Source organism: Porphyromonas bennonis DSM 23058 = JCM 16335 (assembly GCF_000375645.1).
GTDB lineage: Bacteria > Bacteroidota > Bacteroidia > Bacteroidales > Porphyromonadaceae > Porphyromonas_A > Porphyromonas_A bennonis.
In genome coordinates this window covers 1-43,861 of record NZ_AQWR01000016.1, presented here as the reverse complement: position 1 = coordinate 43,861, position 43,861 = coordinate 1, and the positions used below count along the sequence as shown (strand labels likewise).

Annotated in this window: 41 protein-coding genes; 14 read left to right on the top strand and 27 right to left on the bottom strand. The window is 56.5% G+C overall.

Annotated features, from left to right (window positions below; genetic code table 11):
* Positions 1-302: 302 nt before the first annotated feature.
* The 8 genes from arsB to hflX form a co-directional block, all read right to left on the bottom strand.
* Positions 303-1,349, bottom strand: a complete 1,047-nt coding sequence (gene arsB / locus B088_RS04435) for an ACR3 family arsenite efflux transporter (protein WP_018107208.1) — start codon at positions 1,347-1,349, stop codon at positions 303-305.
* 12 nt (positions 1,350-1,361) lie between these two features.
* Positions 1,362-1,790: an arsenate reductase ArsC gene (locus B088_RS04430; protein ID WP_018107207.1), complete on the bottom strand. Its 429-nt coding sequence runs from the start codon at positions 1,788-1,790 to the stop codon at positions 1,362-1,364.
* 91 nt (positions 1,791-1,881) lie between these two features.
* Positions 1,882-2,208 carry an ArsR/SmtB family transcription factor gene (locus tag B088_RS04425; RefSeq protein WP_018107206.1) on the bottom strand — a complete coding sequence of 109 codons (327 nt, stop codon included), beginning with the start codon at positions 2,206-2,208 and terminating at the stop codon, positions 1,882-1,884.
* A 446-nt stretch (positions 2,209-2,654) separates the two neighbouring features.
* Positions 2,655-3,632 carry an alkaline phosphatase family protein gene (locus tag B088_RS04420; protein WP_018107204.1) on the bottom strand — a complete coding sequence of 326 codons (978 nt, stop codon included), beginning with the start codon at positions 3,630-3,632 and terminating at the stop codon, positions 2,655-2,657.
* A complete protein-coding gene (locus tag B088_RS04415) occupies positions 3,629-5,095 on the bottom strand; it encodes a cobyric acid synthase (RefSeq protein WP_025081998.1) in 1,467 nt (488 codons plus the stop codon). Before B088_RS04415 ends, B088_RS04420 begins: the two co-directional genes overlap by 4 nt.
* A complete protein-coding gene (locus tag B088_RS04410; RefSeq protein ID WP_018107202.1) occupies positions 5,088-6,143 on the bottom strand; it encodes a pyridoxal phosphate-dependent aminotransferase in 1,056 nt (351 codons plus the stop codon). Before B088_RS04410 ends, B088_RS04415 begins: the two co-directional genes overlap by 8 nt.
* Positions 6,144-6,146: 3 nt before the next feature.
* The gene (gene cbiB, locus B088_RS04405; protein WP_018107201.1) at positions 6,147-7,103 is read right to left on the bottom strand and encodes an adenosylcobinamide-phosphate synthase CbiB; all 957 of its coding nucleotides are present in this window, start codon (positions 7,101-7,103) and stop codon (positions 6,147-6,149) included.
* Between the two features lie 8 nt (positions 7,104-7,111).
* Entirely contained in the window at positions 7,112-8,326 is a 1,215-nt protein-coding gene (gene hflX / locus B088_RS04400; RefSeq protein ID WP_038973916.1) for a GTPase HflX, read from the bottom strand.
* Between the two features lie 153 nt (positions 8,327-8,479).
* Here hflX and pyrB point away from each other — a divergent pair, with 153 nt between their 5' ends.
* The 4 genes from pyrB to B088_RS04380 are packed head-to-tail and all read left to right on the top strand — an operon-like array spanning position 8,480 to position 11,779.
* Positions 8,480-9,400, top strand: coding sequence for an aspartate carbamoyltransferase (gene pyrB, locus B088_RS04395; RefSeq protein WP_018107199.1), 921 nt, complete (start codon positions 8,480-8,482; stop codon positions 9,398-9,400).
* A 16-nt stretch (positions 9,401-9,416) separates the two neighbouring features.
* Positions 9,417-9,887, top strand: a complete 471-nt coding sequence (gene pyrI / locus B088_RS04390; RefSeq protein ID WP_018107198.1) for an aspartate carbamoyltransferase regulatory subunit — start codon at positions 9,417-9,419, stop codon at positions 9,885-9,887.
* 33 nt (positions 9,888-9,920) lie between these two features.
* The gene (locus tag B088_RS04385) at positions 9,921-10,523 is read left to right on the top strand and encodes a LemA family protein (RefSeq protein WP_018107197.1); all 603 of its coding nucleotides are present in this window, start codon (positions 9,921-9,923) and stop codon (positions 10,521-10,523) included.
* Positions 10,524-10,525: 2 nt separating this feature from the next.
* Positions 10,526-11,779, top strand: coding sequence for a TPM domain-containing protein (locus B088_RS04380; RefSeq protein ID WP_018107196.1), 1,254 nt, complete (start codon positions 10,526-10,528; stop codon positions 11,777-11,779).
* A 26-nt stretch (positions 11,780-11,805) separates the two neighbouring features.
* On the opposite strand, the gene B088_RS04375 is transcribed toward B088_RS04380, so the two are convergent.
* From B088_RS04375 to B088_RS04360, 4 genes are all read right to left on the bottom strand, one after another.
* Positions 11,806-14,238, bottom strand: coding sequence for an endonuclease MutS2 (locus tag B088_RS04375; protein WP_018107195.1), 2,433 nt, complete (start codon positions 14,236-14,238; stop codon positions 11,806-11,808).
* A gap of 2 nt (positions 14,239-14,240) precedes the next feature.
* Positions 14,241-15,557 (bottom strand): RIP metalloprotease RseP, encoded by a 1,317-nt coding sequence (rseP, locus tag B088_RS04370; RefSeq protein ID WP_018107194.1) that lies wholly within the window; start codon positions 15,555-15,557, stop codon positions 14,241-14,243.
* Between the two features lie 17 nt (positions 15,558-15,574).
* Positions 15,575-16,735, bottom strand: coding sequence for a 1-deoxy-D-xylulose-5-phosphate reductoisomerase (gene dxr, locus B088_RS04365; protein WP_018107193.1), 1,161 nt, complete (start codon positions 16,733-16,735; stop codon positions 15,575-15,577).
* A gap of 321 nt (positions 16,736-17,056) precedes the next feature.
* Entirely contained in the window at positions 17,057-19,228 is a 2,172-nt protein-coding gene (locus B088_RS04360; protein ID WP_018107192.1) for a DUF262 domain-containing protein, read from the bottom strand.
* A 243-nt stretch (positions 19,229-19,471) separates the two neighbouring features.
* On the opposite strand from B088_RS04360, the gene B088_RS04355 reads away from it, so the two are divergent.
* A complete protein-coding gene (locus B088_RS04355) occupies positions 19,472-19,747 on the top strand; it encodes a type B 50S ribosomal protein L31 (RefSeq protein WP_018107191.1) in 276 nt (91 codons plus the stop codon).
* A gap of 109 nt (positions 19,748-19,856) precedes the next feature.
* Positions 19,857-21,257, top strand: a complete 1,401-nt coding sequence (mnmE, locus tag B088_RS04350) for a tRNA uridine-5-carboxymethylaminomethyl(34) synthesis GTPase MnmE (protein ID WP_018107190.1) — start codon at positions 19,857-19,859, stop codon at positions 21,255-21,257.
* A 14-nt stretch (positions 21,258-21,271) separates the two neighbouring features.
* Here the strand turns inward: mnmE and B088_RS04345 are convergent, their stop codons facing one another.
* On the bottom strand, positions 21,272-21,736 hold the full coding sequence (locus B088_RS04345; RefSeq protein ID WP_155802304.1) for a hypothetical protein: 465 nt from the start codon (positions 21,734-21,736) through the stop codon (positions 21,272-21,274).
* A gap of 438 nt (positions 21,737-22,174) precedes the next feature.
* On the opposite strand from B088_RS04345, the gene pyrF reads away from it, so the two are divergent.
* The 7 genes from pyrF to B088_RS04310 are packed head-to-tail and all read left to right on the top strand — an operon-like array spanning position 22,175 to position 28,738.
* Positions 22,175-23,005 (top strand): orotidine-5'-phosphate decarboxylase, encoded by an 831-nt coding sequence (pyrF, locus tag B088_RS04340; RefSeq protein ID WP_018107188.1) that lies wholly within the window; start codon positions 22,175-22,177, stop codon positions 23,003-23,005.
* A 13-nt stretch (positions 23,006-23,018) separates the two neighbouring features.
* Positions 23,019-24,080, top strand: a complete 1,062-nt coding sequence (gene lpxD, locus B088_RS04335; protein ID WP_018107187.1) for a UDP-3-O-(3-hydroxymyristoyl)glucosamine N-acyltransferase — start codon at positions 23,019-23,021, stop codon at positions 24,078-24,080.
* Positions 24,081-24,094: 14 nt separating this feature from the next.
* A complete protein-coding gene (locus B088_RS04330; protein ID WP_018107186.1) occupies positions 24,095-25,492 on the top strand; it encodes a bifunctional UDP-3-O-[3-hydroxymyristoyl] N-acetylglucosamine deacetylase/3-hydroxyacyl-ACP dehydratase in 1,398 nt (465 codons plus the stop codon).
* 5 nt (positions 25,493-25,497) lie between these two features.
* Positions 25,498-26,292 (top strand): acyl-ACP--UDP-N-acetylglucosamine O-acyltransferase, encoded by a 795-nt coding sequence (gene lpxA / locus B088_RS04325; protein WP_018107185.1) that lies wholly within the window; start codon positions 25,498-25,500, stop codon positions 26,290-26,292.
* Positions 26,289-26,921, top strand: coding sequence for a hypothetical protein (locus B088_RS04320; protein WP_018107184.1), 633 nt, complete (start codon positions 26,289-26,291; stop codon positions 26,919-26,921). The genes lpxA and B088_RS04320 overlap by 4 nt, the downstream gene beginning before the upstream one ends.
* The gene (gene miaA, locus B088_RS04315; RefSeq protein WP_018107183.1) at positions 26,918-27,799 is read left to right on the top strand and encodes a tRNA (adenosine(37)-N6)-dimethylallyltransferase MiaA; all 882 of its coding nucleotides are present in this window, start codon (positions 26,918-26,920) and stop codon (positions 27,797-27,799) included. Before B088_RS04320 ends, miaA begins: the two co-directional genes overlap by 4 nt.
* A gap of 18 nt (positions 27,800-27,817) precedes the next feature.
* Entirely contained in the window at positions 27,818-28,738 is a 921-nt protein-coding gene (locus B088_RS04310; RefSeq protein WP_018107182.1) for a dimethylarginine dimethylaminohydrolase family protein, read from the top strand.
* An 11-nt stretch (positions 28,739-28,749) separates the two neighbouring features.
* Here B088_RS04310 and B088_RS04305 read toward each other — a convergent pair whose 3' ends face one another.
* The 14 genes from B088_RS04305 to B088_RS04240 all read right to left on the bottom strand — a co-directional run bounded on the left by B088_RS04305 (position 28,750) and on the right by B088_RS04240 (position 43,444).
* Positions 28,750-30,036 carry a M64 family metallopeptidase gene (locus tag B088_RS04305; RefSeq protein ID WP_018107181.1) on the bottom strand — a complete coding sequence of 429 codons (1,287 nt, stop codon included), beginning with the start codon at positions 30,034-30,036 and terminating at the stop codon, positions 28,750-28,752.
* Positions 30,033-30,629, bottom strand: a complete 597-nt coding sequence (locus B088_RS04300; RefSeq protein WP_018107180.1) for a WbqC family protein — start codon at positions 30,627-30,629, stop codon at positions 30,033-30,035. The genes B088_RS04305 and B088_RS04300 overlap by 4 nt, the downstream gene beginning before the upstream one ends.
* 6 nt (positions 30,630-30,635) lie before the next feature.
* On the bottom strand, positions 30,636-32,054 hold the full coding sequence (gene lepB, locus B088_RS04295) for a signal peptidase I (protein WP_018107179.1): 1,419 nt from the start codon (positions 32,052-32,054) through the stop codon (positions 30,636-30,638).
* A gap of 5 nt (positions 32,055-32,059) precedes the next feature.
* Positions 32,060-32,788: a 4-hydroxy-tetrahydrodipicolinate reductase gene (dapB, locus tag B088_RS04290; RefSeq protein WP_018107178.1), complete on the bottom strand. Its 729-nt coding sequence runs from the start codon at positions 32,786-32,788 to the stop codon at positions 32,060-32,062.
* 359 nt (positions 32,789-33,147) lie between these two features.
* Positions 33,148-34,578: an MFS transporter gene (locus B088_RS04285; RefSeq protein WP_018107177.1), complete on the bottom strand. Its 1,431-nt coding sequence runs from the start codon at positions 34,576-34,578 to the stop codon at positions 33,148-33,150.
* A 147-nt stretch (positions 34,579-34,725) separates the two neighbouring features.
* Positions 34,726-35,925, bottom strand: a complete 1,200-nt coding sequence (locus B088_RS04280; protein ID WP_018107176.1) for an FtsX-like permease family protein — start codon at positions 35,923-35,925, stop codon at positions 34,726-34,728.
* A 22-nt stretch (positions 35,926-35,947) separates the two neighbouring features.
* Positions 35,948-36,349: a ribosome-binding factor A gene (locus B088_RS04275; RefSeq protein ID WP_018107175.1), complete on the bottom strand. Its 402-nt coding sequence runs from the start codon at positions 36,347-36,349 to the stop codon at positions 35,948-35,950.
* Positions 36,346-37,017 (bottom strand): O-methyltransferase, encoded by a 672-nt coding sequence (locus B088_RS04270; RefSeq protein WP_018107174.1) that lies wholly within the window; start codon positions 37,015-37,017, stop codon positions 36,346-36,348. The genes B088_RS04275 and B088_RS04270 overlap by 4 nt, the downstream gene beginning before the upstream one ends.
* A complete protein-coding gene (gene pyk, locus B088_RS04265; protein ID WP_018107173.1) occupies positions 36,995-38,470 on the bottom strand; it encodes a pyruvate kinase in 1,476 nt (491 codons plus the stop codon). The genes B088_RS04270 and pyk overlap by 23 nt, the downstream gene beginning before the upstream one ends.
* A gap of 39 nt (positions 38,471-38,509) precedes the next feature.
* Complete coding sequence (locus tag B088_RS04260; RefSeq protein ID WP_018107172.1) at positions 38,510-38,941, bottom strand: type II 3-dehydroquinate dehydratase; 432 nt, start codon at positions 38,939-38,941, stop codon at positions 38,510-38,512.
* Positions 38,942-38,951: 10 nt separating this feature from the next.
* Positions 38,952-39,866, bottom strand: a complete 915-nt coding sequence (locus B088_RS04255) for a GumC domain-containing protein (protein ID WP_018107171.1) — start codon at positions 39,864-39,866, stop codon at positions 38,952-38,954.
* A gap of 3 nt (positions 39,867-39,869) precedes the next feature.
* Positions 39,870-40,511, bottom strand: coding sequence for a DUF3256 family protein (locus B088_RS04250; RefSeq protein ID WP_018107170.1), 642 nt, complete (start codon positions 40,509-40,511; stop codon positions 39,870-39,872).
* Complete coding sequence (locus tag B088_RS04245; RefSeq protein ID WP_018107169.1) at positions 40,511-41,971, bottom strand: glycoside hydrolase family 125 protein; 1,461 nt, start codon at positions 41,969-41,971, stop codon at positions 40,511-40,513. Before B088_RS04245 ends, B088_RS04250 begins: the two co-directional genes overlap by 1 nt.
* 3 nt (positions 41,972-41,974) lie before the next feature.
* Positions 41,975-43,444 carry a PDZ domain-containing protein gene (locus B088_RS04240; RefSeq protein ID WP_018107168.1) on the bottom strand — a complete coding sequence of 490 codons (1,470 nt, stop codon included), beginning with the start codon at positions 43,442-43,444 and terminating at the stop codon, positions 41,975-41,977.
* Between the two features lie 242 nt (positions 43,445-43,686).
* On the opposite strand from B088_RS04240, the gene B088_RS08815 reads away from it, so the two are divergent.
* Positions 43,687-43,861: transposase family protein (locus tag B088_RS08815; RefSeq protein WP_018107167.1), on the top strand; the 175-nt coding region annotated here is incomplete at its 3' end.

The window sequence follows — 43,861 nt, the reverse complement described above, 5'->3', positions numbered from 1 at the left end:
GGGTCCTCTTTCCCGCGGTCTTCGGCACTTCGTGCCTCGACACGCGGGCTAAACAGCGATGATCCCTCCGGGGCTTCGCCCCTGCGGGATCGGCAGGCGGGTGCAGTAGGGCTGGGATCAGTCGACAGGATTGCACAGCGACAGGGATTATCACTTCTTTACTTTAAGGCTCAAATGCGCCACCCCTGGCTCCGACCTAGATTCCGCATGATAGTCAAATTGACTATCATGCGGAATCTAGGTATATGAAAGTGGTCCAAGACTATCTGCGATAAAGTTAGATCAGGACTTTTGCCTTATTGTTATTCTGTAGCCGGAAACCAACTTCGTGTATTATTGGCAATCCTTACTAACATCAGCATTACCGGAACCTCGACCAGCACGCCCACCACAGTAGCCAATGCTGCCCCGGATTGTAAACCAAAAAGAGAAATAGCCACAGCAACCGATAATTCAAAGAAATTACTTGCTCCAATCATTCCGGCAGGTGCGGCAACTTCATGGGGTAGTTTCCACCATTTCGCCCAACCGTAAGCAACGAAGAAAATCAGAAACGTTTGCAACACAAGAGGAACTGCAATCAATAAGATATGCAGGGGATTGTTCAGTATCGTTTCTCCTTGGAATGAAAAGAGGATAATAAGCGTTAGTAGCAATCCGGCTACTGTGTAGTTATCAAACTTCCTTACGAATACGTTGTTGAAATATTCTACACCTTTGCGGCGGATAACCGTTATTCGGGTAATGACCCCCGCTGTAAGTGGTATCACAACAAACAGTCCTACTGATAGCAACAGAGTGTCCCACGGGATAGATACACCGCCAACTCCCAGCAAGAAGGCTACGATAGGGGCATACGCTACCAATATGATCAAATCGTTCACTGCCACTTGCACCAGTGTATAAGCGGCATCGCCCTTAGTAAGGTAACTCCACACGAACACCATAGCTGTACAAGGTGCAGCCCCCAATAATACCGCCCCGGCTAAATATTCTTCGGCTAATCCGGCAGGTATAAAGGCTTTGAAAACCACATAGAAGAATAAATAAGCTATTCCGAACATGGTAAATGGCTTTATCAGCCAATTTGTAACGCAAGTGACGATTATTCCTTTCGGACGCTTGCCGACATTCTTAACACTTTGGAAATCAACCTTGAGCATCATTGGATAAATCATTAACCAAATCAGGACTGCCACGGGTATAGAGACGTTGGCATATTCAAATTTGCTCAATGTTTGTGGAATTGCCGGAAGCCATTGTCCCACGGCAATTCCTATAATGATGCACAAGGCAACCCAGAGGGACAGGTATTTTTCGAAAAACCCAATTCCTTGTTTCTTTTCCATAACAACAACTATTTAGCTTATTTGTGGCTTTAATTCGTTCAGGTAGAAGTCATAGAAACGGGCTTTTATTTCATCCCGTACCCGATGAAACTCACTGCTTATATACTCCGGCGTGCCTGTTGCTTCCGAGGGATCGTCAAATCCTATGTGCAGTCTCTTTCCGACTTTACCAGAAAACACTGGGCAGCTTTCTTTTGTCCCACCGCAGACCGTAATAACATAGTCCCACTCCTGCCCTATATACAGGTCTACACTTTTAGGGATATGGTGAGCTATGTCTATACCCATTTCATCCATAACCTTTACCGCCATCGGATTAACCTTTTCAGCAGGTTTTGTTCCTGCCGAAAAGACATCCAGCTTATTGTCAAATGATTGTAGAAAGCCATGTGCCATTTGACTGCGGCAGCTATTCCCTGTACAAAGAATTAAAACCTTCATGTTATTAGTTATCTTTCCAAGCTATCAGGGCTGCATTTCCCTTGGACAATTCTTCTACTTTCTTGATCCAAACCAATTCATTTTGGTACTGTTAGTCACAGCACGATGTGCCTTTAGATTTACAGTCCCCTAAAAAAGCGGCAAACAATTTTCGGGCAAGTTCCCAATTCTCCAAGTTTATACAATACCGGACTTTGGGCGTTTCTATTTCCCCCTGAATCAAGCCAGCTTCTTTCAGCTCTTTCAAATGCTGCGACACGGTTGCTTTAGCAATAGGTAATTCATCGTGAATATCACCGAAGAAGCAACTATCTTGTTTTGCCAGAAAATCAAGAATAGCCATCCGTGCCGGATGTCCCATTGCTTTGGCAAACCGAGCAATCTGTTCCTGCTCTGCTGTATACTGTTTCTTCTTCACTTCAATTCCCCTTTCTTGTTCGCAAAGTTACGAACAATATTTGAATAGCCAAATAATACTGTATACTTCAACAGGGGTGACGCACTTGAGTGTTACAGTTAAGAAGTGGTCACCAATGCCAGGTTCGATCTCACCGACAGGTCAGGTTTACTATGTGGAGAAGACCGCAGAAGACGCAATTTTGGTCAGAAAGAGACAGGAAGAGACATGGAGAGACTCTGTGAGACAACTCCTCATGGGGGTGGTGCTATATTTGCACCACTGAAGCTTCTGCATAAGCGAGGTGATCGTCGCTCAGCCGAGGTGATGGGGGGAGCCACTGCTTCTCCTGCTACGTGCATTCTACATCCTCTGTCGGGCGTTTCGAGCTGTAGGAGGAGACTCTTAGGGGCGCACTTCGATAGGCAGATGGTGCGAACCGCAAGGCGCGCTTCGTTTCCGTATCTTCACAATGAGTTGAATTGTTTTCTGTATCCCTCATTACCCCTCAAATGCGTCATCCCTGAGCAGAGTATGGGCTGGGGGCCAGCGAGGTGGCAGCCGGTGGCGGGGTCGCAGCCGTGGTCGGAGGTGATGGTGAGGCGGTGGGGCGAGTGGAGGAGCAGGGGAAGGAGCTCGCTGTCTATGCGACGGAGAAAAGTCCTCTTCCCGGCTTCGGCTCGCCGGTGTCCCGCCTGGTCTGCACCATTGACATGCACGATCACCCGGTCGGTTCGTTCGGCAGCCTCCAGAGTGAGTTGCGCAAGGAGACCGAGGTCGGTGTCTGTATCTCCCGTGAGCGAGGGGTGGGTCACCGTATCCCAGTCGAGCATTTTTCCCAGTCCGAGTAGCACTTTCTCTGCCGCTATGATGACTGAAGGTTCCTGGAGCTGTGGGAGGGGGCAGCATACGCCTTTGTCCCAGACGATGAGCTGGTGTCGGGGTGTCGCCAGGTGGCTGAAGTAATCCCGGATGGCTTCATCACCCTCGGGAAGCAGTTCGCCCATCCCACCGGTGACGAAAGGGGTGGGCAGCGTGAGCCTCTCACAGAGGGAGCGACCCTCCCATAGGCGAAAGAGCCAGTGCCCCTGACCGAGGTCGTGTGGCTCAATGTCTACCGTGGTGTCCGTGGGGAGAGTAAAGGTTTCTGGCCTCTCCTGTCGATCGGGCTGTCCCTGCTCATCGATGTGGTACCAGCTGGCTCGGAACCAGAGGTCGTCCGGAGCCACCTCAAGCCCGGCACCATATGCCTCTACAACGGGGCGAATGTGGGGTGGGATCTCTCGGAGACCGAGGATACGCAGGGTGCAGGCTAGCGTCTCGGGATGTCCGCCCCGGGAGTAGTCGACAGGAGCGAGCCGCTGCATCGAGTCCATGGAGGGATAGTCGGCGATCCGGAAGCGCGGGTCAGTCATCCCGTCGATGATCAGCAGGATGTGGCTCATACCTTCCGATCGATGATCCGGTAGAGGAGGTCCATGTCGAGGGCCTGACGGACACCGTCAGCGAGGAGATCGTACTGCTGCTCCTTGTACGCCTTGAGGTCAAAGCGACGCAGGTCAGTCGGTATGCCGAGCCGCTCAGAGAGCCGGGCGATCAGCGCCTGCGAGATCTCGGGATGGTCGAAGAAGCTGTGGATATAGGTCCCGTAGACATTTCCTTCGCCCCTAAGCACCGGCGCCGTCTCTTGATCGGTGCAGCGACCGGTGTGGATCTCGTATCCGTCGTAGGCTTTACCGCTAAGGCAGAAGAGTTCGCCTGCAATCTCGCCGAGCCGACCGGTGGAGCGATGTTGCTCCTTCTCCCCACTAAAGAGCGTCCTGATGGGCAGCTGTCCCAGCCCCTTAATTCGCTCGATCGCCTCTGTCTCCAAGTGGTCCGGGTCGAGGATCTCCTCCCCGAGCATCTGGTAGCCGGCGCAGATCCCGATCGTCAGCCCTCCGTCGGCGATGTACTGCTGCAGTCGGTCTGCGAGACCGGAGGTGCGGAGCCACTCGAGGTCCTTCGTCGTGCAGGTGCTGCCCGGTATGATCGCCAGTGCCGGTTCGCCGAAGTCCTCCGGATCCTTGATGTACCGCACGGAGACACCGTCGTAGAGCTCCAGCGGAGAGTAGTCGGAGAAGCAGGCGATATGCGGCAGGTGCATCACGACGATGTCGATCGGCTTTCGGGGCTTGTGGGCGGTGAGATTGTCGGAGAGACTGTCCTCGTCCTCCACGTCCACGTCGATGTGAGGGATCACGCCCACCACCGGCACGCCGCAGAGCTCCTCGAGGGTTGCGAGCCCCGGACGGAGGAGGTCGAGATCTCCCCTAAACTTATTGATCAGGAGCCCCTTCAGCCGCTTCTTCTCCTCGGGGCGAAAGAGAACAGCGGTGCCGTAGAGCTGGGCAAAGATCCCGCCCCGGTCTATGTCGCCAACGATTAGCACCGGTGCGTCCACTAGTTCGGCAAGCCCCATATTGACGATGTCCTGCCTATTTAGATTGAGCTCCACCGGGCTGCCGGCACCCTCGATCACCATAATGTCCGCCTCTGCGGCAAGGCTGTTGTACGCCCGGAGCACCTCGGGGATGAGCCGAGAGCGCTCTCGCATATACTCACCGGCGGGTAGCACTGCGACCTGACGGCCATTGACGACCACCTTACTGCTGTGGTCGGAGTTGGGCTTCAGCAGGATCGGATTCATCCGCGTATCGGGTCGAATACCGCACGCCTCCGCCTGAACCACTTGCGCACGACTCATCTCCCCGCCGTCACCGGTGATGCAGGAGTTGAGCGCCATATTTTGGCTTTTGAAGGGGGCGACCCTGTAGCCGTCCTGGTGGAGGATACGACAGATACCGGCAGCCACAAGGCTCTTCCCGGCATTGGACATGGTCCCCTGGATCATAAGGTTCTTAGCCATGGCACTTCAGTATAGTAGATAAGGTGTTGAGTAAAACTTTATTCTCCTCCTCCGGACGGACGGCGATGCGGTACCAACCGTCGGAGAGCCCGTGGTAATTGGCGCAGTTGCGGATCAGTATCCCCCTTTGCTCCAGCTCTGCATCCAGCCCCATCGGTCCCCGAAAGAGGAGAAAATTGGCCTCCGATGGGAGCACCTCCAGCCCCAGATCCTTAAGACCCGCACTGAGTGCCGCCCTTTGCTCGTAGATCTTCGCTCGGGACTCGATGAGGAAGTCGCTCCGCCCCGCAGCCACAGTCCCGGCCCGCTGAGCCGGAACGGAGACATTCCACGGCTGCGAGAGACGGCTCATCCGCGCGAGCAGGCGGCTGTTAGCGGTCATGCAGTAGCCGAGGCGAAGTCCGGCGAGACTGTGACTCTTGGTAAAGGCGTTGAGAATCATTAGTCCCGAGTAGCGCGGTAAGTCTGAAGTGCGGCTCTCCCGCCGGTCAGCGAGGTCAATGAAGCACTCGTCGATCAGCACCGCTATCCCTCTTTCATCACAGCGTGCCAGGATCCGGTCAAGCAGCGAGGGGCTGATGAGCCGTCCGGTAGGGTTATTGGGGTTGCAGAGAACCAGCAGATCCGGCTGCTCCTCATCTAGTCGGTCGAGAACCGACTCCTGCCAGACGAAACCGCTCTCACGCGTCAGCACCACATCTCTCACCTCACACCCTGCAGCGGTGAGACTGCGACGGTACTCGGAGAAGGTGGGCGCCGCCTCCAGTGCCGTCTTCGGTCGCAGGGCGCGGACGTAGAGGTCGATCAGCTCTGCCGCTCCATTGCCACAGAGGATGTACTCCGTCGGCAGCTGCTCCTTACGAGCAATCGCCCGCACCAGCTCACGGCAGTAGGGATCCGGATAGTGGTCCAGCTCACCTCGGCTGCCGAGTGCCGCCTCGACCACCTCGGGGAGAGGGCCAAAGGGATTGGTATTGACCGAAAAGTCCAGCCGGATCGATCGGCTGTAGCGATCCCCGCCGTGGGGATAGTCCTCCTCGTAGAGCATGGGTCAGTGGATGATCAGATAGGTTATGGAGCCAAAGATCAGCAGCGAGAGGATCGCCGTCGCCGTCGCCACGCGACAGCTGCGGCTGATGTCCTGCGGCTCGATGGGGCGAAGTGGATCGCCGATGAAGGGCTTGTGGTGAATATGTCCGCCATAGCTGGCATCGCCTGCCAGCTGCACCCTCAGCAGTCCCGCCATGACCGACTCGGTGTGGGCGGAATTGGGGCTGGCGTGCTTGTATCTGTCTCGACGGAACACTCGCCACCCCTGACGACCGTCCAGCCCGAGGAGCAAACCGGCAAGCAGCATCATGAGCGCACTGAGCCGTGCGGGGAGGTAATTGAAAAAGTCATCGGCACGCGCGGCAAAGCGTCCGAAGTGGGTGTACGGCTCATCAATGTAGCCGATCATGGAGTCCATCGTATTCACCGCCTTGTAGGCGATACCGAGAGGCGCCCCACCGAGAAAGAGGAAGAGGAGTGGTGCCACGATGCCGTCGGAGGTATTCTCCGCCACCGTCTCCACAGCAGCCTTGGTGACCCCCTCGGCGGAGAGACTCTCCGTGTCCCGCCCGACGATCATCGAGACCGCACGGCGCGCCTCAGGGAGATTCCCGTGGAGGAGAGGTTGTTCCACCTTGCGAGCCTCCGTGACGAGAGAGCGGGTCGCCAGCACCTGCCAGCACAGGATGCTCTCCACTGCCATCCCCAGGATAGGGTGTATGGCTGTAGCGAGGAAAATCACGAGGGCGCAGAGCCCACCGCTCACCGACACGACGATGAGCCAGAGCAGGAGCCCGGCTCGATAAGCCTCCCCCGGCGTCTGCCCGTCCCGTCTCAGCCACCGCTCCAGCCGACTGATCAGCCGCCCTATGGCGATGACCGGATGGGGCATCCATCGTGGGTCACCGAGGCAGAGGTCGAGGAGAAATCCGATGACGACAGGGAGGAGGTGGTTCATCCCGGGAGTCAGTAGAGGAAGTCGTTGTAGGGATAGCGGGTGACGTGGATCTCCTTAGCTCGGTCATAGAGCAGCTCCTTCAGCTCACTCATACCCTGACCGGTCTTGGCAGAGACGAAGGCGACGTCGCTCTCGCCCATATGCGCCATCCAGGTCTTTTCCAGATCCTCGAGGGAGAGGTTTTCCTTCGTCGCCGGGGTGAGGTCGTCCGGATCCTTCTCCACGTAGGAGTAGTCATCGATCTTGTTGAAGACCAGGATGACCGGCTTCTTCTCCCCCTCCAGCAGCTCCTCGAGCGTCTTAGAGACCACAGCGATCTGATCCTCAAAGGCGGGGTGCGAGATGTCCACCACATGGAGCAGAAGGTCCGCCTCGCGCACCTCATCGAGGGTGGACTTGAAGGACTCGATCAGCTCTGTCGGGAGCTTGCGGATGAAGCCGACGGTATCGGAGAGGAGGAAAGGAAGATTCTTGATCACCACCTTGCGCACCGTCGTGTCAAGGGTGGCAAAGAGGCGGTTGTCGGCAAAGACCTCGCTATTGGAGAGCGAATTCATGATCGTCGACTTGCCGACGTTGGTGTAGCCGACGAGTGCCACACGCACGAGGGCACCGCGGTTTTTCCGCTGCGTCTGCTTCTGCTTGTCGATCTTCGTAAGGTCGTCCCGCAGCTTGGAGATGCGCCGCTTGATCAGCTGGCGGTCGGTCTCCAGCTGCGTCTCACCCGGTCCGCGCATATTGGTTCCACCACCGCGCTGGCGGTCGAGGTGGGTCCACATACGGGTCAGGCGAGGCAGCATATAATTGTACTGCGCTAGCTCCACCTGCGTCTTGGCGTAGGCGGTGCGGGCATGGTCGGCAAAGATGTCGAGGATCAGGCTGGTACGGTCACGAACCGGCACCTTGCACGCCTTCTCGATCGTATTAATCTGCACGGCGGTCAGCTCATCGTCCACGATGACGAGATCAAGCTTCTCCCGCTCGATCAGCTCAGCGCACTCCTCAAGCTTACCGCTCCCGAGGTAGGAGCCGGACTTGGGTGCGTCGAGGTTCTGCGTCATCGTCGCAGCAGCGGTGATGCCATCAGTCATGGCGAGGAAAGCGAGCTCGTCTAAGTAGTCTCGCGTCTGGCGCTCTGTCTGCTCAGGAGTGGAGACCCCGATGAGCAGGGCGCGTATCTCCTCCTTATTATCCTTAGGAGTAAGGTTCTTTTCGTCTATCATTACCACAAAAGTACAAAATAAGACCATAGGAAAGGATCCCCCTTCAGACCATTTTCTTTTACCGGTACCTCATGCGGGAAGGAATAGAGGCTCGTGGATTTGGCGAATAATGCTACATTTGTAAGAGAAAAGAATCATATAGAGTATGCGACTATGAATCAAAACAGTCTCTATTCGATCAATCAACTCTCTGAGGAGGAGATTCTTCGGATCCTGGACATGGCAGAGTGCTTCGAGCGTCAGCCCAATCGTGACTTCCTACAGGGTCGCGTGGCGGCGACGCTTTTTTTTGAGCCCTCCACGAGGACGCGCCTCAGCTTCGAGACCGCTGTCAATCGCCTACGCGGCCGGGTGATCGGCTTCTCCGATGCCCGTGCCAGCAGCACGTCTAAGGGCGAGAGCCTGCACGATACGATCAAGATGGTCTCCAACTACGCCGACCTGATCATCATGCGCCACTTCCTCGAGGGGGCAGCGAAGTATGCCAGCGAGGTGACTGAGATCCCGATCATCAATGCCGGTGATGGCGCCAATCAGCACCCCTCGCAGACGATGCTCGACCTCTACTCGATCCGCAGGACACAGGGCGGGCTGGAGGATCTCACGATCACGATGGTGGGGGATCTGCGATTTGGGCGCACGGTCCACTCGCTGATCGAGGGGATGAATTACTTCCGCCCCCACTTCATCTTCGTCTCCCCCGATATGCTGGCCCTGCCGGCGGAGTACAGGGACTACTGCGATGAGCACCATATCCCGACGGAGTACTCTCACGAGCTGACACCTGAGATCATCGCCCAGACTGACATCCTCTATATGACGCGGATCCAGCGGGAGCGCTTTACGGACGATGAGGATTACGAGGCGGTGAAGGACTCCTTCATCCTCCGAGCCGATATGCTCCGTCCCGCCAAGGAGACGATGCGCGTCCTTCACCCCCTACCGAGGGTCAATGAGATCGCCATGGATGTGGATAAGACAAAGTATGCCTACTACTTCACACAGGCACAGAATGGTCTCTATGTCCGTGAGGCTCTTATCTGCCGAGCCCTTGATATCCCTGTCACCGAGTAACCAATGCACGAGTATTATGACTAAAGTAGAGAAAGGTCAGCTGCGGGTCAATGCGATCAAGAATGGGTCGGTCATCGACCATATCCCTGTGGAGCACCTCTTCAAGGTGGTCCGCCTCCTCCACCTCGACAGCCTCGACGTACCTATCACCATCGGGCAGAACCTCCGCAGCAAGCGGATCGGACAGAAGGGGATCATCAAGGTGGAGGATAAGTTCTTCACCGAGGAGGAGCTCAATCGCCTCGCCCTCGTCTCGTCAGAGATCGTGATCAATGTGATCCGTGAGTACGAGGTGGTGGAGAAGAAGCACGTCACCCTGCCGGACGACATTTGCGGTCTCGTCCGGTGCCCCAATCCTAAGTGTATCACCAATAACGAACCGATGAAGAGCGCCTTCCGCCTCCTCGATCGGGAGCAGGAGATCATGCAGTGCGAGTACTGCACCCGCAAGGTGCACCGCGGCGAGATCGTCCTTTGCGATGAGTAAATAAGAGTATAAACCCCTAACAATAGAGTAATCATGAGTAAGAGTAATAAAGGTAGCCTGATAGCCATTGTTGTCGTCATCCTGCTTGTCCTCTGGGCGGTCGTCGCCGGCATCAGCTTCAATAATAAGGCGGTGCAGCAAGAGGAGGGCGTGCGCCAGGCGTGGAGCCAGGTGGAGAATCAGTACCAGCGTCGCGCTGACCTGATCCCCAATCTCGTCAATACGGTAAAGGGCTATGCCACCCATGAGCGTGAGACGCTGGAGGGCGTCGTGGAGGCACGTGCCAAGGCGACCCAGATGACTGTTGACCCGACGAAGATGACCCCCGAGGATCTTGCTGCCTATCAGCAGGCTCAGGGTGAGCTCTCCCAGGCTCTCGGCCGACTGCTTGCCGTCTCGGAGCGCTACCCGGATCTGAAGGCGAATGAGAACTTCAAGGCTCTCCAGGTACAGCTTGAGGGAACGGAGAACCGCATCTCTACGGAGCGGAAGCGCTTCAATGAGGTGACGCAGGAGTACAATACCTTTGTCCGCAAGTTCCCCAATAACATCTTTGGCTCTATCCTGGGCTTCAAGGCTAAGCCTTACTTTGAGTCTGTCGCCGGCGCGGATCGTGCCCCTGAGGTGAAGTTCTGACCGTGAAGCGGTTCTTTCTCCTTCCCCTTACCCTGCTCCTGCTGCTCCTCTCCGGGGTGGCAAGGGCTGAGGTGCGGGACTACAGACCGGAGGATGTGCCTAATGTCCAGAAGCAAGACTACCGACGCTTCGTAAGCGACCCGGAGGGGTACTTCACGCCGGAGGAGCGGTCGGAGATAGACCGAGCTCTCTACGATCTGAGAGAGCGGCACACCGTGGAGGCGGTGCTGGTGGTGCTGCCGGCGATTGAGAATGATGACCCGGAGACCTTTACGGAGGAGCTCTTCCGCCTCTGGGGACTCGGTAAGGCCGAGGATGATAATGGTCTGCTGATCCTCTATGTGACCCAGAGACGTCGACTGATCCGCTTCGAGACCGGGTATGGCCTGGAGGGAGCTCTGCCAGATGCCGCTACCTACGGTATCTCTCAGCGGATTCTCATCCCGGGGATCAAGGAGGGAAGGTCCAAGGAGGCTTTCCTCGCCGGGATCAGTCAGATAGACACCTATCTCAGCGAGGGGTACGATCCCTCAAATGACGGGAACGTCGACTACACCGATGATGAGATGAGCGACGAGGATCTGCTGACGATCTTTGCCGGCTACGGGATCCTCTCTGTCTTGGTGGCGGTTCTGGCTCTGCTGGGACTCTTCGGGCGGGTCCGTCTGGGAGGAACGCCGGCGGAGAAGTACTCCATCCTCAGGCGAAGAGGGTCGGAGGTACTCCCGATGGCGATAGGTTTCCTGCCGGGATTTCTCCTGATCTTCCTGCCCGTATATCTATGGCTGAAGTCGAAGTGGCAGCGTCGCCTCAAGGACTGCCCCTACTGCGGCTCTCACGGTACCATCACCCGACTGAGGTATCCTAATAACTTATCATATCTCAATGCCGGAGAGGCTCTTGAGGAGAAGCTTCGGAGTGTCGCCCATCCGGTGCTGGTCTGTGATCAGTGCCACCGGTCGCAGGTGATGAGCCTCGATAGAGACTCCCGGGAGTACTATCGCTGTCCCTCCTGCGGGGTGAAGGCTTACCACGCCGCCGTCTCCGTCAATGCTTATGGCAGACAGGTGACGGTCGGCAAGTGTGAGCACTGCGGTCATACCGATCGGGCAGAGCGTATCCGCCGTCGGGGCAGCGGCTTCGGTCCGGTGATCTGGGGTGGAGACTTTGGAGGCGGAGGCTTTGGCGGCGGGGACTTCGGCGGTGGTTTCGGTGGAGGAGCCTCAGGTGGAGGTGGCTCCACGTCTGACTTCTGACTCTTTTCCTTTCTACAAAGGAAGCGTCAGCCGATGTGTACGACCGTGATGCCTGCCCCTCCGAGATCAGCACGCTCGTCCTCGTAGGAGGCGACGTGCGGGTGATCCGACAGCAGCTCGCGGATCGACTGACGGAGCGCTCCCGTGCCGGTGCCGTGGAGGATCCTGACGGTACTCATGCCGTAGCTCACTGCTTCGTCAAGAAATCCGGTCACTGCCCGGAGGGCTTCGTCGACGCGCTGGCCACGACAGTCGAGGAGGGGCTTGAAGGCTAACCTGCGCTCATCCGACTGCATCTCCACCACCTTGGGCGGCTCCTTGTGGATGATTGTCTGCTTGCGGATCGTGGGGGTGAGCTTAGAGAGTGGCACGGTGACGGTGATGCTTCCGAGGGAGACGCGTGCCTCCTTCCCCTTGATCTCGGTCACTTCGCCCACCGTATTTCCCCCCTCGAGTGTCACCCCGGTGCCGACGGTGATCGCCTCTCTTGATACGTTGCTCTTTTTCTGCTCCCGCTTCTCCTTTGGTTGCACCCTCTGCTCAAGTGAGGTGCGCTTATTGTCCAGCTTTTGCCGAGCCTTCTTTGTCCGCTCCTTATCCGCCTTCGAGGTCTTGATGTCGCGGATCGTCTTCTCCACCGCTGCGTTGGCTGACGAGACGATGTCCAGAGCTTCCTGATGCGCCTTTGAGAGGACGCTCTCACGCTTGGACTGGAGGGCGTCGAGCTTCTGCTGGAGTCGGATGCGCTCCTCCTCGAGCTCCTTCTCCCGCTTGTGTACCTCCGACCGCTTACGACCCCAGTAGGCCTTGTCGCGCATGATGTCTTGGAGGTACTTGTCCTGCAGCATGAAGTCCTCTCCCACCTGCTCTGAGGCGTAGTCGAGGATCACCTCCGGGAGACCAATGCTCCGTGCGATCTCTATGGCAAAGGAGCTCCCCGGCTGGCCGATCACCAGCTGGTACAGCGGCTGGATCCGCTGCCGGTCGAAGAGCATCGCCCCATTGATCAGTCCGTCGTGCGTCGAGGCGTAGTCCTTCAGGTTGCCGTAGTGGGTCGTCACCACGCCATAGGCGCCCATGAGTCTGAATTGCTCCAGTGCACCCTCAGCAATTGCCCCACCGATAGTCGGCTCAGTCCCGCTACCAAACTCGTCGATCAGCAGCAGTGTCTTGTCCGTGGCGTTTCGGGTGAAGAACTTGATATTCGTCAGGTGGCTCGAGTAGGTGGATAGGTCGTCCTCAAGCGACTGCTGGTCACCGATGTCGATGAAGATCTTGTCAAAGAGCATCATCACGCTGTGGTCCTGCATCGGCACGGCGAGGCCACACTGTAGCATATACTGAAGCAGTCCTACGGTCTTAAGGGTGATCGACTTACCTCCCGCATTTGGTCCCGAGACGATGAGGATCCGATCCTCCGGAGAGAGCTTGATGTCGAGCGGGACGAGAGATCTCCCCTCCTCACGCAGGTGTTTCTCGAGGAGAGGGTGACGCGCCTTCCACCACTCCATACGTTGCTCTCCCGTCTCGATCACCGGCACCACCGCATCCATTTCCCCGGCGAGGAGTACCTTGGCGTGGACGAAGTCGAGGATCCCGAGGATCGTGATGTCGTCGCGCACCGTGTCGAGCCAGGGGCGAAGTCGGTCGGCAAAGGCGTGGAGGAGGCGGAGGATCTCCTGTCGCTCCTCGCCCTCCTTCTCCCTTATCTCATTGTGCAGCAGCACCACCTCCTCCGGCTCCACGAAGAGCGTCTTGCCGGTCGCCGACTCCTCGTAGACGATGCCGCGGATGTCGCGCTTATTGCCGGGGTTGATAGGTAGAAGGAGACGGCCATCGCGCATCACGGCGGAGGCATCAGCATCGACCCAGCCCTGCTGCCGGGCATGACGGAGGACACGCTGCATCGTAGCCCCAAGCGAACCCTCGAGAGAGCGGATCGCTCGGCGGATACTCCGTAGCTCGTCCGATGCGCCATCGGGTATCTCCCCGTCGTCACCGATCAGCCGGTGAAGCTCCAGCCTCAGCTCCTCCAGTGGCTCCAGTCGCCCTATCAGACGGTGGAGGAGCGGGTAGTCCTCAGCTTCATCCTCCGTCATGAGACTAGCAGTGTCTGCAGTGGCATCCAGCATCTCACGGAGAGCGCGCAGCTGCTCCGACTCCAAGTAGGACCCCTCCGGCCGCACGCCCTTGATCGCTGACCGGAGTGCCCCGAAGCCCCAGGAGGGTAGGGTGCGACTGTCGCAGAGCTCCTGCATCTCCGTCACCCGCCTCAGCTCCGTCCTCAGTTCTCTTGACGCAGAGTCCATGAAGTGCATCCGAGACACCAAGTAGCGGGACACCTCATTGGAGCAGTGGTGGAGCAGCCTCTCCCGGAGGGCGGAGAAGCCGAGCTTGGTCGACTCCACATCCTCCACAGAGGGGTAGATGGGAGACTTATCGTCGGTACGCTTGCGCATGGTCAGAAGAGGAATCGGATCACATCAGCCACATTGGCATAGATCATAAGGAGGAAGAGCAACCCGATGCCGACCAGCTGAATGTAGTACATATACTTATAAGGGATCTGCCGCCGCGTGATCATCTCCAGAAGTAAGAAAAAGATATGTCCGCCGTCGAGTCCGGGGATAGGGATCAGATTCATCACCGCGAGGATAATCGAGAGGAATGCGGTCATGGTCCAGAAGGATAGCCAGTTCCATACCGGTGGGAAGAGGCTCCCGATGGTCCCGAGACCTCCGATGCTCTTAGCTCCCTGCGGCGTGGCGACATACTTCAGCTGGTCCACGTACCCGGTCAGGAGCTGCCAGGAGCGGGAGACGCCCCTGGGTAGTGCCTCGAAGAAGCCGTACTCCTCATGTATTTTCCCAAAAGCCCTGCCCGGATCGGCGGAGAACATGATCCCAAGCCCATCCTCCGGATCTGCATAGACCGGTAGCTGGAGCGTCTCCTTACCTCGACGCAGGGTGAGTAGGAGGGTATCTCCACGAAGCTCCTTTACGGCGGGCAGCAGACCGGAGAGCTTCATCGGTGTGCCATTAAGTGCCAGCACCTCATCGCCGGCGAGGACTCCTGCTCGGGCGGCATTGGATCCGGTAAGGACAGAGTCCGCGACACTCGGGAGATCGATGTAGAAGAGTGCGCTATCGGTCTCCAGCATCGCCGGGATCAGGTCTACCGGTACGGCGAGGTCCACCCGGCTCCCCTTTCGCACCACCGTTAGAGTCTCTGCATTGGCGATCTCCTGGACGAGAGAGCCATCAAAGTACTCAATCTCCTTTCCGTCCAGTGCGTAGGGGCGGTCCCCATCCTGCAGTCCCATGCGGTGTCCCACACTGGAGTAGGTGAGCGCATCCCCGACGCCCTCCATCGGTATGTGGTCCACGCCGTAGTGGTAGGAGAGACCCCAGTAGATCAGGATTGCCATCAGGACGTTGTTCAGTATGCCACCTGCCAGCACAAGGAGCCGCTGCCACTTCGGCTTGGCTCTAAACTCCCACTCCTCCGGTTCGCTGGGCACACCTGTCTCAGCCTCCTGCTCATCGATCATACCCTCGATGGCGCAATAGCCGCCGAGGGGCAGCCAGCCGATGCCGTACTCTGTCTCGGACCCCTTTGGTTTCCACTTCCAGAGGGCAAACTTCCAGTCAAAGAAAAGGTAAAACTTGGAGACACGGATGCCGAAGAGCTTGGCCCACAGGAAGTGTCCCAGCTCGTGGAAAAATACCAGCAGTGAGAGCGAGAGAAGTAGCTGAATTATGCGTATGAGGATTCCCATATATAGATAGTGCGTGATTAGTGTCGAGGACTCCAGCCCTCGGCCAGCTTGCGAGTCTCGGTGTCGCAGCCCTCGAGCATCTCGAGAGAGACGGCGTTGCGCTGAGGCATGCGATCGAGACAGTGGCTGATCAGCTCGGGGATGTCCGTAAAGCGAATATCTCCGCGGAGGAAGCGGCGGACTGCCACCTCGTTGGCCGCATTGAGGACGCAGGGGGAAGTGCCGCCCTCCTCGATGGCGCGGTATGCGAGGTCGATGCAGGGGAAGGCATCCCGTCGGGGACGCTCAAAGGTGAGGCTGCTCAGCTGCTCGATCGTCGGGAGATCCGTCAGGCTGCTTAGTCGGCGGGGGAAGAGTAGGGCGTAGGCGATCGGTACCCGCATATCCGGCAGTCCCAGCTGCGCCTTGACCGCTCCATCGCGGAAGCCCACCATAGAGTGAACGATGCTCTGCCTGTGGACGCAGATCTCGATGTCCCGGGGTGCTACGCCGAAGAGGTGGTGCGCCTCGATCATCTCCAGCCCCTTATTCATCATAGAGGCGGAGTCTATCGTCACCTTGTTGCCCATGTCCCAGTTTGGGTTCCGGAGCGCTTGCTCAGGAGTCACCTCACGGAGTTGCTCCTTGGTGAGGTCGACAAATGGTCCCCCTGAGGCGGTGAGGTAGATCTTGGCAACGTCGCCATGCCTCTCACCGACAATGCACTGATAGATGGCGGAGTGCTCTGAGTCTACCGGCAGGATCACGCCTGCATTCTCCCGCGCCAGGCGGCTGATCAGCTCGCCACCGACGACGAGGGATTCTTTATTGGCGAGAGCTACCAAGCGACCATTCTTGATCGCCTCGATGGTGGGGCGGAGCCCGGCAAAGCCGACGATGGAGGAGAGGACAATATCGGTGTCGTAGGAGCCGGCTACCTCCAGCACCGCCTCACGACCCGCCTTCACCTCGGTGTCGGTATCGCGTAGGGCCTGCTTGAGCTCCTTGTATAGCTTCTCCTCCCCCGTCACCACGACACGAGGGCGGAAGCGGAGTGCCTGTTCCACAGCTACCTTCACGTTGGACCCAAATACCAAAGCCTCCACAGCCAGCTCATCACAGTGTCGGTCGATCACCTCAAGTGCCTGGGTGCCGATCGAGCCGGTACTCCCCAGCAGCGTAACTTTCTTCTGCGCCATATCTCTCTTATCTATAATACGGTCGCAAAGTTACCAAAAGATACCGCTCTCCAGTCCACTTCACCGCCGGCCGGGAGGAAGTCAAACGAATGCCCCTCCACGCAAGCATCAAATTATTACCGGTATTAGTGATCACTATAGTCGGTATTAGTCCAAACTAATACCGGTAATAGTCAAAGCTAATACCGGTATTAGAAACGATGGCTTACTTCTCGCTGAGAAGTAGCTTGTTAGGGCCTCTCTATCGAGATAGTGATTTTGGCACTCTGAGGGCTGTTTATTAGCGGTTGTTCTGCTGATTGGTTTGACTCTAAGTGTAGCTTAGTCGAGGAGATCGAGGGGAAGCCTCTTGTCCTCGGATCCTGAGTCCTCTTTCTTATCCACGGTTATCTTGGACTTGGCGGGCAGCTTGACGTAGAATACCAAGTCCTCTTGGTCGATCCCACACTCGTCGAAGAGAATCTGCAGCTGGAAGCGCTTGCTGGTGTTACTTAGAGCAGTCTTCAGATAAACATTTTGACCAAGTCTCCTGAAGTCCAAGGGGTACTTCTGTCCCTCCAACGAGTCTGTGAAGTAGCTAAACTTATTCTCCGCACATAGTCTGCGGAGAGTCTCCGGGTATTGAGCATACAGCAGCTCGGCAACCTTGGTTAGCATCTCGACCCATAGACTGCACTCGTGTGTCTCACCTTGGTAAGAAAAGGCGGTGAGTATCTTGTACGTGAGACTCTCATCGTCACTGAGCCTGATCTCTACCACGTCGTCCTCCCTCGGAGCAAAGTCGGTCTCCGGCATCGGCCATAGCTGTATGAGTCGATCGTAGATCCACTCCTGCCTCCTCTGGATCGACGACTCATCCCAGTGATCATGGGTGCAGACCTCTTGGGTGATGGCAAACTTGCTGTCCCTGTATCCCTTTACTAGCTCCCCTTTTGCCGTGACGTACCCGTTCTTTTTCTCGTCAAAACTCCTATTGCCGTAGTCTGAGTTGTAGCCGGTGAGGGTGATATTCGCCAGTGTATGGAGGTACTCCGCATGTACTCTCTCGTAGTCCTCACCCAGACTCTTCCGCCAGTCGGGGGTAAGCTTCTGAGGCATGATGTGCTCTATCGAGATCGTCCCCTCGATTAAGCCACGTATGATGTCGATGCTCTCCTTCCCATCCTCGTTCTCCAGTCTCTCGAGGAGGAAGTTCCGGTAGCTCTTCGTGATGAGATAGACCTGTCGCTTCCCGAGCCGATCCTTTAGCTCAGTATCGTCCGGGAATTTCGCCTTCCCCGTCTTGGACAGGACGATATACTTGAGGACCTCATGGTAGGGTATCTGACGCTCATCAGACTTCTCCCGCATACGGTAGACATCGCGGTGGAGCGTACAGAAGATCTTAGTCATCGAGTTGGCCGGGTAGTCGCATATGATCCTCCTGGCCCACCAGTTCTCTATGAGACTCAGAGCCTGGTAAGCTTCTTCTGTCGATATCAGACCTTTGCTTCGATCGCTGAGGAGGTCCATATAGTAGGAGGAGCCAACCTCAGATCCAATATTACCCAGGTGCTGCAGCTTAGTATTGAGAGATTTGTCATCCGTGTCGGCGTTAATGACCTGTCGGTAGTACCTCGAGTAGTACTCCATTTCCCTCATCTCCTCCTCCCGGCTGTTACTCCCGGAGCTGAAGTAGTGCTTGAAGTCGTAGTACAGTCCCGACAGACTGGCGATCCTGCCTGTCCTGATACTTAGGTAGTCTCTGATAAATCGTGTGGGTTCAGAGCCTGTGTTATACTCGATCACCCGCCAGTACTTACGGTAGCACCTCTCCTGCTCCTCTGTAGAGAGGGACATAAGGAGGAAGTTGCGCACCTTGTCTGCCTCACTTAGGTCGAGACCGGTAGAGTTGAGGCTCTCAAAGATCATCTGAGGATCATCCTTGTCGCTGAGGTATATGAAGATAATGGTCAGCCTAAAGAGTGCATCCTTGATGTCCTCTAAGGAGTGCTCTCCGGACTTTATACGCTGATAGAAGTATCTGTAGTTGGCTGTGAGATTGGACTCCTGGACAAACTGATCCTCAGGCATCGACGCCAGAGCCCGCAGCGCTTGCCGGTCTTTCTCTATGGGGATCAGGCGGAGGTGATCCGGATCTTTATTGTAGTCGATGAAGATGTTATTGACCTCCAGCTCATCTATCTCTCGGACGTCGCGGTACGTGATGTCACCATCCTTCGCAGCTCTGCATAGCGCGATGATGATGAGGGTTATGGTGGTGATACGCTGCTGACCATCTATGATCAGCCAGTCGTCATTCTCTCCCTTGGCGACGATACTCCCAAAGAAGTGAGACGGGCGGTCAGGGTGCTTGACGAGATCCATCAGGTCCTTCCATAACTGCTCGCACTGATGCTCTCCCCAGTCGTAATTCCTCTGGTATACGGGTATCCTGAAGGTCGAGTGGTAGTTTCTCAGGCGCTTCATGATCTGCTCTGCGTTACCATCCATAGTCGTTATCTAAGTGTAAGTTGATATAAGTGGCTCCACAAATGTAGTTATTTGTTGGATTAGCCTCCTTCAGTCCGATGGTGTCCCTCTATCTTTCGAGTGTAGTGATGGACTTAGCTCTGTTTCTGCTTGGATCAAGTGGATATTAAGGTGTTGGGGATATGGAGGAATAGGAAAATTGTAGTACATTTGCGGTCGCAAGTCATAATTAGTCCGATAACATTTACATAAGACGATATAGCAATGAAACAGGGTATTCATCCGGACAACTATCGTGAGGTAGTATTTAAGGATATGTCTAATGGCGATATGTTCATTACTCGCTCTACAGTCGATACGAAAGAGACGATCGATGTAGAGGGTGTGACCTATCCTCTGGTCAAAGTCGAGATCTCCAGCAGCTCGCACCCCTTCTATACCGGTAAGGCTAAGCTCGTCGACACGGCAGGTCGTGTGGACAAGTTCCTCAATCGTTATGGTAAGCGTGCCGCCAAGAAGGAGGATCAGGCTGCTAAGTAAGACCTCTTGCGATGTGATCCATCGCTCGCTTTTTTCCTAAAGCAAGACACTATAAGCGCTGACAAAGGCTTGCGGCCTCCGTCAGCGCTTTTTTTGCGCCCTATATAATATGCCTATCCACGATACCATCTGTGCCGTCACCACGCCTGCCGGAGTCTCTGCGGTTGGGATGATCAAGGTCTCTGGTCCGTCGGCTCTCTCGCTGGTGGATAGGATCTTCGTCCCTAAGCGCAAGGACACTCTGTCACTCTCTCAGACGGAGGGCTACCGGATGGTCTATGGTCGTTTTGTCGACCATGCGTCGGGCGAGATGATCGATGACGGGATGGCGCTCGTCTATCGTGCACCTCACTCCTATACCGGTGAGGAGATGGTGGAGCTGACTCTGCACGGCTCGCCGCTGATCCTCTCGCTGGTGATCGAGCAGCTCTGCAAAGTGGGTGCAAGAGTGGCAGAGCGGGGCGAATTTACCCGTCGGGCGGTGCTCGCCGGGAAGCTGACACTTGGCGGCGCCGAGGCGGTCAACGATGTCATCTTGGCGACCAATCGATCTGCCCTCAGGATGTCGCTCACCCAGATGACCGGGCGCTTTGGCACCCGTGTCGCAGAGCTGCGTGACGGGCTGATCCGGGTGGCTTCCCTGCTGGAGCTGGAGCTGGACTTCTCTGAGGAGGATGTCGACTTTGTCTCCCGCCCGGAGCTGCTGCAGAGCTGCGAAGCACTGCAGGCGGAGGTGCTCGCCCTCTCGGAGAGCTACCGGAAGGGGGAGGCGGTCAAGCGGGGCATACCGATCGCTATCGTGGGCAGCCCTAATGTCGGCAAGTCTACCCTGCTCAATAACCTGCTTGGCGAAGATCGTGCTATTGTCTCCGACGTGGAGGGCACCACCCGTGACACCATCGAGGGCCACTTATTTATTGACGGGCAGGAGTTTCGCCTCATAGATACCGCCGGGTTGCGTGAGACGGAGGACCCGGTGGAGAGCCTCGGCATCGGGCGGACGATCCGCGAGGTCGGCTCTGCACTGCTCATCCTCTGGATGATCGATCCGCGGGAGACGACCGAGGCGGTGGACGAAGTGTGGCGAAAGCTTCCCTCTGATACGCCCGAGGTGGTGGCTCTGCTCAATAAGCTCGATGAGACCACGCCTGAGGAGCGTAGTCGGATGTCGGACCACCTCACTTCGCTGGGTGTCCATGAGGTGATCGATATCACTGGAAGGGATCCCCTGGAGGCGAAGAAGGTGACCTACCTCCTCCATCGTCACTTTGCCAACCTCGTGGTCGCAGAGGGTGAGGTGGTGGTCAGCAACCTCCGTCAGGCGATGGCGCTCCGCCGTGCAGCTGATGGACTGGCGCGGGTAGAGGAGGGACTAAGGACCGATCAGCCCACCGTGCTGCTGGCGCAGGACCTGCGTGATGCCACAGCAGCGATGGGCGAGGTAATCGGGGACGTCGTCACGGAGGACCTCCTCGACTCCATCTTCTCCCACTTCTGCATCGGCAAGTAACCGCCAGAGTGACTCTACGGCAAAGGGGGCAGTGGCACTCGCTCCTCCCCATCTCCTATGGTGTAGATAAAGCCCCTCGGCAGGCACGAGTCGCGATACTCAGAATAGGGGCTGAGATAGACGCCCTCTTGAGCAAGGTCTGCCACCCTCGAAAACCACTGCACGTACTCGGGATCCTCAGCCTTGGCCCTATTTAGATCCGGGTGGTCTGCATACTCCCTCAAGAACTCATCTGCCAGAGTCTCTGGTGTCACACCACAGCTGTTACTCCCTACAGCCATGTACCAGATAGGATCGCCCTCCAGCTCATATCCATTTTCCCGCATCGCGTCACGATGTGCGATGTGGACTCTATACGCCATGCCGTTAGGTGAAGTATAGCCAAAGAAACGTAGGCGCTCATAGCCTCGTCTGTGTAGTTCCTCGAGCATCAGGATCACATCAATTGCCCCGAGGGTACGGTGAGAAAATTGTGTCATATTCATTGCTGCCGGATAAGAAAGGGCTGACTTCATTTCTCGGAGTCAGCCCTTTGTGGTCAAAGTTACAACTTATTCATGACCAGTAATTATTGTTGTCTGATAACTGTGGGGTCGTCGGCTGATCCGCATTTTGGTGTGGTGGGACTGAGCGGGATGAGAGAGTGTCTTTCTTGAGGGGATCAGGAGAAGTGAGGACTTCCTGGTATTTTGCGTCCGATCACCTGCTTTTCGGGACTGTATATGGTCCTCTCTGTCAGTGGTATCTCTATTACCGGTAATAGATCGGAGCCTGCTCCTAACGCATTAGGAAGTCACCGGTCCCGGTCTTACCACATCCCTCTGATGCACCATAGTTCAACTATATAGCGTGAAATGAGGGGATAGAATTGGGCAAAAATCAGTACCTTTGCCCGAATGCATTACGGATACTGAGACATGAATAAGCAGCAACTCGTCGAGCAGATTAGGCGTAAGAAGTCTTTCCTCTGTGTCGGCCTGGATAGTGACTCCACCCTTCTCCCTCCGCACCTTCCACAGACTGCCGAGGGGGTACTGACTTTTAATAAAGCGATCATAGATGCTACTGCAGATCTTGCCGTGGCTTATAAGCCCAATGAGGCCTTCTATGAGCCGCTGGGCGCCGAGGGAATCGACGTGCTGGGTGAGACGATCGACTATCTGCATGAGCAGTATCCTGATACTCTGGTGATCCTGGATGCGAAGCGGGGCGACATCGGTAATACCTCGGCTCAGTACGCCAAGGCGGCCTTCGAGGAGCTGGGGGCGGATGCGGTCACGACGGCGCCCTATATGGGGCGGGATAGTCTCTCCCCATTCCTTGAGTACACCGATCGGTGGACGGTGCTCCTAGCACTGACCTCTAATGCCGGCTCGGCAGACTTCCAGCATCTGAGGCTGGAGGATGGTCGACTGCTCTATCAGGCAGTCCTGGAGACGGCGGTGTCGTGGGCTTCGGCAGAGCAACTGATGTTTGTTGCGGGTGCGACTCAGGCAACCCTCTTTGACCAGATCCGGGAGATTGCTCCCGACTACTTCCTCCTTGTACCCGGTGTGGGTAAGCAGGGGGGATCGCTGGAGGAGGTTTGTCGTCACGGCATGACGGAGGAGTGTGGACTGATTGTGAATTCGTCCCGAGGGATCATCTTTGCATCCAAGGGGGAGGACTTTGCTGACGCCGCCCGCACCAAGTCAATCGCACTCCAGGAGGAGATGGAGCGGGAGCTGGAGAGGCATCACGTTATTTGAGAATTAAATCCGTATGAAATATACAGCCCAAGAGGTGGCGGACTTCCTCCACGGTGTCGTGGATGGAGATCCTGATGTGGAGCTCTTTGACTTCGGAGGGATAGAGAATGGACAGGAGGGGACTCTCTCCTTCCTCGCAAACCCTGCATACGAGCATTACCTCTATACCACAAAGTGCAGTGCCGTACTGGTGGAGGCAGACTACCGACCGACAGGTGAGGTCACTACTACACTGATACGTGTCTCTGACCCTTATGACAGCCTGGCGAAGCTGCTGAGCGTGATACGAGATGGCTCCGAGCCGGAGGCGGGGATCTCACAATTTGCCATCGTGGACCCCTCGGCAGAGGTGGATCCGACCGCCTCGGTGGGCCCCTTTGTCTACATTGGGAGGAATAGTAAGGTGGGTGCGCGGACGATCGTCCGGGCCCAGGTCTATATCGGCGAGGACTGCTCCATAGGGGCGGACTGTAAGATCTATCAGCAGGTGACGATAAGTAATCGCACGATCGTCGGGGATCGCTGCATCCTCCACTCGGGTGCCGTTTTGGGTGCAGATGGATTTGGATTTGCCCCCACAGATAAGGGCTGGGACAAGATCCCGCAGACCGGTAAGGTGATCCTCGAGGATGACGTGGAGGTGGGGGCTAATGCCTGTATCGATCGCGCTGTACTCGATGCCACGATCATCAGGCGGGGAGTGAAGATCGACAACCTTGTCCAGATCGCCCACAATTGTGAGGTGAAGGAGCATACCGCCATAGCGGCACAGTCCGGCGTCGCCGGCTCGACCACTATCGGTCAGTGGAATCGGCTGGGCGGTCAGGTGGGCATCGCCGGTCACCTGAAGACTGCCGATCGGGTGACCTTCGGGGCACAGACGGGTATCATGGCGAGCATAGAGGAGGAGGGGAGCTATTGGTTTGGCTACCCCGGGAGACCCTATGTCAGGGCGATGAAGAGCGCCGCCGTGACCGATCGACTGCCGCAGCTCGACAAGCAGCTCTACGACCTCACCAAGGAGGTAAAGCGTCTGAGAGAGGAGCTGGAGGAGCTTAGGGATAAGCGTAACTGAAGAGGAGACAACGTATGACACATCAGCATACCCTGGGGGGATCGTTTCAGCTGGAGGGTAAGGGACTGCATACGGGGAAGTACATTCACCTGAGAGCTTTACCGGCCGAGGAGGGACACGGGATACGCATCTGCAGGACCGACCTGCCGGACAAGCCTGTCCTACCGGCGCTCGTCAAGTATGCTACTCAGTCTGATCGCTGCACGACACTGAGAGAGGGGGACTTCTCCGTCTGCACCATCGAGCATATGATGGCCGCACTCGCCATGATGGGTGTGGACAATTGCCTGATCGAACTGGATGGTCCGGAGGCTCCGATATTAGACGGGAGCGCCAAACCTTATGTCGATAAGATCCGGGAGGTGGGACTTGTGGAGCAGGAGGCTGAGGCGAAGCTCTTCGTCGTGCCGCGTAAGATCGAGGTCTGTGATGAGGAGTCCGGTGCCAGGCTTACCCTACTACCGGACGACACCTTTGCCGTAGATGTGCTGATCTCCTATGACTCACCGATCCTCTCGCATCAGTTTGCGTCCTATGAGTGGGGCGATGACTTTGCTGAGGAGATCGCACCTGCGAGGACCTTTGTCTTTGTGAGAGAGGTACAGGCTTTAGTAGCGAATAATCTGATCAAGGGCGGAGATCTCGACAATGCGCTGGTGATCTACGACCGGGAGCTCCCTCAGACGGAGCTGGACAAGCTCTCTGATGAGCTCGGGGTGGATCACAGCGATGCGTCTAAGCTCGGGTATATCAGCCATCGGCCGCTTGCCTACCCCAACGAGCCTGCCCGTCACAAGCTGCTGGACGTACTGGGAGACCTTGCTCTTGCCGGATGTAGGATAAGGGGAAGAGTGATTGCGACCAAGCCCGGTCACACGATCAATCGCAGACTCTGTCGGAAGCTACTGGAGGTGATAGAGGGTGAGGAGAAGCGAGCACCCAGTTATGACCCTGAGGCAAAGCCGCTCCTGGATACTCGGGCCATCATGCAGATCCTTCCGCACCGCTACCCGATGCTCCTCGTAGACCGTATTATTGAGATAAATGGGGGTACCGCAGTGGGGCTGAAGAATTACTCCGTTGGCGAGCCTTACTTTGAGGGACACTTCCCTCAGGAGCCTATCGTCCCCGGTGTCTTGCTTGTGGAGTCGATAGCTCAGATAGCCGGGATACTTGTCCTCCATATGGTAGATGAGCCGGGTCCGCACTCCACCTACCTGGCTCGCATAGAGAGTGCCAGATTTAGGCAAAAGGTGACACCCGGCGATACGGTGATCTATCGAGTGGAGGCGTTGTCACCGGGACGGCATGGTTTTGCCCGAGTTAGAGGAGTAGGTTACATAGGTGACCAGATAGTCTGCGAGGCTGAGGTCGTGGCCAAGGTAGTACCTAATCAGGAGGGTGAGAAATAAACGATATGGTATCAAATAAGTCTATCAGTTCTCTTGCACTTGTCTCCGACGGTGCTGTCCTTGCAGAGGATGTCCGTGTGGATCCCTTTGCCATCGTGGAGGACAATGTGGAGATCGGTCCGGGGACTCACGTCCACAGCGGAGCGATCATCCGATCCGGCGCAAGGATCGGCAGTCAGTGTGAGATCCATCCCTATGCAGTGGTCGCCGGTGTGCCTCAGGATCTGAAGTTTAGGGGTGAGGAGACGGTGGCCATCATAGGAGATCGGACCGTGATCCGAGAGTATGTGACTGTCAGTCGGGGTACGGCCTCCAGGGGCAAGACTGTGATCGGGGAGGACTGTCTGATCATGGCCTATGCGCATGTGGCACACGACTGCGTGCTGAGGGATCATGTGATCATCGGTAATGCCTCCCAGATCGCCGGTGAAGTGGAGATAGACGACTGGGCGATACTAAGCGGCTCAGTGCTTGTCCATCAGTTTACGCTCATTGGTCGCCACACCATGACACAGGGAGGAAGTAGGGTCACAAAGGACATTCCCCCATATGCTATTGCGGCTCGCGAACCGCTTGTCTTCTCCGGGGTTAATCTCATCGGTCTGCGCCGTCGGGGATTTACCGAGGAGGAAATCGCACTCGTCAGTGATGCCTATCGTATACTCTATGCCCAGGGACTCAACGTGAGCGATGCCCTGGAGACAATTGAGAAAACACTTGAGGACACCCCTGAGCGTCGGCGCATAGTCGATTTTATACGCAGTTCTAAGCGGGGTATTCTCAGGGGAAAAGAGGTATGATCTATCGTTTTGTAATCGTCTCACCGGAGGCTCGCTCCTTCAGGAGAGATATCCGTATCGGGAGTGAGTCGACCTTCGCCGACTTTCGTAGTGCACTCTATGACGATATCGGCTACTCGCCTGTAGAGCCTTCCCTTATTCACCTCACTGACCAGAGCTGGTCCCGTCGGATGACGGTATACGAGGTGGAGCCACCCCATAGTCGCTCTGACGAGGATGTCTATCTCATGGAGAGCACCCGACTCTCAGAGCTGCTCAGCAACGAGAGGGAGCGTCTGATGCTGACCTTTGACATCGAGAGATCCAGAGCCTTCTACATAGAGCTGCGGGAGATGACCTCCGGCAGCCTCGCCGGTGTATTTGAGATCTCACGATCGGAGGGCGAGCCACCCCTCCAGACACTGCCTGTCGAGGAGGAGAAGAAGGAGAATAAGCCAAAAAAGGTCTCATCAGAGGTCCCCGACGAGGAGCAAGGCAAGAGGAAGAGAAAGCTCAACGAAGAGGCTACGCCGGATGAGTACGGGAGTGAAGCCTTCGACAGCTCCGAGCTTGACCCGGAGGGCTTTGGCACCTCGGACGAGTCGGGTGAGTTTGACAACGAGATCCCCACTGAGGACCTTCCCCTTTGACCCACTCAGAAAAGCGGCTGATCATCCTGACAGGACCTACCGGAGTGGGCAAGTCCGCTTACGCGATGGAGCTAGCTCAGAGACTCTCCACGCCGATCCTCTCCGCCGACTCCAGACAGATATACAGAGGTATGAGCATAGGCACCGATGCGCCATCCCGAGAGGATATGCATGCGGTGCCTCACTTTTTTGTTGCCACCCGGGAGGTCACAAGTCCCTATAATGCGTACGACTTTGCGTCAGAGGCGTTAGAGATGGTGGACGAGATCCATCTATCTCATGACACTGCTCTCATCGTGGGGGGATCGATGATGTACATACAGGCACTACTCTACGAGATGGACCCTATTCCTGAGCCTGATCCTGAGGTGAGGCGCTCCTTATGGGAGTGCTTCGAAACGGAGGGCATAGAGCCCATCCGGGCGAGGCTGGCCGAGGTAGACCCGCTCTACCTCGCCTCTATCGATGGGAATAACCACAAGCGGATGATCCGCGCACTCGAGGTGTGGCAGACCACTCACCGTCCCTTCTCCTCCTGGCATACGCATCGGTCTCGAGTCTTCCCGTACCAAGTGGAGGTGTGGGTGCTCTCTCGCCCTCGTGAGATCCTCTACGAGAGGATCAATAAACGGGTGGATCTGATGTTTGAGCAGGGACTGGTGGACGAGGTACGCAAGCTGCTGCCATTTAGGAACTGCAATGCCCTGAATACCATCGGATACAAGGAGGTGATCCAATACTTGGATGGGCAATGCTCGTTAGACGAAGCGATCCATAAGGTAAAGAAGAATAGTCGAGTCTACGCACGCAAGCAGATCACATTCTTCGAGAAAATACCGGGGATCAGGTTGCTAAACTTAGAGGAGGAAGAGAAATAATCCTATATTTGCCTTACTATGATAGACTTAAATATATTAGACGAGGTAGGGCGGCTGGACACCGTGGTGGCCGGTGTGGCATTTCATAACGGCGAGCCTCCGGCACTGACCGAAGCCTACGACGCCAAGACATACCACACCATTCTGCACGACCAGTACCCTTTGGATCAGGATCTCAATCGTGAGGTAGAGGCGTTTGTCTCCCTTATGGAGCGGGAGGGCGTGACCGTCCTTCGTCCCGGGCGGCACCGGGGGATGCAGCAGATCTTTGCGCGAGATGTAGGTTTTGTCATCGGTGACACGTTTGTTCGCGCCAATATCATCGCCGACAGAGAGCAGGAGATGAAGGCGTACGATGCCATCTGGTCGCAGATCGATCCGGATAAGATCGTGACGGCTCCCGACTATGTCTCGGTGGAAGGGGGCGATGTGACGGTACTCAGAGACGGACGGATCCTCCTCGGGTGCCACCTGACGACAGACTTCGACCAATACAGCACTGCACGGACGAATAAGTACGCCATCGGCTTCCTCAAGAGTCTCTTCCCGGAGCGTGAGGTCATCCCGCTTCAGCTCATCAAGGACGACCACGACCCCTATCGGGGAGTCCTGCATCTCGACTGCGCCTTCCAGCCGGTGGGAGAGGGGCTGGCGATCATCTTCCCCGGTGCCTTCAGGCACTACTCTGACTATGAGTATCTCGAGTCGCTCTTCGGTCCTGAGTGCGTCTTCACGATTACGCGTGAGGAGTTCTTCGAGATGAATACGAATATCTTCAGTCTTTCTCCGAGGAAGGTGGTGATAGACAGTGCCTTTACACGGCTAAAGGAGTGGCTTGAGTCCCGAGGACTGGAGGTGCTGACGACCCCATACCGTGAGGTGAGCAAGCTGGGAGGCCTACTCCGCTGCACCACGCAGCCTCTGGTCAGGAGCTACTGATCGGTGCCTTCTCAGTCGGTGTAGAAGTCGATTACTTCCCGGATTGCCCTACGGCAGACCGGGCAGAACTCGGGGTTACTATTCGTCCGCATGCGGCAGTCCTTGGAGGGTCTGTAGACACCTTTAAGACTGTACCCGGCTCCTTCGTATACACCCACGGGGTAGTTGCTCTCCTCAGGGGTCGGTATCGTGGACACCTCTGTGGGTAGCAGGTCAGACCACTTGGTAGCGAAGTCCTTCAGCGTCGTGATATTCTGCTCCCACGGCTCCACGTCGGTCGGATACATAGGTATCTGCTCCGCCTCGTAGGCATACTCCTCCGCCAGCCCGGCAAAGCTGTGCCCAAACTCGTGGGTTACCACCGGGACGAAGGCCGGATCCTTAGTCATCGAGAGGTTGTACGAATTGAGAATTCCGCCTCCGCCATAGTGAGGCGTATTCACCAGTATGATGATGTGCTCGTAGGGTGTGCCGGCAAGTAGGTCGTGCAGCTTGCGGAGGTGCAGCGTCGTGAGGTAGCGCTCGCTATAGAAGGTGTCGAAGTGGGATCCCAGTGCCGTGTCGCGCCAGACCCCCTTGGAGGGAATGGATGCGCCACTCTCCTCAGACGGGGATCGAACTGCTATGATGGAGAAGCGGTCGCGCATGGACTTGAAGGGCTCGTGCCCAAAGATCGACTCCACCGCCTTACGAGCATCCGACAGGTAGTCCTCCATCTGATCCTCCGTGTAGCCCTCAGCGACAAATGCTATATGGATCGCTCGCGAGCTGTCCTTGGGTGTCTGCAGGGTGGTGTAGGGCGTGGTCCCCTGCTCGCCGAGTGGGGTCATCAGTATATCACTCGGGTCTATGCGCTGTGTCATCGCGGCGATGACGTCGTGGCGATTGTTCCTGAGCTCGAGACAAACCTCCACCGGCTGCTTCGGCATGGGGATGAGAAAGACATTCTCAAAGGCTTTCCTGCCGCTCTCCCTCGCCTCAGGATAGCTGAGCCACTCCTGGAAGAGTGAGGAGAAAGGGTGCTTGTAGATCACCGTCCCGGTCGCAAGGTCCCTGACCGTGATCGTGCCATTCCCCTGCATCGGTGTCTCTGCCAGCCGATGTCTCTTGCCATACCAGCCGGGGATCTTATAGTACGCCATCAGTGAGATCTCCTGCGTCTCGGCATTTCCGGAGAAGATGTAGTCCAGCCGTAGCGTCCGGTCGACGAAGTAATCGCAGAAGTCCTGTGCGACAAGGCAGCAGGGCAGCAGGATGAGCGCAGCGAGCAGCGTCGTCAGTCGGTAAAGTTTCTTCATAACTTATTGAGATAAAGTCGACCCTCCAGACCTAAGTGGAAGAGTAGGTCGAGAGCCGACAGGTTGGGTATAAATCCATTCTGATCCTCGAAGACCTGCCAGTATCTCGGCAGCTCGTGACCCTCCAGAGAGGAGGGGAGAGCGACCTCTGCGTGGTGATCGAGGTCCTGCGACCACTCCGCCACTACAGAGGGCAGGGGTATATCCCACTCGCCGAGGATAAAGGCAAGCCACCGCTGATTGAAGTCCATAAGCCTACCCCCTTCCTCGCACCGACAGAGTGAGATCACCTGATCCTCATAGTACAGCCAGTAGGGTGTGGAGCAGTAGGACGAGCGCAGCGCCTCCTCCAGCCGATGTCTCCAGTGATCGTGCTCCGCCAGCGAGATCTCCGAGGTGGCAGGGGATGGATAACCGAAGCGCTCCACCGGGATCGTAAAGGGCGTAGCACCCTGTGGGGTCAGGAAGTAAGTCCGATTGCGGAGCGTCTGCTTCTGATACTGCTCACCCACACAGATCACAGCCTCAGGATGATCCATCATCAGCCTGACATGAAGGATCGCAGGGGCAAAGAGTGTGGGCAGAGAGAGCATACCGACTTACCTGAGCACTGTCCCAAATCTCCGCCACCGGATCTTGCCGTGGAGGAGATCCCTGTCCTTATCCAGCGAGAGCCAGACGAAGAGTGGCTTGCCTACGATATGATCCTCAGGGACAAAGCCCCAGGCTCGAGAGTCAGCGGAGTTGTGCCGATTGTCTCCCATCATGAAGTAGTAGTCCATCTCGAAGGTGTAGGACGAAGCCGGCTCGCCGTCTATCAGGACGCCCGTCGGGGTTCGCTCGATCGTGTGGTGCTCAAAGTTCCTGATGCACCGCTCATAGAGTGCAAGATTCTCCGCCGTCAGCGGGATCGTCTCCCCCTTGGCGGGGATGTGGATCGGACCATAATTGTCCCTCGTCCAGTCGAATAGGTTACTGAGTGGGTAGGTCGTGAAGACCGACTGTCCCGGATCCGGCTCCACCTCGATGTGGAGGACACCGCTGTGCTTCTGCAGCGTCTCTCTCATCGCCACTGTGAGCGGCATGTGGTAGATCAGCCCGAAGCCCTTGGTCGTCTCGCCGGTGAATCCCAACTGCTCATAGAGCGGATAGTAGGATTGATCCAGCCCGTCCAGCAGTGCAATATCATCCTTTGCCACCCCCAGGTCGTAGAGCTCCTCCTCCGTCAGTATCGTGCCATCGGTCTGGATGAAGTAATTGAGCTGAGAGTGTGGCGGCTCCTCCACCTCCTGATTATTGATAAGGAGCTTGTTGCGTCTCACCTCCAGATCGTCTCCGGGGAGACCCACACAGCGCTTGACGTAGTGATCCCTCATATCGACAGGTCGTGCCACCACCTTGCCAAAGGTGCGCGAGTCGCTCCAGATCCGATCCCTGCCGTAGAGGTGACAGAGGGTATAGTAGTCCGGATTGGTCACCTTAAGCGGGACGGTATCCCCGGCGGGGAAGTTGAAGACTACCAGTTCGTTCCGCTTGAGATGCCCAAGTCCTCTGATGCGCTTGTAGGGGAGCTGAGGATTGTCGATGTAGGCCTTCTTCCCATTCCACGGGAATTGATTATGCACCAGGGGGAAAGCGAGCGGAGTCATCGGCAGTCTCGGTCCAAAGCGAAGCTTGGAGACAAAGAGGTGATCCCCCACGAGGGAGGTCTTCTCCAGTGAGGAAGAGGGGATCTTGAAGTTCTGGAAGAAAAAGATATTGAGCACCTGCACTGCTATCAGCACGACCACGATATCCTCCACGAGCCGCATCACGCTCCGGACGGCACTGCTCGGCGAACTCTGCCACCAGCGCCAGGGGATGATGTGAGTGATGTAGTTGTCGAATATCAGCAGTCCCGGGATGAAAAACAGCCAGAAGCTACCCACCCACAGCGCAAATAACAGTAGTGCGACAGCCCAGACACCAAACTTGATCCAGTCCCGCCTCGGGACACTCCTAAAGTCTATCTTCCTCATACAACTCAGTCAAAGTGGAGCATATCCTCCATCCCGAAGCATCCCTTCTCACCCTGCAAAAACTCAGCAGCCATCACCGCGCCCATCGCAAAGCCCTCTCTCCCGAAGGCCTCGTGCTCCAGCCTGATCACGTCCTGGGCACTACCAAAGGCTACGCGGTGGATCCCCGGCACCTCGCCCTCACGCAGCGAGTGGATCAGGAGCTGATCCTTAGCTACGCTAGGTCTCTCGTCATCGCCGAGATAGGCCCTCGTGTCGCTATATCGATCCATCTCAGAGAGGATGTCGCCGGCGACGGTCAGTGCCGTGCCACTCGGGTAGTCCAGCTTGTGGATATGGTGTACCTCCTCCATCTCCACATCGGAGTACTGGGGGAGGTTATTCATCAGCTTAGCCGCCTTCCGCACCAGGTGGCGGAAGAGAAAAACCCCGACGCTGAAGTTGGAGGAGTAGAAAAATGCTCCCTCCTGCCTCTCAACCATCTCCCGGATCTCACTCATGCGCTCAGTCCATCCTGTTGTCCCGCTTACTACAGGGAATCCTCCCTCGAGAGCCAGTCGAATATTGTCATACGCACTGTCCGGCGTCGAGAAGTCGATCACCGCATCTGTCGAGGGCGAGATCTCCACCTCCTGTCCCTTATCGATACGACCGACGACCTCGTGTCCCCGAGAGAGTGCCACCTCCTCGATCGCATGACCCATGCGGCCATATCCTATCAGAGTAATCTTCATCGCTATACTATTTCTGATCGCTCCGCTCAGGCTCTGTAGTCCGTGGCGAAGCGCTTGTTATTCGTGACTTATGGATACAAATGTACCCATTTATCACTTCAATGATTTCTCAGGGCTTCAGAGACAGGGCGGCCGGACGAGAGAGACACGCGCGAGACCCCTCTCCTCATGGAAATTTCTATTACCGGTATTAGTGTTTTCTATTACCGATATTAGTGTTGTCTATTATCGGTATTAGTTGACACTAATATCGGTATTAGTTTGGCGCCTGATCCGACGACCGGATTTGGTGCCAAAAAAGGACAGGTGGCGATGTCTGACCGCCACCTGTCCCTTATGTGAGAGGTGTAGTGACTCGATTAGTCCTCCTTCTTGATATTGGGCAGCTCGAGACCGAGGTTCTTCTTGCGGTCGTAGGCCTTGAGGTAGAGGCTCAGGAAGAGAGCCAGGACGCCGAACGATGTGAAGATCAGCATCGCCGGGGTGTAATTGAGTGCCTGTCCGGCCACGGCTCCGGGGTTGGTCTTGTCGAGGACGTTACCGATGATCATCGGAACAGTCATGAGTCCAATATTCTGGATGAAGAAGGTGGCAGAGTAGGCGGATCCGAGTACCTTGGCATCGATCACCTTAGGCATGCTGGGCCAGAGGGCGGCAGGCACGAGTGAGAAGGAGATGCCGAGGAGTACGATGGCACCGATGGCGATCCCGAAGGAGAGCTTATCCGTCGTGAAGGGATAGAGTGCAAATATCCCGTGGCAGACGATCATCAGGATCGACCCCAGGATCAGCATCGTGGCACCCTTGCCCTTCTTGTCGAGGTAGAGCCCCAGGAAGGGCGTGATGACCATTGCTCCGATGGGGAAGAGGCTGAAGATGCTTGATGCCGTCTCTGTGCTCAGCCCGAGATTGCTCTCGAGCATGTTGGTCGCATACTTCTGGAAGGGGAAGATAGCGGAGTAGTAGAGCACACAGAGCAGTGCCACGATCCAGAAGGTCTTGAGACCAAAGACCTTGCCCAGGTCCTTAAACTTGAAGGGCTCCTCGTCCTCGACGATATGGACGCTCTCCTGCTTATCCAGCTTACGGTCCAGCACGCCGTACACAAGATAGAGGAAGAGGCCGATCACCAGCAGGATGAAGACAAAGAGCACCGGTGCCTGTACCGCCTCGATACCCTGAGCGGTGGTCATGTTGGGCCCAAACTTCTCCACCATCGCATTGTAGATACGAGGTGACGACTGGAAGACGGCGAAGACCCCCAGTCGGGCTACCGCCATCTCGACACCCATTGCCATAGCCATCTCCTTGCCCTGGAACCACTTTACAATGGCTCGCGACACGGTCACACCGCCCATCTCGGTACCCATACCGAAGATGGCGAAGCCGACGCAGGCGAGTGCAGCCGAGGGAGGGAAGTTGGGCGCTATTTGCGACACCGTACTATAGAGGAAGCCTCCGTCATGGAAGGTATTGCTGAGAGCATAGACCTTGATGCCCGCTCCCAGTACCATCAGCGATCCGGAGAGGATGGCGGTGAAGCGCACGCCCATCTTGTCGAGGATGATACCGGCAAAGATCAGGAAGAGGCAGAAGACATTGATAAAGAATTCGCTCCCCGCATAGGTGCCGAAGACCGATGAACTCCAGCCGAGATTCTGGTCCAGCTGGGTCTTTAATGGTGATAGCACGTCGACGAACATGTAGGCGAAGAGCATCGTCAGTGCGATCATGATCAGGACGCCCCACCGGACGTACCACTTGTCTCGGAGGGTCTCTCCGTGCGGCATCGTTGCTTGTGCCGTCTCTACTGTACTCATTAGAGATTTTGTTTATTGGTTATGATAATAGTATCACTCCCCCTCCTTCCCGTCTTGGCAAATGTAAGGAAAAAGATTTCTTTTCTATCCATTTGCTCACAAAAAAAAGAGGGTCTCCTACCTCTCCCTGAAGAGTCGGAAGGCGATCCGGCTGCTGACCCAGCCCACGAGGAGGATGATCCCGCTCACTAAGAGGAGGTCGCCCGGGCGGAGCTCCACCGGGTAGGCGTCGATCAGGAGCAGGCTCGTGTCGCCGCCGAGCTTGAGCCAGCCCCAGGCGGCCTGGCTAAGCACCAGTAGGACGCCGGTGGTGAGGCCGATGACAAGACCGGTGAGGGAGAGCAGGTAGCTCTCCAGGTGGAGAATGCTGTCGATTGTCCCTGGAGTCGCCCCAAGAGAGAGGAGTACCTCGGTGTCCTCCCTCTTCTCCACGATCAGGAGACCGAGGGTGGAGATGACGCTGAAGAGGCAGAGGATCAGGACGAAGACGAGCAGGAGGAAGGTGATCCACTTCTCGATCTCCAGCACACGGTAGGCTTGGGGATTTTGCTCATAGATGTCGAGGATCTTATATCCCGGACCGATGGAGGAGGTGAGTTGACGATCATCGGGATGGTCGGTGGCGAGGTAGGTGACCATATCCTCGCTGTACATCAGCAGCTCCCTCAGCAGTTCGATCGGGACGTAGATCGTCTGCTCGTCCGCCGACTCGTCATCCACCTGGAAGACTCCGTCCACGTAGAGATCACGGGTGACGAAGCTTCGCTGCGGGAGGATCGTGGACATGCGTCCCAGTCGCTTAGGGAGGACTATGGTCAGAGGGGTCTGGTAGCCTACGCCTGCACCCAGCCGTGCCGCTACACCCACGCCGAGCACCGCGGAGGGGTACTCGGCACTGCCGGTGTAGAAGTCCCCTCCCACCAGGTGATCTGCTATGGGAACCACCCGGGGATAGAGGGAGTCCACGCCGAGGAGGGTCACCGGCATCGCATTCTCCCCACACTTGGCGAGCGCCTGCGTCTCAAGGACCGGCGCTGCAGTGATCCCCTCGGGGAGGGAGAGTATGGTGGGATCGAAGTCCTGCCCGTCACCGCTGCGGATCTCTGTAGCGGGGCAGAGGGTGGCAAACTGGTCCGTCGTGAAGCGCTCGAAGCCATTGAAGACCGAGAGTGCCACCACCATCACCATCGTGATGATGGCGATGGCGGTGACGGAGACTATGGCGATCACATGGATGGCTTGCGTACTTTTTCGGGAGAAAAAGTACCTCCACGCGATGAAGAGTGCCGTGCTGAGGCTTCTCGATCCGGAGCCCATGGTGATCCTGATCCTCTTTTACTTACTCCTCGTAGAGGCTGGAGATCCATCCCTCTGCCTCCTCGTCTCTCGTGTAGTCGTGTGTGGGATTGGCGTCCAGTAGTTCGTCAATCTTTCGGGCGTACTCCTCCGACCGATCGAGGTAGAAGTAGAGCTCCGGGATCACCCGCATGCGACTGGCGAGGCTGTTGCCGAGGTCATAGCGGATGGTGGAGGTATTGGACTGAAGGGTCTTGAGGATCTCTGGTCCCTTGGCGTCGGGGAAGATACTCAGGTAGCAGCGAGCAGAGCTGAGGTCCGGTGCCAGCCTTACCTCAGTGACACTGATGATCACGCCGCGAGTCAGTCTCGTGTCGGCGAGGAGGAGCTCACTTAGCTCCTTCTGGATCATCCGTGCGGTGCGTGCGGTGCGTATGGGATTCATATCTTGTCTTTCTTATATATAAGTGTGAGACCATCACGGAGCGGGATCAGGACCTTCTCAACGGTGGGGTCCTCAGCGACCAAGTCGTTGAAGGAGCGGAGCGCCATAGTCTGAGGGTCGCGGCTGTCGCTCTGCGCCACCTTGCCGCCCCAGAGGGTGTTGTCTGCGATGAGGAGCGCACCCGGTCTCATCGCGGGGACGATGAGGCGGTAGTAGTCGGGATAGCCCTTCTTATCCGCATCGAGATAGATCAGGTCGTAGGAGGAGAGATCTAGGGTGGAGAGCAGCTCCTTGGCGTCGCCGATGAGACTGGTCACCTTCTCGTGGATGCCTGCCTCACTGAGACTGTCGCAGATCACCGGCTCCATCTCGTCATTGACATCAATGGTGGTGAGGTGTCCTCCCTCCGGCAGTCCCTCTGCAAGGCAGTGGGTGGAGTAGGCGGCGTAGGTACCCAGCTCGAGCACCTCCCGTGCGCCGGTAATCCGGACCAGCATCCTCAGCAGTCGACCCTGTAGATGCCCGCAATTCATCCGCGGGTACATCAGACGCTCGTCTGCCTCGCGAGTGAGTCGGGTCAGGATCTCAGGCTCACGGTCGGTATGTCGCTCGGCGTACTCGGTGATCGCCAGCTCCCGGAGGTGCTCACTTACTGAAGCTATCGGCATGGAAGTCTGTGAAGTCTTTCATCCGGTACATCTCCAGTGTGTTCGTTCCGATATGAGGACTGAGCATGCCACCACAGTAGACGATCGTGTCTTCGGTGGTGATCATCTTCTTGTCGAGGAGATACTTGATCCCTCTCAGGAGATAATGACGATTGTCCTCGCCATGCTCCTTGTCCTTCTCCAGATAGATGGCGTCGACGCCGTAGGAGAGTGAGAGCTGTCGGGCTACTGCTTTGTGTGAGCAGAGTGCCAAGATGGGACGGTCACCACGATAGGAGGAGAGGGTCCGTGCGGTCCTGCCGGAGTAGGCATCGCTGATGATGGCACTCACCTCGGGGAAGAGAGCGAGCGACTCCACGGCGCACTTGGAGAGATAGCGGGTCAGGTCGGGATCCTGGTCGACGGTGCAGGTGAGCTCGGAAAAGCAGTGAGTCGGTGGGAGCTGCTCGGCGGCGCGGATGATCTTCGTCATCGTCTTGACCGCCTCCACGGGATACTTCCCATTGGCGGTCTCACCGCTGAGCATGACCGCATCGGTATTCATCATGATGGCACTGGAGACGTCACTCACCTCGGCGCGGGTGGGGCGGGGGTTCTGGATCATCGTATGGAGCATCTGAGTGGCGACGATGACCGGCTTATTCTGATCGATACACATGTGTATGATCGTCCGCTGGATGGTGGGGATATTCTCCAGATCCACCTCGATGCCGAGATCGCCACGTGCGATCATAATACCGTAGGAGGCTTGGATGATCTCATCGATATTATCGACACCCTCTTGATTCTCGATCTTAGAGATGATCTTGATGTCACTCTTGCCGCTGTCGAGGATCTTCTGTATCTCATCCACGTCCTTGCGGGAGCGGACAAAGGAGTGAGCGATGAAGTCCACATCGTGATCCATGGAGAAGAGGATCGAGTCCCGGTCTCGCTCGGTAACGGCGGGGAGGTCGATGCTGACGTTGGGGACGTTGACGCTCTTATGCGAGCCTATTGTCCCGTCGTTGAGTACCGTACAGTAGAGTGTGGTCTCGTCCTTTCGGATCACCCGAAGACCGAGAAGTCCGTCGTCGAAGAGCACGGCAGCGCCCTCCGGTACATCGTGTACAAAGCCGGGATAATTGACGTTGATTACCTCATCCGTACATGGTGCTGCGGGATCTGCCTCAATGCGTATAAGCTGATCCGTAGTCAGCTCGATCGGTTTGCCATCGGCTGTTGCCGTAGTACGCACCTCAGGTCCCTTGGTGTCCATCATGATGGCCACTCTGTCGCTGACGGCGCGGACGTTATGGATCACCCGCTCGAAGCCCTCATGGGTCATGTGTGCCGAGTTCATCCTGACGACATTGACCCCTGCGTCGAAGATCTGCTTGAGAAACTCCTGATCGCAATGCAGGTCTGAGACCGTAGCCACGATCTTAGTAGATTTTAGATAGTCCTTAACCACAATACTTTTTTATTATTGATGTGAGTCTATAATTGTCTGTCATACACGTCTGGAGCTGAGATTGGCGAGAGCCAGTCGGTAGCCGTCCAGACCCATGCCGATGATCACTCCCTCGCAGACGGGGGCGAGGACGTCCCTCTGTCGGAAGTCCTCCCTGGCGTACGTATTGGAGATGTGTACCTCGATGAGCGGAGCCTCCACCATCCTCAGAGCATCAGCGATGGCATAAGAGTAGTGAGAGAAGGCGCCTCCATTGATCACAACGCCGTAGGCATGCCGTACCTCGTCCTGCTGGAGGTAGTCGATCAGGTCTCCCTCGTGATTGGACTGGAAGTAGACAATATCCAGTGAGGGAAAGAGCTCCCTCAGTCGATCCAGGTAGTCCTCAAACGCTGTCGCTCCGTAGATCTCAGGCTCCCGGGCGCCGAGCATATTGAGATTGGGACCATTGATAATGTGTACGGTACGCATGGCTGATCGATCAGTCTCCTAAGGTGAAGTTAAACCTTCCGATCTTGTATCCATCGGAGAAGACCTCAGCAGTGTATACTCCCTCGGGAAGATACTCCTGTATGTCCCAGTAAAGTGAAACCTGCGTCGGCTCCCCACTGTACTCGATCTGACGAGAAACAGAGTAGGGCACCTGACCGCTCTCGAAGGGCATCGATCCGCTCTGTCCCGCCTGCTGCATCAGCGTACCGTCGGGCATGCTGAGGCGTAGGTAGATCATCTTCATCCCAGGCTCGGCGGTGACGTTGCGGTCGACCTGAAAATTGATCTGCAGCTGCTTCATGCTCTTGATCCGCTTGGTGTCTCGTCCTCTGTTATTGAGTCCGATGACGCGGAAGTTGCTGACGGAGAGCTTAGCGGCTAGCTGCACTTTCTCTGACAGATCCGACTTCTCCTCCTGAAGCTGTCTACGCTGAGAGGTGACGCGACTGATCTCCTCGCGCTGAGCCTTATTTTCTGTCCTGAGGGCTTGATTTGCCCTATTGAGCGAGTCGATCTGGATGACGTAGCTCTTGAGGATCTTGCGGAGGGTGTCGAGCTCACGACGGAGACGGCTGATCTCGGCAGCGTCAGTACTCTTGACCTGCTTCAGCTCCTCCATCAGCCGCTGCACCTTAGCCTGCTCCTGCTCCAGTCGCTTAGCGATGGAGTCGTTGCTGATCTCGAAGCTAAACTCCTCGTACTGCATATTCAGCTCATCAAACTGATCCTGCAGCATCTGCTTATCGAGTGCCGAGAGCTCCCGCATGTCATTGATCGTCCGCTGCTGACGCACGAGGTAATACCCTCCTCCCGCCAGCAGGAGCACCAGCAGACTGATCCCGACGATGAGGAGCGCCTTACGCTTGCGCTGCTTGTCCTCCTCTGCTATCTTCTCTTGATCCATTCTTTATCTTTGGTTATTGTATAAAACGTAGCGCCCTCTCTTCCATCGCATCTGTACCGGGTGGAGTTTCTCTCTGATCTCCGGGCGAAGGGAGTGTGCGGTCTGGTCATCGTAGCTTGTGATCCTCAGAGTAAGGAGCTCCGGATTGTCCTTATTGAAAGAGGCTACCCAGTGGAGGTGTCCCTGCTCCGCAAGACCGCTCTTGACCCCATTACTCTCTCTGTCAGTCAGGAAGAGCTCTGCATCCGGCATCTCAAGCAGCGGCTCCTGCATCCGGTGCCACTCGGTGTCGTAAAATGCCACCACCGACTGTGCCGGCACTATGGTGCTGGTGGCGATGAGACAGATATAGTTGCGCTTCTTATAGGAGAGCAGCCCCAGCTCTAGCTCTGTGGAGGAGTCAAGGGCAAGCCGAAGGGTCCCCTCCGTCTCGCTGAGCACCTTCACCTCTCCACCGAAGGGGTTGGTCAAGGTCTCCCCTGGGCTCTTGAGTAGGTCCGCCCGGAGAGTACTGTCCGGCAGGATCGGGATCAGACTGTCCGGCATGCTCACAAAGAGATCGCCCACGGACTGAGCCCGAGTCCCGGAGACCACACCTATCTGCAGCAGTAGTCCCAGCAGGCTGAGTATAGTAAGTCGACGCATCAGAGGCTATTGAGTAGGTCGAGCTTGCCCCGCTCGATGAGGGTCAGCACCAGCTCTCCGAAGAGAGTGTTTTGCCAGGCAAACCAGCTGCGAGTATACTTAGTCGGGTCGTCCTTATGGAAGGACTCATGCATCAGTCCCGTGTCGGCATCGGTCGAGAGGAGCTGCTCCATGCAGGCGCGGATCTCGTCGTCATCGGTGGCGGTAAAGGCGCGCATCATAATGCTCATCGGCCACACCATGTCGTACCCCACATGAGGTCCTCCGATACCCTCTCCCGCTGTGCCGTGGAAGAAGTAGGGATTGCTCTCGCTCCAGACCATACGTCGGGTATTCCGGTAGATCGGATCCTCCAGGTCGACATCCCCCAGGTAACCCATAGCGAGGAGGCTCGGGACATTGGCGTCATCCATGAAGCTGCAGTTCCCATACCCGTCCACCTCATAGGCGTACACCTTACCGAAGGTGGGGTGAGAGACCACCGCATACTTCCTCAGCGCTCCCTCCACCTCGTCTGCCAGCTTCTCCAGCTCAGTGGCAAGATCCTCATCTCCATAGCCGGTGCGGAGGAGCGAGGCTGCCTTACGGCAGGAGGTGACGGCAAAGAAATTGGAGGGAATGAGGAATTGGTAGTGCGTCGCATCGTCCGAGGGGCGGAAGGAGGAGACGATCAGCCCCACGGGGTTGACCGGCTCGCCCCAGCCGTCGCATGACTTAGAGTCTGTGCTGCGCTCCGTCTCCCGCATGAAGGAGTAAGGTCCTCGGTCGCCCTTCCGCTGCTGCTCACGGAGGGTCTGCAGTACCAGCCGCATCGCCTGATGGAAGTGCTCATCCAGGATCGTGCTGTCTCCCGTAGCTGACCAGTAGGCAAAGGCCAGGCGGATCGGGTAGCAGAGAGAGTCGATCTCCCACTTCCGCTCATGCACCCCGGGGCGCATCTCCGTCATATCGGACGCCCAGTAAGTCTCCAGATCTCCGTCGAGGAAGGCATTGGCGTAGGGATCCAGGCAGATGAGTTTCATCTGCCGTCGGATCACTCCGCGGAGCATCTCAGCGAGCTGAGGATCCTCGCTTGCCAGAGCCACGTACGGGTAGACCTGAGCAGCAGAGTCTCGCAGCCACATCGCAGCAATGTCACCAGTGTAGACAAAGGTATCCGGCTCTCCCTCCTCATCGTGACGGAAGTGTACCGTCGTGTCGAGCGTATTGGGGAAGCAATTCCCCATCATCCACCGCAGCTTAGGATTCGTCAGCCGGGCCTGTGTCTCCCTGATCACTCGCTCCACAGCGTCAGAGCGGAAGAGTCGCTCCTCCACGGGCGGACGCTTGCAGACGTACCGTGTAGCATCCTGCTGCGTGGTCACGGCGATCGGCTTGTAGTCGTAGACGGTCTCCTGGGCGACCGCCGGGACTGCGGCGCCGAGCAACACCAGTGCCGGGATGATAAGGCTCTTCTTCATGGATTACTTCAGCTCGACGTAGTCCCTATTGATCAGTCTTGGCTGAACCATGATCGCCTGGGGGGCTCCGTCTCTGATCACCTCGAAGATCACCTTCGTAGCCCCCTGGTCGCCGGACGCTGCGGCTCTCTCCTCCGGTGTGACGATGTAGGGATTGTGGGCAAATAGGTAGCTAAATGCTCCAAGGTAGGTGGACTTGTCCAGCTCACCTGCTACCTCGCTGTAGAACTGTGGGTCCCAGTACATACACTGGCGGAATCCATTGTCGTCCGGATAGACAGTCGACTTAGCGCGGTACTTCCAGGTCTTGCGGAGGAAGGTCTTATAGACCGTGCTCATCTTATCCACCGAGCTCTCCAGTGGTCGACCATTGATCGACTTGATCCGGTCGCCTACTCTTAGACCCGCCTTGGCAGCGGGGCTCCCGGGAGCTACGTAGCTAATCAGCTGCAGGTCATCCATATTGTACCCCACACCGGTCTCGAGGTGTTGATCGCGATGGAGTACAAAAGTGGGATTCATCACATAGCGGACAAAGGGGTAATTGGCCAGCATGAGGTAGGCGAAGCTGACCACATACCGATCGGCATCGTACTCTCTATTGAGCAACTCTCGTGCAGTCACGCTCCATACCTTGGTATTATCCTCTGAGTCGATAAACTCGATATCCACAGTCATCCGGTACTTCCCGGAGAACTTTGGCGTGTTAATACTGAGGAAAGGGTAGTGATCCACCTCGTACCGACCGCCCTTATTGGTCACCAGGTAGTTCCTGAAGCCCGGATCCAGATTTGCCTCACTCCCTGCCCTGTAGTCCGGATTGCTCTCGAGGGCGGTCTTGTAGACGATCGTCAGCTGTCCGCCGGTGGTCAGCTCCTTGAGTCCTTTACCTGTCAGCTCTTTGGCCACCGCACGAGCTCCAGGCTTCATCCGCGACTCCTGATCGGCGAAGGAGAACGTATTGTACTTGATGAAGTCGCGCATCGTCGGGAGAGTATATATGAGTGGCATCGTAAAGCGCCTCGAGGTGACATCCTCCAGGCTGTACATATTAAATGCCTGTGCCAGTAGCTCCTCCGTCAGGATCCCTGAGGGGAGACACTCCTTCTGCAGCGCCAGATCCCACGAAGGGGTGCCGGGGCGGCGCATCTTCAGACTGACCTGATCACGAGTGGGGTCGAGGATCATCGCCGTGATGGTCTCCTCAGAGAGCTTCTGCGTGTCGCGACCCTCGATCTCGAGGATCACATCCCCGGGACGGATGCCGGCTCTGGCAGCGGGGCTGCCTGGGATCACCTCCACGACCACGGCGTGCGAGTCTCCCCAGCTCTCCTGGTAGCTGATCTGGTAGAGCAGTCCTACGTCGCATCGGACGCCAGATCCTCCGACCTTCTGACCATACGATAGTGTCGCTCCGGCCATCAGCGCCATGCAGAGGAGCAAAATAGATCGATACAATCCGTTCATATCCATATAATATTTAGTCTTCTTTGCGTTCAAGTAATCTACACAAAGGTAGATATTTTTCTCTTCTTGCTTTACCGCGTCCGGCAGATGACCAGGGCTGACGTTTTTGGATTTGCCTGAGATCTTCCTGAGTAAAAACGAGAAAAATATCTGAAAATCAGGGCATTAAGCTTGCATAGCCTGAGAATTATTCGTACCTTTATACCTGATAATCAATCGTTTGTCTCTCTTTTTAAGCGTTATTGGGTATGAATAATTTGCTCTCGGTCATCTCGCTCATTCCTGAGTTCAGGAAAGGGAATCATCTGGTTTATCCCATTGATTACCTCTTGCTTGTGGCTTTTTGCACAATGATGTGCAACCAAACTTCGTGGCATGCGATGGAGGACTATGCCGAGATCCACCAGAAGGACTTGAAGAAAC

What these genes read in the sequence shown, in the direction of transcription:
- arsB (WP_018107208.1), bottom strand. Translation starts at nt 1,349, where the DNA reads ATGGAAAAGAAACAAGGAATTGGGTTTTTCGAAAAATACCTGTCCCTC.
- B088_RS04430 (WP_018107207.1), bottom strand. Translation starts at nt 1,790, where the DNA reads ATGAAGGTTTTAATTCTTTGTACAGGGAATAGCTGCCGCAGTCAAATG.
- B088_RS04420 (WP_018107204.1), bottom strand. Translation starts at nt 3,632, where the DNA reads ATGAGCCACATCCTGCTGATCATCGACGGGATGACTGACCCGCGCTTC.
- B088_RS04415 (WP_025081998.1), bottom strand. Translation starts at nt 5,095, where the DNA reads ATGGCTAAGAACCTTATGATCCAGGGGACCATGTCCAATGCCGGGAAG.
- B088_RS04410 (WP_018107202.1), bottom strand. Translation starts at nt 6,143, where the DNA reads ATGCTCTACGAGGAGGACTATCCCCACGGCGGGGATCGCTACAGCCGA.
- cbiB (WP_018107201.1), bottom strand. Translation starts at nt 7,103, where the DNA reads ATGAACCACCTCCTCCCTGTCGTCATCGGATTTCTCCTCGACCTCTGC.
- hflX (WP_038973916.1), bottom strand. Translation starts at nt 8,326, where the DNA reads ATGATAGACGAAAAGAACCTTACTCCTAAGGATAATAAGGAGGAGATA.
- pyrB (WP_018107199.1), top strand. Translation starts at nt 8,480, where the DNA reads ATGAATCAAAACAGTCTCTATTCGATCAATCAACTCTCTGAGGAGGAG.
- pyrI (WP_018107198.1), top strand. Translation starts at nt 9,417, where the DNA reads ATGACTAAAGTAGAGAAAGGTCAGCTGCGGGTCAATGCGATCAAGAAT.
- B088_RS04385 (WP_018107197.1), top strand. Translation starts at nt 9,921, where the DNA reads ATGAGTAAGAGTAATAAAGGTAGCCTGATAGCCATTGTTGTCGTCATC.
- B088_RS04375 (WP_018107195.1), bottom strand. Translation starts at nt 14,238, where the DNA reads ATGCGCAAGCGTACCGACGATAAGTCTCCCATCTACCCCTCTGTGGAG.
- rseP (WP_018107194.1), bottom strand. Translation starts at nt 15,557, where the DNA reads ATGGGAATCCTCATACGCATAATTCAGCTACTTCTCTCGCTCTCACTG.
- dxr (WP_018107193.1), bottom strand. Translation starts at nt 16,735, where the DNA reads ATGGCGCAGAAGAAAGTTACGCTGCTGGGGAGTACCGGCTCGATCGGC.
- B088_RS04360 (WP_018107192.1), bottom strand. Translation starts at nt 19,228, where the DNA reads ATGGATGGTAACGCAGAGCAGATCATGAAGCGCCTGAGAAACTACCAC.
- B088_RS04355 (WP_018107191.1), top strand. Translation starts at nt 19,472, where the DNA reads ATGAAACAGGGTATTCATCCGGACAACTATCGTGAGGTAGTATTTAAG.
- mnmE (WP_018107190.1), top strand. Translation starts at nt 19,857, where the DNA reads ATGCCTATCCACGATACCATCTGTGCCGTCACCACGCCTGCCGGAGTC.
- B088_RS04345 (WP_155802304.1), bottom strand. Translation starts at nt 21,736, where the DNA reads ATGACACAATTTTCTCACCGTACCCTCGGGGCAATTGATGTGATCCTG.
- pyrF (WP_018107188.1), top strand. Translation starts at nt 22,175, where the DNA reads ATGAATAAGCAGCAACTCGTCGAGCAGATTAGGCGTAAGAAGTCTTTC.
- lpxD (WP_018107187.1), top strand. Translation starts at nt 23,019, where the DNA reads ATGAAATATACAGCCCAAGAGGTGGCGGACTTCCTCCACGGTGTCGTG.
- B088_RS04330 (WP_018107186.1), top strand. Translation starts at nt 24,095, where the DNA reads ATGACACATCAGCATACCCTGGGGGGATCGTTTCAGCTGGAGGGTAAG.
- lpxA (WP_018107185.1), top strand. Translation starts at nt 25,498, where the DNA reads ATGGTATCAAATAAGTCTATCAGTTCTCTTGCACTTGTCTCCGACGGT.
- B088_RS04320 (WP_018107184.1), top strand. Translation starts at nt 26,289, where the DNA reads ATGATCTATCGTTTTGTAATCGTCTCACCGGAGGCTCGCTCCTTCAGG.
- B088_RS04310 (WP_018107182.1), top strand. Translation starts at nt 27,818, where the DNA reads ATGATAGACTTAAATATATTAGACGAGGTAGGGCGGCTGGACACCGTG.
- B088_RS04305 (WP_018107181.1), bottom strand. Translation starts at nt 30,036, where the DNA reads ATGAAGAAACTTTACCGACTGACGACGCTGCTCGCTGCGCTCATCCTG.
- B088_RS04300 (WP_018107180.1), bottom strand. Translation starts at nt 30,629, where the DNA reads ATGCTCTCTCTGCCCACACTCTTTGCCCCTGCGATCCTTCATGTCAGG.
- lepB (WP_018107179.1), bottom strand. Translation starts at nt 32,054, where the DNA reads ATGAGGAAGATAGACTTTAGGAGTGTCCCGAGGCGGGACTGGATCAAG.
- dapB (WP_018107178.1), bottom strand. Translation starts at nt 32,788, where the DNA reads ATGAAGATTACTCTGATAGGATATGGCCGCATGGGTCATGCGATCGAG.
- B088_RS04285 (WP_018107177.1), bottom strand. Translation starts at nt 34,578, where the DNA reads ATGCCGCACGGAGAGACCCTCCGAGACAAGTGGTACGTCCGGTGGGGC.
- B088_RS04280 (WP_018107176.1), bottom strand. Translation starts at nt 35,925, where the DNA reads ATGGGCTCCGGATCGAGAAGCCTCAGCACGGCACTCTTCATCGCGTGG.
- B088_RS04275 (WP_018107175.1), bottom strand. Translation starts at nt 36,349, where the DNA reads ATGAATCCCATACGCACCGCACGCACCGCACGGATGATCCAGAAGGAG.
- B088_RS04270 (WP_018107174.1), bottom strand. Translation starts at nt 37,017, where the DNA reads ATGCCGATAGCTTCAGTAAGTGAGCACCTCCGGGAGCTGGCGATCACC.
- B088_RS04260 (WP_018107172.1), bottom strand. Translation starts at nt 38,941, where the DNA reads ATGCGTACCGTACACATTATCAATGGTCCCAATCTCAATATGCTCGGC.
- B088_RS04255 (WP_018107171.1), bottom strand. Translation starts at nt 39,866, where the DNA reads ATGGATCAAGAGAAGATAGCAGAGGAGGACAAGCAGCGCAAGCGTAAG.
- B088_RS04250 (WP_018107170.1), bottom strand. Translation starts at nt 40,511, where the DNA reads ATGCGTCGACTTACTATACTCAGCCTGCTGGGACTACTGCTGCAGATA.
- B088_RS04245 (WP_018107169.1), bottom strand. Translation starts at nt 41,971, where the DNA reads ATGAAGAAGAGCCTTATCATCCCGGCACTGGTGTTGCTCGGCGCCGCA.
- B088_RS04240 (WP_018107168.1), bottom strand. Translation starts at nt 43,444, where the DNA reads ATGGATATGAACGGATTGTATCGATCTATTTTGCTCCTCTGCATGGCG.